The sequence below is a fragment of the Candidatus Desulfosporosinus nitrosoreducens genome, assembly GCF_030954495.1.
In the GTDB taxonomy this organism is placed as follows: domain Bacteria; phylum Bacillota; class Desulfitobacteriia; order Desulfitobacteriales; family Desulfitobacteriaceae; genus Desulfosporosinus; species Desulfosporosinus nitrosoreducens.
The window spans coordinates 1-57,671 of record NZ_JAVHUW010000084.1 but is presented as its reverse complement, the minus strand read 5'-3'; the positions used below and the strand labels follow the sequence as shown (position 1 = coordinate 57,671).

The window sequence follows — 57,671 nt, the reverse complement described above, 5'->3', positions numbered from 1 at the left end:
AGTAAATACAATGAAACTGGCTTGCGAGCTTTTGAGAAAACTCGCAATGTAACCCGGTGAGGTAAGAGTCAAATCTTTCATGTCCAAAGACGTAATCAAGGCCACTATCGTCATGCTCAGGGTTTGCCCGAGCAATCTCATGGTACCAAGGGTAGAAGAGGCCACTCCGTAAAGCGTTCTTTCTACGGAGCTCATGACAGCATTGGTATTGGGAGATGAAAATAAGGCAAAACCCAGACCGATAAACGCAAGATTAATCACGATAAGCACAATAGGGGTATTGGCATTAAGAAAGATAAAGAAAAACAACCCCAAAGTAGTTATACCCATCCCTAACGAAGCGAGAATCTGCGAACTTATTTTATCCGATAAACGACCGGCTAAGGGAGACAGAGCAGCCATGATAATGGGTTGAGACAAAAGAATAAAACCCGACAAAGAGATATCGATTTGCAGGACATTTTGCAGATATAAGGACATCAGGTAAACTAAGGCAAAAGTAGCACTATAGTTGATGAGAGCCGCCAAATTGGAAAAAGTAAACGGTCGGTTGCTCATAAACATACGCATAGGCAGCAACGGATAAGAGATCTTATTTTCATAAATCACGAAAGCAATTAAGAGAAGTAAGCCAAGGATAAAGGCAACAATATAACTGAGGCCTTCTGAAAGATCAGATAAGCCATAAAGACAGAGCAATATACCAAGAATCCAGAGCACACTTCCCTTGGTATCAAAGCGCTCATTGTCTGCGCCGGTCCATTCGCCGGAAAGCTTCGCTAAGGTTAAGCCCAAGGCCACTAAGGCAACGATTAAATTAAAATAAAAAATCCCCCGCCAGCTTACCGTACTGCAAATAATTCCTCCCAAAACAGGCCCTAAGGAGAGACCAATATAGGTCGCCGCTGCGCTCAGACCCATTGCTTTTCCCCGTTCTTTGGCCGGAACAACAGACGTCAGAATGGCCATGGAAGTTCCAAAAATCATGGCACTGGCAATTCCCTGCAAGACTCTGAAGATAATAAAAAAAGGAAAGGAAAAAGCCAGCCCACAGCCTAAAGAAGTTAAGGCAAAAAGGAACATGCCAATAATAAAGACTTTTTTCCGGCCAACAATATCCGCCCACCGCCCAAAAGGCAGCAAAAAGGCGGCAGTCGCCAAGAGATAGCTATTCACTACCCAATTCAACCAGGATTGATCGACATTGTATTCCAGGCCAATCTGCGGAATCCCCAAATTAATAGCATTGCCCATAAAAGGAGTAATAAAAGACGTTACCATAACAATAACCATGGTGAATCTAATGATTGTTCGATTCTGTTCCACGCTCAATCCTCCCAACTAATACCTGTTTGTCGTGATCCAAAATGCAGTCATCTTTAGGTTTGTTGTTGCTTGAGACAATGGCGCTCTACTTTAAGCTCTCTGATTTTTACAGGAAACAAACTCCTCCCTTCTAGCCAGGGACTTAGCCGCTCTTGACTCACCGCTTGCCAAAGCGGGAGTCTTAGAGCGGATTAGTCAGCGGATAAATGCTTAAGTCTTACACTGCTTAACATTTGCAAAAATTCTATTCAGCAGGGCCTTCAGCTGTTTTATTTCTTCCTGACTTAAGCCCTGTAATACCTCGCCCGATACTTCATAAGCAATCGATACCAGGATATCTTCGAGGTCCCGGCCTTTATCGGTTAAGAAAATCAGAAAAACTCTTCTGTCACTGGGACTGACCTGGCGTTTGATAAGGCCTTTATGTTCAAGTTTGTCCAATATCCTTGTAAGTGTCGTCTGGTCTTTGAGGGTAATTTCGGAAATCTCCTTCTGAGAAATTCCATCGTTTTGCCATAAGCGGTTTAATATTTCCCACTGCTCAGGAGTAATATCATAAGGTTTGAATTTCCGGGTCAGATAGTTGGAAAGCTTTTGGTGAGTTCTGTTAATGATGAAGCCGGTAGACTCTTCTAAAATATATTTCATATCAGACACCTATATTCTAGTCAAATTATTCTAGTTGAAACTATTCACATTCAAACTATCTAAGTTAAAACTATCTGCATCGAAACTATTTGCGTCAAAATAATTGTATTAGCAATTAAATTATAGGCCTTTGGGAGATTTGCTGTCAAGAATATTTAGTCAATATCAATGACCTATAGGACTGGACTATTCCTATTTTAAGTATAAGAAAAAATATAATGAAAACCACAGTCATAAACAACAAGAATAAGGAAAAGGCGCCGGCATTCTGTTTCCAGTAATACCGGCGCTTTAAATTTGGGGTAGGGCAGTATGCTGCTGATACTATTTTGGCAGTTTGGCCAAATTCTTAAAGGATTCCCGTAAGTCGGCGTACAGTTGCTTATACAGTTTATAATAATCCTCATATACTTTTCGCGTGGCTAAATTGGGATTCTGAATATTTTTCTTGCCAATTAAATTGTCGCAGGCACTTTCCACCGAATCATAAATACCTGCACCCACTCCGGCTAAAATGGCCACACCTAAAGCCGGTCCCTCATCAGTTTTGACAGTGCTGACAGGACAACCGTACATATCGGCCAGCATCTGCCGCCAGAGGGAACTTCTTCCGCCTCCGCCACAAGCAATCATTTCGGCAATGGTTATGCCCATTTCTTGAAAAACATCGACACATTCACGCTGTGAAAAGGCTACGCCCTCCATCACTGAGCGAATCATGTTAGCCCGGCTGTGAGAGGCGGATAAACCGAAAAATACCCCTCTGCAATAGGGGTCGGGATGAGGAGAGCGTTCACCCATTAAGTAAGGCAGGTAAACAAGCCCCCCTGCTCCGGGCATTACTTTTTCAGCAAGCTGATCCATCACAACATAAGGATCAACACCGAGGGTTTCAGCCTCCCTCATCTCCTCGGAACAACAAGTGTCACGCAGCCATCGGAGAGACAGGCCGGCACTTAAGGTACAGCTCATCAAGGTCCATTTTCCCGGTACGGCACTGCATAAGGTATGCACTCTTCCTTTGAGATCGATGGAAACGTCCTCGGAAATTGCGTAAATCACCCCGGAAGTACCAAGCGTTGTAAAGGCATTTCCGGCTCTGACAACCCCTGTGCCCACCGCAGCAGCGGAGTTGTCGGCTGCGCCGCCCACAACAATGGTGCCCTCGCGGAGCCCGGTCAGTTCCGCCGCCCTCCTGTGCACCTTACCTGTGATATCCGGTGATTCATATAACTTGCCCAACATCGACTTTTGAATATTAAATTTAGATAAGATCTCATCGGACCAACAGCGTTTAGCAATGTCCATCAGCTGCATTCCCGAGGCATCTGACATTTCAGTTGCATATTCACCCGTAAGCATGTAACGGATATAATCCTTGGGCAATAAAATATGGGCGCATTTCTCATATAAATCGGGTTCATTGTTTTGAACCCAGAGTACTTTCGAAGCCGTAAAGCCTGTCAGGGCAGGATTCGCCGTAATTTCAATAAGTTTCTTTTCCCCAACGGCTTTATTCATCTGGACACATTCATTCGTCGTGCGCTGATCGCACCAAATGATGGAATTTCTTAATACTATTCCGTCCTTATCGAGCATCACAAGCCCATGCATTTGACCGGAGAGGCCTATTCCGGCAATCTCCGCAGCATTAATTCCGCTTTTTTGGAGCACATACCTGATACCATCACACGCAGCATGCCACCAATCAGAAGGGTCTTGCTCTGCCCAACCATTGGCCGGCTGATATAACGGGTATTCAATCGTCTTGGCACAAATTGCCCTACCGGCGAGATCGAACAGCCCGGTTTTTGTACCTGAAGTCCCTAAATCAACACCAAGTAAATATTGCATTGCACACCCCTCCTTATTAAGACGCATCCCGGCCGCGGCGATTGCTAATCGATTTTAATAACCGCTTTCACCACTTCTTGTTTATGATTGATCACAAAGTCGAAGGCTTGGGCAACGTCATCGAAAGCAAACTCATGCGTAATAATTCCGGATATGTCAATGAGACCCTGGGAAATGGCTTTTATAGCTTGAGGATAGATATTTCTGTAGCGGAATACGGATTTAATTTCCGCTTCTTTAGCCATAATCTTGGCAAAGTTATATTCAATAATATCTTGTGGGGCCATGCCGACAAGAACGATACAGCCGCCATTTTTTACGAGATAGGGAGTTTGGGCCACCGTTTTGGCAGACCCGGCAGTCTCCAGAACAACATCAACACCTTTTTGGTGTGTAAGCTTGTCGATTTCGGCAATAACATCCGCTTCCGCCGCGTTGATAACAGCCGTGGCTCCCAACTTTTGCGCATACTCAAGCCTTTTCGGAATAACGTCGACTACGATAATATCTGTGGCACCAAAGGCTTTGCAGGCAAGCAGAGTTACCAGGCCAATGGTCCCTGACCCCAGGATTACGACGGAATCTCCCAGCTTGACATTTCCTTGCTTTGCGGCATGCATGCCTACGGCTAAAGGTTCAACAAGGGCGCCTTCTTTTGTGGAAATCATTTCCGGCAGCTTAAAGGCCATAGTTTCCGGAAAGGCAATATAGTTCATCAGGCAGCCATGATAAGGCGGTGTGGCTAAAAACTCGACGTCGGGACAAAGATTGTAGCGGCCGGTTTTGCAAAATTCGCATTGCCCGCAGGTACATCCCGGCTCCAGGGCAACTTTATCTCCCACTTTTAGATGTTCGACGCCCGCTCCGACGTCTACCACTGTTCCCGCACACTCATGACCGAGAATAAAATCACCATTGACAACAAAATCCCCTATTTTCCCATGTTCCAAATAATGTACGTCCGAGCCGCAAATTCCAACATATTCAAGTTTTATGAGGACTTGTTTTTCCTTTAGAACCGGAACTTCAATTTCCCGAATTTCCAATTTATTAAGCCCTGTCATGTACGCTGCTCTGTTTAACATTTAATACCCTCCTCTGATCGTTAAAAAAGGTGCAAGCCCGTAAAAATGCCCCCCTTTGTCAACAGGACATTCATCCCTGGGGGAGAATGTCCTGTGAGCTTCAAAGAGCTGAAGCGGATTATTTCATAGCTCCGGATTTCTTTAACACATCAATGTATTGATCCACATTGTCCTTGTTCACCAGCGGGTTGCCAATATCAATGTTTATTTCTTTCTCTGCTCCGGTTAAAAGCTTGTTGCTTGAATCCAGCAGTTTTTCCGCAAGCTCGTTGGCATTTTGCAGACAGGTGGAGGTCATTCTTCCGTCTTTAATGAGAAGCATTGCCTCGGCGGTTCCATCGACACCATAGGCCAGCATATGAGCATATTTCGGATTGTCTTTTACGACTTCCAGAGCCCCGGCAGCCATATTGTCATTCATGGAAATAACGGCGTCAATTTTGTCATTGGCCTGGACCCAGTCTTCCATATACTTCATAGCTTCATCTTTGTTCCAGTTGGCAATTTGTTCGCCTACGATTTTAACATCCGGGCGTTTGTCAAAAAATTCTTTTTGCCAGCTCTTGCGGCGTTCATCGGCATGGAAATTGCCGGATGGCCCTTGCAGTACAACAACTTTGGCATTCTGGGGAACTTGGGTTAAAGCTGCGCGGGCATTGACTCCTGCCTGCTCATAAGGCTGTGCGTCTACCGAAGATGCGCCTCTGATGCCGGAAATACGGGCGTTGGTTGTAATAGCAAGAATTCCGGCGTTGACAACTTTCTCTACATAAGGCCTTTGCGATTCTCCATTATTGGGTTGAACAATAACCAGATCATATTTGTTGGTAATGGCATTTTCAATCATGGAATTTTCTTTATCATCATTCGCTTGACCATCGAAAACGTCAAGTTTAATATTGGGATATTTCTTAGCTTCGTCTTTAACTGCATTGGCAAGCCAAGCTGCGAAGGAGTCGGATTGGGCACGGGCAATATAGGCAACCTTATAGGTTTTTTGGCTGCTATCCGCGTTACTTTGCGCAGGTGCTGTGGGCTTTGCTGACGAACACCCGGCTAATAAAACAACGACTAATAAGACTGAAAGTACGCTTAATAGGGTTTTCTTCATTCTTTCTCCATCCTTCTCTCTAATAAATTTCTCTATGTCAACAGCAAGGCTTTTTAATTGAATTCGGTAACGAATGCAACGCAAGTTAAGTTTTTCTTTATAAGCCTTATCTGATAGTTTTTACCGTTTCTTTGCCCACCGCTTTCTCCTCTATTTTGCCTAACATACTGCTTGTACGGCGATTTCTCGTCCGAATATCGTAGATAACGGCCAGGGCAATAATTGTGCCCCGGACAATCTGTTGCATATAGGAATCGACATTCGTCAAGTTCATAATATTATCTAAAAATCCTACAATAAACGCGCCGGCCAGTGTGCCTCCGACCGTGCCGACTCCCCCGGAAAAACTTGTTCCGCCAATAATCGCCGCTGTCAAGGCTGTAAATTCATAATTGACAGCCCCATTGGGCAGACCGGCGTTGACGCGGGACATAAAGAGAACACCGGCAATTCCCACAAAAATGCCATTGATAATAAAGGCGGTATACTTGGTCTTATGCACGTTGATTCCCGAGGCAATCGACGCTTCTTCATTGCCCCCGACGGCATAGAGGGAACGTCCGAAACGGGTATGATTTAACAAATACCATGTGATAACGGCAATAACTACCAAAAAGATTATCGGAATGGGAATAAAGCCGATTGATCCTTGCCCCAGTACCGTAAACTTTCCCAGCTGCAGGATATTTTGCCCTTTGGTATATAAGAGGGCTATACCGCGGGATACGGTAAGCATAGCCAGAGTGGCAATAAACGGAGGTGCTTTAAAGGTACTGATCATCAGAGCATTAAGCACATTGCAGATGACCCCGGTCAGAATACCCACAGCAATTGCTATTAACAAAGAACCTGTGGCTTTGTAAGCTGAGACGGCAAAAACCCCGGACAAAGCAAGAACTGAACCTGATGACAAATCCAGCATGCCGCTGATGATAAGCATAGTTGCACTCAAGGCTAAAATAGTGGTTACCGCCAATTGCCTGGAAATGTTCGTCAGGTTGCTAACCGAAAAAAAGTTGGAATTTACCACTGAACAAACAATAAACAAGACGATAAGAATCAGATAGATGCTGTATTTTTTCTTGGCATTACTCCAAAAACTACTTCCAAGTTTCATATTAGTTCACCCCGCCAGATGTTAAAGTTCCGGTTGCATACTTCATAATAAGCTCTTGCGAAAAGTCTTCCCGCGCTATCTCCCCCGTGATGGTCCCTTTCGCCATGACATAAATCCTGTCACACATACCTATCAGCTCAGGTAATTCAGAGGAGACAATAATCACAACTTTACCATCTTTGGCCAGATCAGTCATGAGCTTATAAATTTCCAACTTGGCCCCCACATCGATACCCCGAGTCGGCTCGTCCAAAATTAGAATATCGGGATTTCTGATCATCCATTTGGCCAGGACAACCTTCTGCTGATTCCCTCCGCTCAAAGAGGCAATCGCCGTATCAATTGTCGGCGTCTTTATTCTCATTTTGTTGAGAATATCAGAGACGATTTTCTTCTCAACTTTTTTATGGTTTCTCAACCCGTAAAACACGCTCTTCAAGTGGGATATGGTTGTATTTTCCTTCACGGACCGCATCGGAATTATACCGTATCTTCTTCTGTCCTCTGAAAGCATTACCAGGCCATTGTCAATGCTCTGGCGCACATTTTTAATAACAACTTCCCGGCCCTTAATTTTAACGACACCCGATGTTTTCCCGTCCAAACCGTACAAGGAGCGCATAACTTCGGTTCGTCCAGCGCCCATGAGTCCCGCAAAGCCCAGAATTTCGCCTTTTCTGACATGAAAGTTGATATTATAAAACACGCTGCCGCAATTCATGTTTTCGACCTGAAGTATATCTTCCCCAATCTCAACCTGTTCCTTAGGGTATGTCGTTGTCAGTTTCCGGCCGACCATTAAGGCAATCACTGTTTCGATGTCCAATTCTTCTTTGGGATGACTTTCCACCACCGTGCCATCCCTTAAAACCGTGATCTCATCGGCAATCTGGAAAACTTCATCTAATTTATGGGATATGTAAATAATGCTTACTCCTCTGGCTTTCAGCTCCCTTATCTTAACAAAAAGCTTTTCGACTTCCTTCAGGGTAATCGCAGAGGTCGGTTCATCCATGATAATGATATCCGAGTTGTAAGAAATAGCTTTGATGATTTCCAGCATTTGAATATCGGAAATTGTCAATTCCTTGAGCGGTGTCGTAGGGGAATAAGGTAAACCTTCAGCCTTTAAAAGTTCTTTTGTGCGTTGTCTAACCTCCTTCCAGTTGACATTGCCCAGTCTATTGACAGGAAGATTGCCCAGAAAAAGATTTTCTTCTACCGTCATTTCCGGGACATAACTCATCTCTTGAAAAATCATGGAGATTCCTAAGGTTCTTGCTTGGATGGGATTATTGATTTTTACGGGTTTTTCATCGATGAAGATTTGACCGCTATCCGGCTGATAAATACCGTTGATAATCTTCATTAGCGTAGATTTTCCCGCACCGTTTTCTCCGCACAAGACATGGACAGAACCCTTTTTTACACTGAAATCGATTTTATCGAGAGCTTTAACGCCCGGGAATGATTTCTCAATCTTTGCAACTCTTAACTTGACTTTTTCGCTCATTTTCTTCCCCCATGAGATTTTTTGCTCAAATATGTCTCATGATGATCCTAAATCAATGTCGAATCCCATTGTTAGAAACTCCACGCAGCCATTTTCACCGACCTGCCCGCAACGATTATATTCCCATCCAATTTTTATAACCACTTTTGTAAATTGATTTTAATAAGATTATAACGTTTTTTCAGTTCAAGTCAATAAATATGGCAATTTAAAAAACATATATTCAGAATTCAAAAAGAATTAGAAAAAAGTAAAGGCCCTCAATCCCCTATGCCGGTGAAATGAGAGTCTTCTTTAACGTTCTGGCGTTCAGACATTTCGGCTGGTTTTGCACATGGTTTCTTGCGTACAACAGAATCTTGCCGGAATTGAATCAGGCATTATTAATGAAACTTGCAACATGTTGCAGGGCTGCGCCGACTGCCGTAGCCTCCAGCTTATACTTGCAGACATGCAAATAACTTCCGTCAACCTCGAATGAATTTCTCCCGGAAACCAAATCCCTTAAATATTCAATGTATTCGCCCATGTACGCTCCGGCATACCCACCCAAAATGACATTACAATCATAAAGCATTCTCAGATTATTAATAACGACAATTAGATGGGTGAGATACTCTTCCCAAAGGGATTTTTGCGGTTCATTCTTTAATTTTAAAAGCCTGAAGAACTCAGCTATATTCCCATTAGTGCTGTCGGATAGAATCTTAGCCGAGCAATAGGCATCAACACAGCCTTTTTGCCCACAGTAACAAAGGCGGCCGTCTCTGACAATCGTCATATGTCCAAATTCACCACTGCGCTGATTTTGCCCGGTATAGATAGTTTTGCCGATGATGATGGAACCGCCAACACTATTGTTAAGGGAGAGATATACTACATTTTGGATATTTTCTTCATCCCATAGTTCTGCAAATCCCGCGGCATTCGCGTCGTTGCTTAAAATACAGGGATAAGGGATAAATTCCGCAAAGTCCCCGACACTCCCTCCCTTAAAATCGATAACTGTAGCATAATTTACGATTTGGTTGTCCTCGGATAATATAACCGGCAGAGCGATGCCAACTCCCAATATTTTTCGGCTTGCGATTTGGCAATCCTCAACGAACTGCTTCACTAAATTGCCAACACCTGCAAAATAAGCTTTAGAGTTGACAAAAGGATACTGCTTGCGCACATTTTTCAACAGTTTACCGCTCAAATCAATCAGGACAATCCCTACATGGTTGCGCGTAATGTCCAAGCCAATGGCATAGATAAGATTGTTATAAGTAATCGCTTTAGCTTTTCTGCCGCCGGTGGATTCAAATAAACCTGTTTCGATGATTAAATCTCTTTCTTGCAATTCTTTAAGATTTTGGGTAACGGTAGGTAAGCTCATATTTAAAGTCTGGGCAATTTCTTGAATCGAAATAGGGTCATGATTATATAAAAATCTATATATCGCATTGCGATTTATCTTTTTTACTTCCATGCTATTGACTCGACTTGTTCCCATTTGCTAATCACCGACTTTCATAAATGTCTTTTTATAATGTCATTTATATTATTTCATTTCCATAAATTTTGCAATGATTACTGATTCAATAGATTCCACATTTTTCAGTGAATTCCTTCCCAATCAGAGGCTTGGAGCCTCGGCCATAAAAAATGCCTTCCCTTTCAATGGGGAAGACATTTTTTAGGCAGATGTTTTATCACGCTCGCTTCGGTTCCTTAGCATCAAATTGTTTAGCCCAGGCAAGGATAAAGGGCAATATCGCGTCCTCATATCAGCAATTTAATGATCCCGGAGCCGGGACTTGGCAAAACTAATGAATTCCCTGGCAGCAAACTTCAGATAAGCATTGCGCCGCCAAATAAACGCCAAATGACGGGGAATACCGGGCGACGCCAAAGGAATTACTTTAATGCGGGTGGAATCAAGATTCGGGCAAATGCTGTCCGGCAAAAAGGCAATTCCTAAATTGTCGGCTACCATTTCGCTGATAAAATCCCACTGCGAGCTCTCATAAAGCACGTTTGGCTGAAAGCCCGCTTTCAGGCAGGCCTCTTTTATGTGATAGTAGAGCGCAAAGTCTTGGGGATAAAAAATAAAGGTTTCATCTTTTAATTCTTCCAAATGTATTTCTTTACAGCTTGCTAAACGGTGTGTCGGATGAACGACTAGTTTCAGATGCTCTTCCACCACCGGAAGGCATTCAAACGCAGCTTCACTGACGGGCAAAACGACAATTCCCAGATCAATGTCCCCTTCGGCAATACAATGCTCAACTTCCCGGGCACCGTTTTCCAAAATCTGAATCGTAATTTGCGGGTGAAGCTTCTGAAATTCAGCTATAATCCGCGAAATAAAATTATAGCCGATCATCGGCAGAAGGCCCATGCGAATATGTCCTTTTTGTACTTGCCGCACATCGTCCAGCTCCGCCTCAAGACTTTCTAACGATTGAACAACGTGCAGCGCGTGCTTGTAGACCACTTCACCTATATCAGTCAGTTCAACCTTTTTAGTGGAACGCTCCAGCAAGGTAAGCCCTAATTCGTCCTCCAGGCTTTTAATCATCTTGCTGATGGTAGGCTGTGTGATATGCAGAGATTCCCCTGCTTTAGAAAACCCTTTGCGTTTTACAACCTCGGCGAAATACACCAATTGGCGAATATCCATCAGCGCTGACCTCCTGTTAGGTTTTTTGCAGACAATCTTTCAGACCAATCATAGATACGAGGAATTATTTATATTCTATATATGTATTTTACGCATGATCCTGGGAGCTGTATACTGATTTCATAAATTATCTCATGCAAGAATCCTAGAAACAAGAAGGTTATCAATGATGAACAGCTTACTTCGCCTCATAAAGATTTCCAATTTAAGAAAGACAGTTATCGCCTTGATCCAAATAGGTATCCTTTATTTCTTTTCTTTAATGGGAAATTATTTAGCTGAACTATTTCATTTCAACTTTCCCGGCAGTCTGATTGGCATGGGGATATTATTCACACTTTTGCGCCTGGGCATATTTCCCTTTAAGTGGGTGGACATCGGCGGCAACTGGCTGCTGGCGGAATTGCTTTTATTCTTTATACCATCAGTCGTTGCCATAATGCAATACAAACAGTTTTTCCACCAGGAAGGTCTTAATTTATTTCTTATCATCTTAATCGGTACAGTGGCGGTCATGGTCAGCAGCGGTCTTACGGCCGAATTAATCATTAAAAGTAAAGGGGGAAAGACATGATGACCAGTTTCATAGGCATAATAAGCATACTGCTCACAATCATCTTCTATTATTGTTCCAAGGCCTTGTACGGGCGTTTCCGCTTCGTGTTGTTTTCCCCTTTATTAGTCGCCCCTGCGGCCTTAATAATCGGTCTGTTAACATTTCATATTTCTTATTCCAGTTACATCACAGGCGGAAAATGGCTAACCGTGCTTTTACAGCCTGCCATTGTCGCTTTTGCGCTGCCGCTGTATAAACACTATGAAACATTAAAAAAACACTTCCCGGAGATTGTCCTCAGTGTGCTGGCAGGCACTTTCTCCGCATTTTTGTCTTCCGCCTTGCTGGGGCTGCTGGCTAACTTTCAGCCTCAGATTATCGCCAGCCTGGCCCCCCGTTCCGTAACGACCCCAATTGCTATAGATGTTTCCAACAATCTAGGCGGTGTCCCTTCGCTTACCGCAGTCTTTGTGATCTTAACCGGTCTGATGGGGCTTGTAATCGGCCCCTTGTTAATCCGCTTTTTACACCTTCATTCACCAATCGCTAAAGGAATCTTGTTAGGAACGGGAGCGCATGGCTGCGGGACCTCCGCCGCCCTGACCCTAGGTTCCCTCGAAGGTACCATCGCAAGTCTCGCAATGATCTTCGCCGGATTGGCGACTATCATTTTGGCCCCGGTTGTTTTTCCTTTACTGCTGAAGTTATAATATTTTTTGACATGCCCCAAGGAGAGCCGCCAGGGTGCCGGAGCGTTCCGCACCCTGGCAGTTCTTATTTTAAAGAGACTGAAAATTTTGCGCGCGTGCTTTTGTCCTGTCAATCAAACGGTTATTACTCGCCTGTCTGCGTCTTTCAGAAAATCCGTAAGTACTTGGCCCGTGTATTTAACGTTTATTCCCAAATCACTTAAGGCTTCGGAAACCCCATAGCTATCGGCACAGGCTTTGCAAGCTAATAGCTCCACACCTGCATGTTTAATTTTTGCCACATATTCCTGTAAATCTGTATCTTCCGCCAGCAGCTTTGCCGAAGGCCCCCAAACAATCAGAGCTACCTCCTCCCACCACTCCTTTAGTTTGGAATTAAGAGTATACATAAAGGCCATGCGAACAGCGACTTCCCTATCTCCGCTTGTCCAGATTACTGCCAATTTATGGGGTTGATTCATGGTACCACTCCTCTTATCTATTTCTTCCAGTGCCAAAATTGATTAACATAAAGGGGCATCCTGCCCATTATCACTTAGCAAGCGATTATATTTTTCCTCATTTGAACTCCATCTTGCAAGTGAGCCTATTGCTCCGCCAATTAACCCACCCAGAAACGATAATAAATACAAATGAATATAGGGATTTAAGGGATATTGATAATTGCCACCGCTTGCAAAACCTGCCACAGAGCCCACGAATGAGCCTATTCCCGTCATCATGCCGTAAATTAGCACATATTTAAGTTTCCCTCTTTGTCTATCTTTTTGCCACTTTTTCATAAACTTTTCCGGATTGCGCAAAGCTATTCCTCCAAAGCATAAGCTTAATCTTCTAATCACTTCGCAGGGTAAAAAAACTTAGCCGGCACCCGAAGACACCACCTTCGCACGGCATGACATTGCGGAGAGCCCCTGGCGCAGGCGGCCATCCAGTTGATAACTACTCTAGTTTCAGGGTCATCCATGTGATTTCTTCAGCAAGGTCTTTTTGTTCATTATCCGGGACAAACCCCATTTTTTTGTAGAATTTCAGACCATTTCTGCTGCTTGGGACATGAAGGTCCCTAACCTTCTTGGTTTTGCATACCTCCAATAAGTAATTAAATAAGCTTCTGCCGATCCCCTGCCTATGTAATTCCGGCTTGACAAAAAAGTTGGAGATCGAGTACTTGGGAGCTCCATTCTCTCCGAAATCAGCCAGAGCACCTGTGGCGACAATATCATCGTTTGCTTCTGCCACGAAAATTTCTTTCCAAGTCATCTGTTCCCATATATTCACCGCCGTACTATGATTTTTAAACTGCTCAAGAATAGGAACAGAATGGTATTTTATCATCACTTCATCAAAGTTCCGACGAATTAATTCAGCGACAGCTGCAACATCTTCGCTCTCAATTCTCCTTATATCCATTCAATCATCTTTTCATCCCCAGTCCTATATGTTCTCAGGGCTAGCCGCATCCCTTCCTATTACTTTTCTGCATCTTTAAGGAATATTCCTCTTAACACTAGCAAATTTTTACACAAAGAATATTACACCCCCCAGGCTCTCCGGAAGCTTTTCAGCCATATGTCCGTTTCAGCAATGCCCTCTCTAAAGTTTCAGAAACTAATTTCAAAAATTCAGATTAAAGGTATCAAGCGGTTTATGTAGAAATCCTGAGAATTACTTCAAATTAAAAAAGATTTTGAAAGTGCTCTGATTTTCATAATACCAGGCACACGAAAGAAGGTAACTTGATGCTATTCGAGTCAAAAGCCAAAAATAATCCCCAAAACCAGAGAGATTTCCTGCTTAATGAAACCGCCGCAATGCTCGAACAAATGCAGAACGGAAATTTTGCCGTTCGTGGAAATACGGACAATGATCACCCCGATACTGTCATGATCATGAACAACATCAACCAGATGTTAGATTTAATACAGAAGTCTTCCGACTTTATCGTAACACGATTTGAGTTAGTTTATAAGACAACAGGAGTCGGCTTATGGGATATGGAGGTTATAGCCGGCGATCCTGTAAATCCCAACAATACATTTATTTGGACAGACGAATTCCGGCATTTGCTGGGATACTCAGACGAACGAGATTTCCCGAATGTTCTAAGCAGTTGGAGCAACCGGCTGCACCCGGATGATCTGGATTGGGTCTTGGAAGCCTTTGCCAGCCACCTGACGGACTATTCCGGTAAAACCCCCTACGACCTTAACTATCGCTTAAAAACTAAAAGCGGTGACTACCGGTGGTTTCACGCTTCAGGGACCACAATCCGCGATGCCAAGGGGGTACCTTTGCGTGTTGTAGGATCGCTTTTTGACATTAACGACGCCAAGGTGAATGAAGAGAAAACCAGAGAATTGATAACGCGCTTTGAATTGGCCAATAAAGCTTCACAAATCGGTTTGTGGGATATGGAAGTTGTGGCCGGCGATCCTGTAAATGTTGACAATAAATTCACATGGACAGATGAATTCCGTCATCTATTGGGATTTGTCAGTGAAGAAGACTTTCCCAACACTTTGGGAAGCTGGAGCAACCGGCTGCATCCTGAGGATCAAGATTGGGTCTTGAATGCTTTTGCAGCTCACTTAACCGATCACACGGGAAGAACTCCTTATGACATCCACTACAGGCTCAAATTAAAAACCAATGAATACCGCTGGTTCCATGCCCTGGGAACGACGTCACGTGACGAAAATGGCGTCCCTTTACGCGTTGTCGGTTCATTAAAGGATATTACCAGTCAGAAAATGAAAGAACAGGTTGAGATTGAGCTTGCCGGCAAAATGGAGAATTTCTCAAATTCACTCAACGATATGGTCGCCGGCATTCTGAGCATTACAACAGCAGCCCAAGAACTTGCCAAAAACCAAGAAAATGCTATGAGTGCGGCACAACAAATGAAGGCCGGTACGAGCGAAACGAGCAAGATCGTTGATTTTATAACCGGTTTAGCTACTCAGACCAACCTATTAGGCTTAAACGCCTCAATTGAGGCTGCCAGAAGCGGCACGGAAGGTCTGGGGTTTAATGTCGTGGCCAATGAAATCCGCAACTTATCCGCAAGCAGCTCCGACGCGGTTAAGAAAATAGGCAACAGTTTAAATGGTTTAAATCTGGCCATCGAAAAAATTGTTGCCAATATTGAAGAGACAAACAATATTACCCAGGTCCAAGCGGCGGCGACGGAAGAACTGAATGCCCAGGTTGAAGAAATCAACTCAATGGCCGCTGACTTATTAGGCTTAGTTAAGAAAATATAAGCTTTCTAAAAATCATCATCCCACCCTCCAAATATTTTTATCACTGCGTACAACAGCATTAAGGTTACCCTTTTATTTATCATTCGGGATGCCTAAGGATATTCTCTTAATTCACAAATCTCACAGAGAAAGTTACGGAAACCGGTCTCTGTCCAAATAAAGCAGACTTGATTCAGGCGGAGTTTTACTCCATCTGAATCTTAGTCAGCGGATAAAAAAGTCTCAGATCGCGAAAACACGGTCTGAGACTTCTTTATTTCTCAAAATACGCTGATATTTATCTCTTATCAAGAGCTTGGAGATTAAGAATTACTAAACAAACAGAAAATGAAAACACAATCTACTTTCTTATAAAGGTTCGCTTTTCCCGAGAGCTTGGTCAATCTGTTTCTGGAAGGGATTGGGCCTCCTTTGCTTTATCGCGGCACAGCGGCAATGATGAGAATGGCCGCAAGGTTTGGCCATGGTTTGGCTCTTTGGGGGTACAACCTTCCCCTTAGTAATTACGGTAAAACTATTTACCGGCGCCGCTCTCAGAACTCCTCCACAGTGGATGCACAGGAGCTCCAGATGTTTCTTTGTTTCGTAATCCAGCAAAACTTCGCGGCTTGCTCCACAATTTGAACATATAAAGTCATACAGTGGCATTTCTCAGACGCCCCCATCCCTTTTAAGGCCTTATCACTCAATAGAAATAGAATTTTTCCGATCACTTTGGCCAATAAAATTCTTGTCATTAAGCTGTAGCCGCAACGTGCTCTCTGACGAGGGAAACCGCGGCATTGGCATCAGAACCGTACTTAGCGCCTATTTCTTTAGCAATCTTTTCACTCATCGCGGCACCGCCGGTCATCACAAGATATTTGCCGCCCTTGCCTTGTTCAGCAAGAGTTTTAATAACCTTTTCGGCATAATTAACCGAAGAGTTGGTCATGACCGATATCCCGATAGCCACGGCTTTATTGGCTTCCGCCGCTTCAATAAACTGTTCGGGGGTAACGTTCTTGCCAAGATCTATTACTTTGTAGCCATTTGCTTTCAGCATAAGAACGACCAGGTTTTTGCCAATATCTTGGGTGTTGCCGCGTATCAAACCCATGACAACCGTCTCATGATTTCCTCCGCTCGCGCCTGATGCTTCCAGCAGAGGAATGAGAATTGGCATCGCCTTATCCATAGTTTTAGCTGATTTAAGCATGTCGGTAATGAAACGTTCATTGCGCTCATAAAGGTCGCCGACCATTTTCATACCCAGGGACAGGCCGTCAAATATGATTCTTTGAGGGGTTATACCCAAGGCTAAAGCTTTCTTTGTCAATTCGACTACCTTGTCACCATCATATGCCATAACACTGTCTGCAATTTGGAAAAGAATTTCCTCCTCCGGAGTTTTCCTGGTTTGAACCTTACTAATGCCCATTCTGACTTGCTGATCGGACTCGGTGGAGATTTTGCGCATACCCACATGGTTTGGCTGTCCGGCTAAATAAACATCGCTTAAATCACCGAGGGCCTCTATGTCAATAGGATATTTGATCGAGGCGCAGGTATCAATCAAGGCGCGCATGTTTTCTTCCGGCACGGTCCAGTCAATGTCACAGCCGGGCATGCAAATAAAACCGCCATTATATCCAACTTCTACTGCCAGCTTTTTAACTTCCTTGGCAACATCTTCAGGCGTGCCGTGGGTCAACGTCGAGTAGGGACTAAGAGTTCCCATCAAAGACACTTTGCCGCCAATAGCCCGCTTGGTCAGATCAGCGCCCGGATACATATCGCCGTTAAAGTTGAGGCTGCCATTGGAAGCGATATCACCCCAGATAGGTTGAGTAAATGTGCATGTATGGGTAAATCCAATACCCCCGATTTCCTTAATGTAATCGAACAAGCGCTTTTGGTAGGGTAAGCCGAATTCCCGATAAATTTCCGGCGGTATGACATCGGATGAACAAAACGGATCAAGTATATTGCAAACATCCATACCGGCCTCGAACATCATCCGGCAAACATTTTTACAGACATCAAGACTTAATTCAATAACCTCTTTGGCATAATCGGGATCATCGGCAAGGTAGGAAAAGAACTCGTCCGTTCCGGTAACCAGTTGAGCAGTGGTAATCGGACCACCAACCGGCGTAGCCAGAGCATGGGTATCCTTCCAGCCTTCTTTAATAAAGGTACGGATCTCTTCCTGTATCGCTCTTAAGCGGCCCTTTTCCGGATTAAAGCCTTTGGCTAGATAGCTTTCTTTAAGGCGGTAAAATGCTTCTTTGGTTGGCGCAGGATGAGTAACCAGCGAAGGCTGCGCATAGGGGAGATAGTCTAAGACGGCCCCAAAATTCTCCACAGGCGTAAAAAGGTCGGTGCCGGCGATCACAACATCTCCGCCAAATTTTTGATGTGCTTTAATTTTAGCTTTGGCCATGGCAACACCGTCGAATAAGACCTCACTCACTTTAACTCCGCCCTCGCGAATTCCCCGGGTCATTAACAAAGGAGTTACAGGCAACTGATCTGGTAAACCCTGCATAGTGACCGCCGCCAGGACTCTTTCCCGGCTGCTCATCTTTGATATGCTCATGTCATTCACTCCTCAATATTTCTTTCATCATAGGAATTAGCCCTTAATTTCATTTGTTCTCATCGTAAATTTGATAGTTTTTCTATCTTTCTGTGGGGCAAATCATTCCCGGAAACAAAGTTTTTAACGACCGGCGGATACGTTTATATAAATACCAACTCCTCTGATAGAGTTTTTTCCAAAGCTTCTTCAATAACACTGCGAACCGGACCCAGTCGCCGCAGGTTGTCAAAGCCCTCAGCGGAAAGGTTTTTGATAAAAGCGGCGCCTCTAATCGCTGCCATTACCTCTTCCTCACAGGACAAGCTGTCCACAGGTGCGGCAATAACCGGCAAACTCTGAGCCAACTCTGTGCTGAAATAGGCTATCCCCGCCCTATCTTGCCTGGCTACCACCTCGCCTAAGGCGCACAAGTCATTGACACCATGCAGAATCACAGACTTGGGGAGTACCTTTCGTAAGGTCTTAATATCCATTCCTTTGGCATAAGGGTCCAAATTCAGTATTTCAAATCCTAAGTTGGCAATATCCTTGAGAATCGGACTGATCGCTCCACAACTGTGAAAACAGATTGCCGCCGGAGTAAGCTTGCGCAGGCGTGATACCAAAGCGCTCAGCCAAGGGAGAAGATAGGTTCGAAAATCCGAAGGGGATAAAAACATACTATTCTGAAAACCAAGATCATCACTGTAGATGAGAAGATCCGGCTGCCTATCAAGTGAGCCGAGCATATACTCGTAGGCACTGCTAATTGTTTCAACCAACCACTCCAGCAGTGTGCCGGCAATAGTACGTTTTTCAGAAATATCAGACATAAATTGCCAAGCGTTGCGCAAGAGGAAGCAACTATCCAGAAGTCCAGGGCACGGAGCATCGGCAATAACCAAGCTGTCCCCAAATTCCTGTTTTACATATTGCAGCGCTAATTTCCAGTCCGGTTTCCCATAGTGTTCAATGTCGCTTAAGCCGGCAGATTCTAAGGGGTGATTACTCGGCGCGAAATATCCGTCACTGTTCAGCCATTCTACGCCAAAGGCATCCTTGAAGCGCCCGGTCTTAACAATTCGGGGATCATACACTACTCCGGTGCGAATGAAGTCGGATCTCAAGCGCAAGCAATCTTCCCGATCCAAGGCTATTGTTTGGAATATCGGATTCGTTAAAGTTTCATTATCGAACAAATTAGGCAGGGCATTGGCCCGTAATCCCGTGAGGGATGTTGTTCCTATATCTAGCAGAGGTACGCCGCTTATATTGTAGGTAAGCATCGCTTCCAGACATGAGCGGGGTGATATTAAATCTGCTCTGTGGTCAATTTGAACATCTGCCATAACGCATGTCCTTCCGGCAATTTATACCTGTCCAATTCCTGGGCCGCATAACCATAAAACATCTCGGCCGTTGCCGCAACATGTGCCGCAACGGCGGCTTTTTCGATAATACCGTAATGTAAATAATCTCCTCCGGCAGCGCGGACAACCGCAAGTGATGTTCCTAAAGACAAATTTACCCATTCTTTGCCGAGCTGTTTCAAACTCGTCCACTGGGGAAAACAATTAGAAAACGCACACCCTGCGGGATAACCGTAACGCTCTCTGACCACTTGAATTTGACGTATGTTTAAACCAATAGAAGGCGCATCCATCGTACCTACATCAACGATCGGCACAGCCGCACCTATTTCTTTCAGCATCGGGAGATAGTAGGTTTCGATCATGCTGCAGCTTCCTTCAGGCGTCGGATCACTTACGTCATTCGCTAAAATCATGACCCCAGCCGGGCGGTTCCTCCCGAGGGCCTCTAATTCACTATCCTCGGTATCAATACTCAAGGATGCATAAATACAGCGATCCAGAATTCCCAGCCTGGATGCCGCCTCCAGTCCGGCAACTCTGGCTTCGGCTTCAGAAGCGTTTATCAATATCGGCAAGCTTGTGCGGGCACTGACAAATTCCAAATACCGGCCCATAGCCTCTGAGGAAGCGGCTATAACGTCAAAAGCCATCTGCACGCCATAGCGTTTGCTAAGTTTGTTTACTTGATCCACTAAAACCGCGGCACGGGTCTCATCGAATTCCCCTGTAAAAGGATTTTTAACAACCGAATGCTTATCGTAGAAAATACTTCCCACAACCAGCCCCGTATTTGCTCCGAATGATCCGCCAATAATTGCGTTGCCGACTTTAACTTGATGATAAGTTGTCATTTTAAATCCTCCGCAAAAATGTTGAAGTTGTGTTACAACCCTGAGAGAAATCTTTAAATTCACCGTCCATGCTATACGCAAATACCAAACCGCTCTATTTGTTTATTGGGGAGAGCATCGTTCAGTGCCTTATTTCCTTCACCTCCATTTCTTACTGAATATTCTTTTTATAAAGTCAGCTTTATAATACAATGGCCATTAATGTATGTCAATGTATTATAAACATTAAATATATTATTTATTGTATTATATTGTATAATAAAAATCCGATAACCAGGTACACAAAAAGGGCTGAGCCTGGAAATTCCATTCCAGTCCAGCCCAAAATAGATTTTTTGTACCCACAACATTTAGCCTGACAAATAAGAAATTTACTTAGATAGGACAAACTATTCTGCGCAAGCCATTGTGGTTAGTTGTCGGCAAAATTATTTTTCAAATACACAAAGGAATCATGATTATAAAACATTACGTTACGATGGCATTTCATCAATTCTATGAATTCATTCAAGCCGTTCTTACCGGCGTCATTGTAAAGATAAGGGCAAATTCCCACAACATTAAGCTTCGCCAAAGTATCGTCCAACAAACTTTCAAAGCGAATAAGGTTGGAGAAATTTCCGCAGCTCTCAAGACCGGGCGATCCTGAAGCCCATAAAAAACTGTAACCGAGCTGATTCGTGATCGTTGCCTCATCTCTCCAAACTTGTATAGGACCTTGTACACCCGAAGTTTCATACTTTTTGGCCAAATCAATAATAGTCAGGAGATTATTCTTCTCCAACTCTTCAATAGGCACGCCTCTCGCTGCCAGTTCCTGACGTACATCATCCGTGTTTTGCCACCAACACCCCTTAAAAAGTCTTTGCTTCAGGGCCAAACCTTTTTTAAAAAACTCCGCTTCCAGATCAAGCAGATCATCTTCATTGGAGGAAATTGCCATCATATGGTTGCTTTTCAGCTCAATTCCATCCAACAAGCTTTGCCTTTTCAGCATAGGCGTAGTCTCCGCCAGCTTGGCGTCAAGAACTTCTTTGCGTATGCGCCATTCTTTGCCGAGCTTGACACCCGGCAATTTACCGGATCTTAGCCAACGATAGATGGTGTTGGGAGTTGTCCGCAAAAAAACCGCTACTTCCTCAACTGTCAATAATTCATTGATCATAGTTGTCTCCTTTGTATTATTCAATAAAATAATAACACCTATATTCAGGCCTTTCAAGGCAAATCAAAGCATAGCAAAATCTATTAAGACAAACTCATGTTCTCTGTTATAGTTATAGACAAATCAGAATTATATTATACAGTGTAATACAATAATATATATTGACATGCATGGAAATACATTGTAAGTTATTCATAAATAGAGGAATGGGAATCTTGTTTATTTTTGAGTTGTTTTTCAATAAGGAGGAAGATAACTTGCCAGGGCAAACAAACCGAAGCAAAAGAAAAAAAGCCCTTCTCATTTATTTTACAAAATTCAAAGGACAGAAAAGATCAGCTCCCCTCGTGAGGCCGGCACCTTTAGATATACTAATTACTTTATCAGGCTCATTCCTGGCGTTTGCCATTCTCAGTATATTATCGCTTGTCTATTTAACTCCGGTGCTGGCCACACCGCTGGGCGCCACCGCCGTCCTGGTCTTTGGAGCCCCTGATGCTCCTCTGTCCCAGCCGCGCAACGTAATCCTGGGACACGCATTATCGGCAATTATCGGAGTAGCTACATACCAGATTTTAGGCACCCACTGGTGGACGGTAACCTTAGGAACATCCTCAGCTATTCTAGTTATGTTATTAACCAAAACGACGCACCCGCCAGGCGGAGCTACAGCCATGTTTGCCATTTTGAATGCGGCCAAACCGATCTACATCGTAACGCCGATTATTGCCGGCAGCCTGTTGTTGATTTTAATGGGTTTACTGGTTAATAACCTTTCACCCAATCGAAACTATCCGCGGTATTGGTATTAAGCTATTCAATATTTGCCGGAACCTTAAGGCCTTTATAGAGATCCAGCAGATTGCTGTGGTTTGCTTCTTTAGAATCATATTTTCCTATTTTAAACGCCAGTTGTACGGAAGGACCAATTAACAAGGCCAAAAGAAGGGTTCCGACGCCGACCGGCCCGCCCCAAAAGAAGCCTATTATCAGTACAGTAACCTCTATAGTCCCTCTTATCAGCCAGACCGGTCTGTTCAGTTTTCTTACAAGTCCCTCCATTAAGCCGTCTCTTGGACCTGCGCCGAGTTCAACCCGCAAATAAAAATAGGTAGCAAACCCCATGATAATGATGGCCGCTATGAGCATGAATATTCTGCTCAACATAGTTTCAGGCGTTTTAAATATTCCGGTATTATTAATTACGTCCACAAAAAAGCCAATAAAAATCATATTCAATACGCTTCCAATTCCAGGAACCACTCCCAGAAATATTGACAAAATTATTAAGCAGAATCCCACAATCTGTGACATCTGCCCCAAAGAAAACATGGAATGATTGACAATCCCCATATGAAATACGTCCCACGGACTCATCCCCAGCTTTGAATAAAGGGCTAAGAGAATCGCTACTGCATATAAAAAAAAGCCTAAAAATAAAGACGGCATTTTAAGTAATAATTTTACCCATGTATTTTTAACATTTGTCATTATTCATTGCCAGTCCTTCACCTATAATATAGTCCACTCCGCTCAATGCTTTTTCCTGATCTCAACCCACGGTGCAAGTTAATTATAATGTGTACCAACCAGCTTCTTGAGACGGTCGGCAAGATATACGCCAAGGTCGATACTAATTGCGCTGGGCAGGATGAAGTCTATCGAAGCATCATAAAGTATTGTGGCATTAGCCTGAACTTCTTCATCCCCTTCCCAAACTATAACACACAAGGGGATTTCGGGAAATGCTCTGAAAACCACGGACGCAGCGCCGAAAGGGCCCGCTTGACCACCCAAAAAAGCCGCAACCGTCTTTAACCGGTCGACCTGATAGCCAAATACCTCGATCAGCACTGAAATGGCCGTTTTGTGAAACGCGGAATAAAATATCATGCCGCCCGGTATTTCTTTTATGCTTACCCAACTCGGTTCAGACGCCCGCAAAGGCTGTGCATAAACCAGGTAATTGAGGATAATGATCGTAGCCATCACATCGGGAAGCTCTCCATCCGCTTGCCGCCAGATTGCCTCTTTACCGCAGTCCACAATATATTCCTCGTTAAAAAACAGCACAACGAATTGGCGGGTAGCGCTGCTGTAGGAAACCGCGCGCAACAATGTTATCTCTTCCGGATCGCGTTTTTTAATATCCTGCCATAGTTTGTCATAGACAACTTGATAACTGGATTCCATGTCCTTTCCAGCATAGCTCATTTTTCTTCACATCCCTTCGTCTTTTAATGAAGTAATGAAGGTACTATCACTGTTCCGAAACAAATTGCCTGTTGTCAAGCGCGTCCAGGCTGTTAATAAACGAGAATATTCCGCCCCATTGGGCCAAGAATACTGACCGCTATAATGTGCTATGATTCGATAAGAAAAGAGCCGAATTCTTTAATAAGGGGATTCAGCCTCCTTGCCATTGCGATTTCAGTATAGCAGATTAGCTCAGGCAATTCTATATGCCAACTGACGGTGTTTGGGGAAGTCAAGAATAGCTGTCAAATTGTCTTGACAGCTATCCCTCATTGAAAGAAAGAGAGGCGCAGCGAAACTTACGGTTTTCGCTACACCTTTAAGAGTTCCATCTAGAAGAAAAGACGATTATTATAGCCGGAATTTCCAACATTGCCAACATTGCCACCATATCCGGCATAGCTTTGCCCGGGATCAACAACGACATTCGTTGTCATCGGCTGATAATAGTGTTGGGGAACATTCACAACATTGTAACGGTTAACGTTTACAACCGGGTGAATCACTGGAACTATGCGCGGCGTGCAATAATCGCGCACACAATATTGAGGAGGACAACAAATCGGAGTTCCTACACAGCCATACATCTGAGAAATCACCTCCTAGCACTTACTTACTATACTATATGCTCATATCTCATTGTTGCCATATATATCCAAAAACAAGTGTTTGTACCTGTCGTAACGTATTTTAAACAGCAATACTTAATTAAAGGCGAGTTAAGCTAAAATAGGCAAAGGCAGGGCGAAAATGCTTTCCCACCTGCCTTTGCCGTATCCATAGTCAGACAAAAAGATATACATTTGACAAAGACTTTTAGCAAAATTATATTAGTATTGGCCTAAAGACACTTAAGAACAACTTATTAATTCAGAACTTTAAATGAAGGAGTATAGATATAGATGCCTGTACTGGAAAATGAATTTATCTCTGTTGTGTTGGAAGCTAAGGGGGCAGAAATTCAAAACCTAGTGTCAAAACAAGACCAAACGGAATATATTTGGCAGGGGGATTTAAAATATTGGCCTTGGCATGCACCGATTTGTTTTCCCATCGTCGGAAAATTGGCTAATGACAAATATTACGTTAGGAATAATTCCTATTCTCTCCCCATCCATGGATTCGCTAGAGATATGGAATTTACTGAGATTGAAGTCTCAAACAGCCAGATTATGTACTGTCTTGACTATGATAAAACGACCCTTGCCAGGTTTCCCTTTAAGTTCAAGCTCGTAATTAAATACTCGCTCTTAGGTAATGGTGTGGATATACAATACATTGTAAAAAACACAGATGACAAACAAATCTATTTTTCGCTTGGTGCACACCCGGGTTTCAATTGTCCATTTTCATCAGAAGAAATGTTCAGTGACTATGAATTGATCTTTGATAAAATCGAACACTGTCTGGCTGAAGACCTGGAAGAACTCCGCTTACAGAATGGAAACACTCTAAAGTTAGAACATAAGCTTTTCCAAAAAGGAGCCTTAGTGTTCGAAAATCTGCAATCCCAGTTTGTCATTCTGAAAAGCCGGAAAACAGGCAAATCAATAACCGTTCGTTTTGAAAACTTCCCCTACCTCGGAATTTGGACGAAGGCAGACGAGGCACCCTTTATTTGCATTGAACCTTGGTTTGGAATCGCCGACAGATCTGAAGAAAGTAAGCAGATTTCCCAGAAAGAAGGCATCCTCTCCTTGCAGCCCTGTCAGGAGTTTAAGTGTGCGTATCAAATTCTTATCGCTAACTAGGTTTTTTGTGAATATGACCGTAAGTCTCGCTGCCTGCCTCGCGGACATTCTCTCTAACAAAACTTCAGCTATTCAAAAATCTGACATTGCGGAGGTAAGGATATTTCAATTACCAGTCTACAGTTTTCAACGGCCGCGGCTTAATTAACTTTGCCCTTTTGAGATTTGTGCGCGAGTGGTTGTTGAGGAAACCATCGATCACTTGGTTTGGAGTTTGCATTTTAGTACTTGAACTAAAATGTTTCGCTGTAAATTCATACTGTTTTAAGGCAATTATTTTCGTCCGAAACCACTCGGTATGTATATGTTCATCGACAAAATTATGTTGGAGAATTTTAAGCAGCTCTTCATCACCATAGTTTTCCTGATAGAGCTTGTTGAGCAAATCGTTGTAGTCTTTCATAGCTTTTTGTTCGATCAGGATATCTATCGCCAAGGTATTTTCCAAACCTGTCATGGCGCTAAGTTCACCGGCTGTCTTGCCAAGTATAGGGGAAATGATATCGCCTAAAACTGTTGGTTTGGCGCCAAGCTCTTTAATCTTTTCTCCAATATTATCCACATGGTTTTGTTCAATAAACGCACAGCGTTCCAGGACTATGCCGCTATACCTGCCTTTGAAAGCTTTGCTTTGAGCATTATATAAGTCGACTTGATTTAATTCCAAACTGTAAAACCAGTTTAGTTTAGAAATGAGTGTTTTTACATCCATAGTAATCCCCCCTACATAACAACATTTAAGTTATTATGTACAGCTTCGCATTTATCTACTTAAAGTTTTGGCGCCCTTCAATAGTTATTTCATATAGAAAGATGGAAAGGTCCTCAGCGTAAAACTGCGGGGACCTCTTTCTTTAGGCTTTTATCAATCAATATTTCGAAAAGCCTTCCGCTAATTGATCTCAAGCGTTATCTCTCTGACAAGTCTATTAATTATTCCCCACAAGCTTGTAACACTTGTCATATACCCCCATAGGCTAATCTTAAGGAAGTGAGACAAACATGTTATTATACTGTCCCCATTGTCAGAATCCAGACTATTTGAGCAATTGGGTCCAATGTACTTCTAAAATTTTAAGAATAAAAATAATTACGGCTGCTAATCATCAGTATTATTTCTGTCCTAAATGCTTAACCGCCACTATAACTTCGAGTCTTCCACGAATAGAGCCTTAAAAAATTATATGCCGGGAGCCTTAACCGGAATTTTACTCATGCTTTAATTTAAGCATGACTCTTTTTTTCAGCATACATCTTTTGGTCAATGTGCTTAATAAATTGCTCCTGATTTTTTTCCGATTCCAAATTCCACAAATCATACCCCATACTTACGCGCAGTTCAAAGGGATGCTGAGAATTTGAATTAAATTCTTTAATGCCATCCTGTATTCTGTTAACGGCACTTTCTAGCTGCTCAAGCTGATCCGCCTCAAGCAAAACGGCAAATTCGTCACCGCCAATGCGAGCGACAAAATCTTCCTTTCGCAAGCTTCTCTTCAAAATAATCCCCATGTTTTCAAGCACGATATCTCCTGTTTTGTGACCGTATGTATCGTTAATCTGTTTAAAACTATCAATATCAATCATAATACCACCCATATTTTTCCGTCTCATGGAAAAATTCAAGAGCAATAAGTCAAACTTGCGGCGATTGGCCAGGCCGGTCAAATGATCTATATACACCTGGGAGCTTTGCAGGTTCATGTAGACTATAAGCAGAGAAAATGAGAGGGAAACCCAAAGTAAACTTATGCCAAAAAATAAGCATTGCAACATTCCGAAAACAAGAGGGGGTGCGGCGGCATAGAGCAAAGCCATCCGTTCCTGTTTCAACACAGACTTCCGCTTTAGCAATACGATAACGATATAATATACCAGATAGCTATAACAGATTGCCGGCAACAGCCAATAGTGGGCACCCCGGTGATATACATTCTGAGCATCAATATAAAAAAGAAAGCCTCCCTTCAGACTGGCTATCGACATTATGCTGTTGAAAACCAAGGGCAATGCCACAACCAGACCAAGCCAGGAGCTCGTTTTCTGCTCATTCTTAGATATAATAGAATCAAGATAGAGAATCCATAAAGCTTCCGGTAGCGGATTTGCTATATAAAATATACAGACAATAGCCGGCAGTAAAATTCTGGCTGCAAGCAAATTCATGCCGGTGAAAATATTCAGCAACATCTCCAGCATAAGCAGAATAATATTGACGAAAATCAGCCGGCGAAAAATCTTTTGCGATAAGGTCGCATACAAATCATGTCTGCCTATGTGGAAATATAGAATCAATGTGATTCCAAGTCCAATAGCGGAGGTTTGAATATAATATACCAGTGGCATTTATCCCTTCTCCTTTTCCCACTCACTCTTATGACCTGTATCAAAACGACCAAAAATCGAGGCCCCATGTAAATTTGCCTCGATTTTTTCCAACCAGCCAGCAGAAAATTTAGCTAGACACTGGTAATTCTACTATATAAAGCAGCTCCTGTCTTCAGTCTATTGCAAAATATTGACCTGCTTATTTTTTATTCCTCAGTGTTGCCGTCTCGCGGCATGTGTGTCTGAAAGTACAAAAAAGGAGGCTTATAAGCCTCCTGACTTAAGTTAATCCTTTATTTCGACAAGAGCTACCGTAACATTTTTAGTTGACCCATTGCGGTAATAGGTTATATTGACCTTGTCCCCCGGTTTATATTTGAAGAGTTCGTGAGTCAAGCTTGTAGAATCGGAAATTGTAACGTCATTTACCTTCGTGATAATATCTCCTTGCTGCAAACCGGCCTGATCCGCGGCTCCGCCGCTGATAACCTGCAAAATGTAGGCTCCCGCCGGCCATCCTTTTTGGGAGGCATACTCCGGGGTATATTGATTGGCGACTTGAACATTCAACCCCGCATGACTGGCATAGCCTTTTTGAATTAACTGTTGAATCGTCGGCATAGCGTCTGTAATCGGAATAGCAAAGCCCATGCCCTCAAATCCTGTTTGCGCGTATTTGGCCGAATTAATTCCAATGACCTGACCTAGATAATTGACTAACGGCCCTCCACTATTCCCCGGGTTTATTGCCGCATCGGTCTGAATTAAATTAAAGCTGGATTCCCCTTCAATATCCAAGATGCGATTCGTCGCCGACACCACTCCCGTGGTGACGGAACCGGCAAATGCTTCTCCCCCCGGATTGCCTATGGCCACAACCGGTTCACCAACCTGGAGCTTGGAGGAATCTCCAATCGTTACCGCCGTTAAATTACTGGTATCGCTAATTTTAATAACGGCCAAATCTGTACGCGGGTCCGCACCCACTACTTTGGCATCCACATTTCTTCCGTCCGGCAAATTTACGACAAGCTTTTTCGCTCCGTCAATGACGTGATTATTAGTTACGATATAGCCGTTCTGAGCATCAATGATGAAACCGGAACCGCTTCCCGACTCCACCAAACTATTGCCGCTGCTATTTCCGGCTTCAAATCCCCAGCCAAATGTTCCGGCTCCGGCGTTACTTTGAAAATTGGAAATATTGACGACGGCCGGGCCGACGTTTTTGGCTATGTCCACGACTGGAAAATCAGTGGAGTTGTAATCCAATTTGATAGGTTTTGTAGAGGCCTGGTTCAAAATAACGGGAGAACTGGTCTGGCTGGATGTTTTGTTGGCGTAGATTGAAGGGGCAACACCGACTGACACTAAGCCACCCACCAACGCACTGGTTAAGCATAAAACAAGGGTGAGCAAATAACGCGTATGTTTTGGGGTGGGCGGGGTTTGGGGATAACTCGACTGATATGGATTGTCCTTATTGTAATAACTCATTCATTGTGACCTCCTTCTAAATAATTTGCAGTTAAGTCCGGCACTTTGCTGCCTGGCGGGTGGTCAGTGCCACAAAAATAAGTTGTTACCCCTTATCGAAAATAATTTTAACCAAATGCTTCAAAAAAACAATGAAAAAAGTTTGAAATTTTTTTTAAGAATTGGTTAAGCTCAGGAAACAGAAAAAACACACAAATTGGCACCTCTGCCAAGTGGATCAGGCTAAGAAATGCCAGCGGTTCTCCCTTTGGCGCTCCGTGAAACCAAGTTAACTGAAGAGAGGGATTAGGAAACATTACCAACTATAAATTCATGGATTTTAAAAAATAAATACTTTAACCAAGATTTTAATCTTCCTTTAATATACCTTGGACATATTAACTTCAAAACAAATATGTTCTTGGAGGAGTTTTTCTTGGAATTAATAAATTTAAACAGAACCGATCGAATTGGATTAACTGGCAAACAAAAATCAGCTCTCTTTTTTTCAACCCTATTTGTCTTTGCTAATATCTATAGCCCACAGCCAATCCTTCCCTCTTTGACCCGGGTTTATCATCAACCTCCTCAAATGGTTAGCTTAATTATATCATTACCCTTAATTTTAATTGCTTTGTTTTCTCTCTTATACGGATGCGTCTCAGATCGCTATGGACGGTGGACAGTTATGCGTTGGAGTACTGTAGTTTTAATTGTTCCTACTTTATTATTAACAATAGCACCAAATTTCTACATTCTGCTCTTTTTACGCGCACTACAAGGGCTTTTATTGCCTGGCTACATGACGACAGTTATTTCGTATGTCAACGATATTTTTCTCCCAACGGAACGTGGTGCAGGAATGGGAATTTTTGCTGCAGCATCAGCAATAGCCGGACCTCTGGGGAGAATTGAAATAGGTACGTTAAGCCAGTTCTTAGACTGGAAAGCTGGTTTTTTAAGTGCCGCCTTAGCCACATTAATAGCTTGGATTCTCATTGACAGAGTACTGCCCAATGAAATAAGTCAAACAGGTAACATATCTTCAGCTGCCGACAATGTAAGTTCAAAGGAAGACCTTAAAAGAATTCTTGTATCTTTTGGGGAGCACCTTCATAATCGCCATCTGGCTGGAACTTATTTAGTAGGAGCTGCAATGCATGCCAGTTTTATAAGTGTGTTGACTTATCTGCCCTTTAGACTGAGCCAAGCCCCTTATAACTTAAATAACTCTCAGATAAGTCTTATCTATGCACTTTATTTACTGGGGGCTTTGATAGCCCCGCGAGCCGGTCGTTTATCCGATTCTATTGGACGTCGTTTCGTTCTCGGTCTGGCTCTTACCCTGATGCTTATGGGGCTATGGCTAACAATATCATCGTCCTTAATTTTTATTCTTATGGGCATCACATTAACAATTTTAGGCCTATTTTCAGTGCAATCAACCGCCACTTCTTTAATTGGGGATTGGACTGTGAAAAATCGAGGAACAGCAACATCTTTATACACTTTCTTTTACTATCTTGGCGCCGGAGTAGGTACTTCGATCAATGCAATTATTTGGGTTCAAGCATCCTGGATTGGTATCATAACTTTCTGTAGTTTTTCTATCCTAATGGCCCTGCTCTCAGTAGCTATTCTTTGTTAAGCAAATTTATTAGATTTAACTTCTAAAAGACCAATTTGTCAGGAAGTAAAACCTGACTGTACTGTACAGCCGGAATACTTCCTCTTGAGCAGCAGTCTAATAATCCATAGAATTTATGATCCTTGCCGCAATCCAAAATCACCGTACAGGCCTCTCATAATTTATGGCGAATTTTCCCGCCTAATGCTCTCCTGATTCACAAACACTTAATTGATATACAATGTGATAAAAATTTAAATCCAAAGGCTAATTCTAAGAAAAACTAAAGGTTGATAATTTATCATTACTTATGAACAAACCAAATTTACCGCACAGATGTGGAGAAGCCCCAAAACTTGTTATTCGGCATTTGTATCAACGTATCACAAGCTTTGGACAAAATCCTTTCATTATGGAGGTGACAATAGAACATTCAAAATAAATCGAAGGAAATTTAACTTAGGAGAATCGAAGTGGAAACAATTCTATCCCACCTTGCTCAATTTGTCATCAGTGTTATTTCTCTTTTCGGTTATCTGGGAGTTTTTCTGGCTATGGCCATTGAAAGCGCTTGTATTCCTTTACCCAGTGAGCTCATTCTTCCTTTCACCGGTTACATGGTCTTTCTAGGTCGTTTTACTCTCTGGCAGGCAACCATAGCAGCCACTTTGGGTAACCTATTCGGGGCACTTGTTGCCTATTATATCGGACTATGGGGAGGTCGCCCGTTCATAAAGAGGTTTGGACGCTATATTTTTATACACGAGCGAGAATTATCTAACGCCGAAAAATTGTTCGAACGCCGCGGCGAATTAACCGTGTTTATTGGCAGACTATTACCTGTAGTGCGAACGTTTATCTCTCTTCCAGCTGGAATCGCACGCATGAATGCTCTCAAAATGGCTGTTTACACTGTCGCCGGAGCTCTGCCCTGGTGCCTGATGCTGATTATTGTTGGCCAGAAGCTAGGGGAGAATTGGAATACTCTTAAACCATTATTCCATCGGCTAGATTTATGCGTAGGTATTCTAATTTTGATGTTATTGGGTTACTGGCTAAACAGAAAAAGAAAAAATCACTGATGTCCAAGAGTTAGTATACTATGGTAAATTAAAACAGATCTCGTTTCAGCTTTCTTGGAGAAAGCATTAAGATTTACTTCTTTGGCTTTACTTAAAATGTCAATCATTGTTTGAAAAATGACTTAGATTTAAAATTCAGGAGAACTGAGGTAAAAAAATGAATAAAAAAACTATTGCAATGGCTACGAGTCTGGCTATTGGGGGATCTCTTCTCTTTGGAGCTGTTTTTGCTAATGCTTCTCAATTATCCGGATATGAAACATACAAAAACGCTGTAAAAGATACCAAAAATCTGCAGAATGAAACGATTGATTTAAAAGCTGCCATTTCTGATAATGGCAGCAGCTTGGTTAACGTTAGTTTAAATGAAAAACTTAATGAAAGTTCCAATGCTATGAGTAATGTAACGACAATAAAATCAGGTGATAATACGCAGACCTACAATAGCTATGAACAGGACGGAAAAAAATCACTAAAAGCAGCAACAGTGACCAATACTTAGTGAGAGATGACAGTCATAAAAATTCTAATGCTATAAAAGAAACCCAAAATCCCGTTGTTGAAAAGAGTATGGAAGTTGTCGTTGATACCTTGGCAGGAAGCATGCAAAGTAACGTGAATACAACCGACAGCACGGACGGAACAAAAACCGTCACTATCAATATCGGTGAAAATGACGTAACACCACTCGTCAACGCCTTAACATCCCTAGCTTTTACGGCAGAGAATCACAGGGGTTCTTACCATAACGACAACACTGATAAGAACAATATTAAAGACTTAAAAGACGTTATTCCCCAGCTTCAGAGCGATATCAAAGTTATAAGTGTTACTTCAACAGGCACTATCAATAAAGATGACATCCTTACAAGCCAGACTGCAACTATCGTAGTTTCGGGGAAAGATGCTCAGGGAACTCAGCATCAACTGACATTTAATCTCGATTTAAATCTGTCCAATATAAATAGCACAACTCCGGATAAAATTGACTTAACAGGAAAACAGGTAAAAACGCTGGCCTCCCATACAGAGGGAAACTGATACTCAGGATAACTAGATTAGCTTAACTTTAGATACCAACGGAATGACAGAAAATGAGCAATTCTATTTGCTCATTTTCTGCTAAATAAACAAAAATGGGTGAAACAAATGGAAAATGTTTTAGAAGTAGCCGGGCTTACTAAGATTTATAAAAACGGGCGAGGAGTAAAGGATATTACCTTTGACGTTTGTAAGGGAGATATTTTCGGCTTCTTAGGTCCTAATGGGGCAGGCAAAACCACGGTAATGAAAGGAATTACAGGCTTAAACGCAATCCAAAAGGGAACCGTAAAAATATTAGGCTACAATTTAAACTCCCAGTTTGAAAGCGCGATTCGAAATGTCGGTTGTATCATCGAAACAGCTGATGTTTATGAGTATATGAGTGCCTACGAAAACCTAAAGTTTGTATCTCGATTTCATAAAAATATTAATGAAAACGATATTGATAACATATTAGAATTGGTCAACTTAACGAAGTTTAAGAAAGAGAAAGCTAATAAATTTTCCCTGGGAATGAAACAGAGACTGGCTCTTGCTAAGGCGTTGCTTCCGAATCCAGAGTTGGTAATTTTAGATGAACCCGCTAATGGCTTAGATATTGAAGGTACTGTCCAAATGCGCAATCTGATTAAAGAACTTGCGGCGAAAAGGAAAATGACGTTCTTTATTTCGAGTCATTTAGTTCACGAAGTTGAACTAATGTGTAATAAAGTTGCTATCATTCACGAGGGACAGCTTGTCAACAGCGGCATACCAATAGGGAGCATTAAAGAAAAATTTAATTCTTTAGAGGACTTCTATATGAACCAGGTGAAGGGGGAAAGTTCTAATGAATAGCCTAAGCGCCAATGTCATAAACGAAGTTCGAAAATTATTCTTAAAGAAGAAGACCTCTGTATTTCTAATCATCATGGCTATTTTAAGCTTTTTAACAGCCCTTTTTATATCAAATATTCAAGCCAAGCTTATTTTTATGGCAATCAATTCCATAAGTTATCCTCTGATGCTTTTAGCCATATTTACTAATACTTTTCTGCCCCTATTTGTTTTTATGGCAGCCTCAGATTTATTTTCAAACGAAATAGCAGATAAGACTTTAAAGCTCGTTCTGACTATGCCTATAAGTCGATTCAAAATTTACATTTCCAAAATAATAGCAATCAGTATTTATGTCATTTTAAATTTTTTCCTTATTTTCCTTGTTTCTATGCTGTCTGCCTTTATTTTGAATATAAATATAACAAACATTTCAAGTGTTGTATTCGGCTACTTAGCCGACATTATTCCGGCATTCATTTTAATTATTTTCGCCGCTTTTATTACCCAATTTTTCCGGAGCGGCAGTACGGCTTTAATCAGCTGTATCTTCATATTTATTGGCATAAAGGGGTTGTCATTATTTAACACATTATTAAATAACAATATTTTTACTACCTATCTAAATTGGTCCTCGTTATGGCTTTCGAGTTCAAACCTTATAAGAGAACTAAACTTACTTTTACTCATTTTATCTTATGGTATTATTTTCTTTACAGCCGGATATTACTTATTTGATAGAAAAGAAGTATAACTCCTTGAGTTAGTATTTTAAAAATCCAGGTTTAAAGGTTATCACGGACAAAGAAATAGAAAACTGCTTAAAAGATAACGCCGCTTAGGTCAGTCCTAAGCGGCGTTATCTTTTTTCCAAGCTCGATGTGCCTCACAAGTTTAATTTCTATCTTCATCTAAAAAATTACGAACCCTTTATGACATTTTTAATTTCTATATCTTAATAATTCTTTAAGGCTATTTTTATTTTCCTTTAATCTTATTGGGGAAAGATAGAATAAGATAATCATTTAGTCAAATTAAGTTGATGTAGTGGAGGTGTATTAAGCTTTTAATTGGATGTATAGAGTGATTTTTTAAACCCGGTTATTGTATATCTATTAAAAAACCAGGAGGATTCAAAATGAAAACACCATCCCGGGAGATATTGTGCAAGGTCCCAGCAATAACGCTCATGTTCTGGATCATAAAAATCATGGCAACAACCGTAGGCGAGACTGCCGCGGACTTCCTCAGCGTAAAATTGAACTTAGGTCTGACTGTCACGACCTTTGTCATGAGTGGTCTCCTGCTCATCACCCTGTTCTTTCAATTCCGGTCAAAAAAGTACGAGCCAAAGATCTATTGGCTTGCCGTAGTCTTGATTAGCGTTGTCGGCACGCTGATCACCGACAACCTAACAGACAATTTTGGGGTTTCTCTGAAGACAACCTCCATTATCTTCACATTCGCTTTGTTGGTGACCTTCGCAGCTTGGTATATGAGGGAAAAAACACTGTCTGTTCACTCCATTTTCACGGTCAGGCGTGAAGCATTCTACTGGTTGGCAATCCTCTTTACATTTGCCCTGGGTACAGCAGCCGGTGATCTTATAGCAGAGTACTTCAGTTTAGGTTACTGGAAGTCAGCGCTCTTATTTGCTGCTCTAATTGGAATGGTAACCCTCGCCTATTACATGTTAAAGCTAAATTCTGTATTCTCCTTCTGGATCGCCTATATCTTGACCCGTCCGCTAGGGGCCTCACTCGGTGACTACCTGTCACAGCCTGGCAATCAGGGCGGAATTAATTTAGGTACGGTAAGAACGAGTACGATATTCCTCGCTATAATTTTGAGTATTGTCATCTATTTGACTAAAACGCGAAGAGATGAGATCCCGCTTGAGAAATAAAACAAAACCTACAGCTAAACTTATTGATCCCTAGCTGTAGGTTTTGCTTTTGTCAGTTTCACAGGTTGCGCATTTCCTCGACTGCCGGACGGTGAAATATATGATTAGTGCCGATAATTGCAATTACCGTAGATGTCATTGCCGCTGCCGCCAATATTATAAGGTAGCCCCATGGTATAGAAAGAATTTCAGGTGGTGGATCAAAGACCCCCGTTAATACCTTGACCAACATTTGGGCCACCCCAAAGCCCAATACGACACCTAAAATACTGCCTCCCGTTAAAATAACCAGACCTTCACTCCAAATAAATGCCCCAAGCTGTCTCTTCTTAGCTCCCAGAGCAGCAAGGATAGCCAAAGTACGCCGACGTTCAGCTAAACCAAGAGCCAGGATTAGACCTGTCGAGGCAGCGGCTAGCAAGATAGCAAGTCCCAATTCCAAACGCGTAAGTCCGTGTAGATCCACCGCCGTCAAACCAGAGCTGATAGCTCGTTGGGTAGAATTAATATCAGTTACGTTTGCACCCGCCAATGAACTAACTGCGGTTCGTACCCGCGAAGCAAGCGCCGCAGGATTAGCGGTCGCCCGCATCAACACAATTTCTGCAGCATCTGATCCGGTTTGTTGAGCAATATAGTTTTTATTCGCTACCAAAAAAGAATCTTTCGGTGCGGTAGGAAATTCCCGGACAATCCCGATAAAATGAAACGGTACCACATGATACTGATGATCCTCAACATTCTGAAGGCGAAGATTAATTTTGTCACCAAGGTTAAGTTGGTAATCCTTCGCCGTCTCTTCTGAGACCAAAACACCGTCCGGTTGTTTGGCTAAGTCTGATAAAGTTCCCTGAGCGTTTCCTCCGACAAAGTAGGCGTTAGCAATATTGGTCACTTTGCCGATAGCTTTCGGATCAATACCATACATATCCTGTAAGTCGTTACCCACATAGACCAGACGATGCTGCATGGACTGTATGGCGGCAACCCCTGGTAAGGCTTTTAATTCGTTCAGTTTGGTGCTTGGTGCGGACGTTGTCAAGCCGGCGACGGTTACATCGGAACCGTTCGTCAATTCAGCATCAACATGGGACTGGGCGTTATACGTCGTATTGAAAACCGCCGTGGATACTGCAAAGGATAACGCTAAGGCGATCAGGATAATCCCACGCACAATCAATAGTCTCTGCCGGGATAATGAGGCAGAAACCACTCCGGAAAGGTCATGGGCGATAGGGTTGAGCATCCCGGCCAGCAGTTTGCGTCCTCTGACCAGCCACCCTTCCAGGAAGCGGGTAGAAAGCAAAACGGCACCGATCCAAAGACACAATGGAGCGATAAAGGCTTCAAAATGCACCGAAGTTGTAGTTATTCCTTCCGGTGCCAGAACGACCTGATAACCAGTACTGGCCGTTCGCCAAAACTCAACCCCAGAGATAACCAGCAAAATAATGTCCAGATAGACTCGCTGCCAAAGGGCTTTGCTCCCTCGGCCTACCGTCGTCTGTGCAGAGACAACTGAGGAATGGTGTATCTGTATCCAAGCAGGATACACCATGGCAGTGATGGCTAACATAAAGCCAATCAGGGACGCACTCATCGTCCAAAACATGGCGCTTCCACCTATTAGCTCATTTCCCGGCAAGAACGTCCGTTCAACCCCCAGGAACAAGACATTCCCGATCACCACGCCTCCGATAGCCACAATCAGAGCCTCGATAGCCTCCAAGCCTAATATTGTCCGCACTGAGGCTCCTCTAATCCGCAGCAAGGCTTGTTCCTTACGTCGCCGATTAGTTCCTGACGCCGCAATTGCCAGGGTAAGCAGAACAGCCAGAATGGCACCCGGCAAACCCAAAAACAAAAAGAGCACTTTACCATAAGCGGCATCCGCCTGAACACTCCCTAAACGGGTTGCCAGAATATCTCCAACTATTCCTCGGCCGGCAATCCGGACCTCCAAATTGTTCGCCAACTGTTGTACAAATTGATGGGCGACAGTGGGATCAGTTGGTAGGTCATGCCCGATCCGGACATGGAATTGAGTGTGCACTGAATCAGGCCGCACCACAGCTTGTGGTCCAAAAACTTGTTGCCACTGCGCTTCGGGGAGCATCAGTACATTATCCGGGGGAGCCTGTGGTGCTGCTCCGGGCGGCAAGCCAATGGCTTGAAAGAGGGAGTCTGCGTTGGGAAGATCCACAACACCGTCTACCATCACTTCACAAGGGGGTAACCCCACCCTTTCAATTTTCACCCGATCACCCGGCTTGACATGCAGGTTCGCTGCTGTTTGCTGAGCAACAAGCACACCCTGTCCCGCCCCAATGAGTTGCCGAAGTTCTAAGGGAAACTTTGTCCAATAGTTTGTACTAATACCCAGTACTTTCCCTGGTCCCGTTGTTTGAACTGACCCACCGGTATTGGCAATCAACCCATTCATATCAGCATATCCCACTTGTTCTAAAGCCGTGTAGGGTGTTACCTTACCGATCGCCTCTTTAACCGTATTAGCATCTGAAAGATGGGAAAGTTGAATTTGCCAGTCCACGGGAACCTCTTGGATGGCACGTTTGGTCATTGAAGCGCCGGCCGAAGCAATAAAGGCTCCCAGAGATGCCAGTAGTGTGACGGTGAGGGCAACACCGGTGATTGCTCCCATCAATCGTCCCAAGCGATACGTTAGTATACCTTTTAACCATGTCATTAACATACCGCTCCCTCCAGGACACCATGATGCATCTGCCAGATCGTTTTCATCCGCTCGGCTATGGCCTGATCATGAGTTGCCACAACCAACGCTATATCAAGTCCTTCCAGCGAATCAAGCAGCACATCAAACAAATGCTGAGCTGTAGGATGGTCCAGTTGACCTGTAGGTTCGTCTGCCAGAATGAGCTGTGGCCGACTGGCTAAAGCCCGAGCCACCGCCACTCGCTGGGCCTGACCACCGGAAAGCTCCTCGGGCAGCTTATTGGCAATGTTATTTAGTCTCACTCTGTTCAAAGTTTCCAAAGCAGTTTTTCGGGCTTTGGTTACTCCAACATGCCCCAGAAGCAGTGGCAGTTCAACATTTTCGACCACTGTCAGGGGAGGCAGTAAACTCTGCATTTGAAAAATGAAACTGATTTTCCGGGGACGAAGGGTTTCGCAAGTCCCCAGTCCTGGCCAGGAAATAGTGCCCGAGGTGGGTTGATCTAATCCTCCCATTAGATGCAGCAAAGTGGACTTACCGCTGCCAGAGGGACCGACCAAGGCGATTTGATCCCCCGGTTTTACTGAACAGGTTGCCGACACCAACGCGATCTCCTGTACTTCTCCACGTGTATAAATCTTGCCGGCGTTTTGCACGTCGACGAGTAGCTCAGGCATACTTAACAATCCTCCCGTCAACCACTCTGAGAATACGATTAGCGTGAGCTGCCAGGGCTTCACTATGGGTTGCTATGATGGCGGCACCACCACTTTTTCGGTAACTTTCGAACAGGTCCAGAATCTTTTTTTCTGTCCCTGCATCAACTTCTCCGGTCGGTTCATCAGCCATGAGTACTTTGGGGTCGTTAGCAAGAGCCACCGCAAGTGCAGCCCGAGCTGTTTCCCCGCCTGAAATCCGGGTCGGACGAGCCTGCCGCCGTTCATATAAACCAACCAAATTCAACAGCATTGTCAGACGTTGTTCATCTACTTTATGTCCGAATTGCATTTGCAAATGAATATTGTCTTCCACCGACAGGTGATTGAATAAATTTCCCGACTGAAGTACGATTCCTATCTCTTGGGCACGAATTGCTGCACGTTCTGCTTCCGGTCTTCTCGTAAAACGTTTGCCCAACAGCTCCACATATCCGCCGTCCGGTTCATCCAATCCGGCCAGACAGGACAATAAGGTCGATTTTCCACTTCCCGAAGGTCCCATTACGGCCACAATTTCTCCTGAATCCACATAGAAATTCACTCCGCGCAAAGCCAAAGTTTCCTCATCTCCGGTATGGTAAAAACGATAGAGATCAAACGCTTCAAGAACGCGCATAGTTACCTCCATTTAAAGCTGGCAGACATCCGATTCCACTGATCCACGTTATCAGCTCCCAGTGGGGCCCAAAGTGTCAAAGCCGCCAGCTCTCCATTTTTATAAAACAGATAACGACTGTTCTCCAACCGCACCTGCTTACCCGTTACCGGATCGGGGTCTGAATTCGAGTCATAGCTAATCAAAATCGCCGAACCGCTTGGCAAATTAACTTGCTTCACACTATTAAGAGTGATAGCCCTTCCTGTTTTCTTTAACTCCGCCACCTGATCGTTACCCACACTTGCGACAGTTGGTTGGGAAGATTGTTGGGTAAGGGCAACCTGCACTCCATTTAATTTATCCTGAAATAGGACATCATGATCCTTGGTCGTGCGTCCCCATCCTTCCGGCACGACAAGTTCATACCCATCTGCTGAAGAAGTATAGGTTACAAACGCTTGAGTATCCGGTATATCGCCCGTTGGATTTTTTTCCGGTACCACAGGTTTTTCTGGACTTGAGCCCGTCCCAACAATCGTTTGAGGCTGCTGCGTTGTACTGGTTTTGTTTGAAGAAGACGTGATATGCGGGGGCGTATTGGTGGAAGGAGAACTGTTTGTTCCGCAACCACCAAGTAACGCCGTGGACGAAATCATAGAGACAAAAATTAACAACGGTATTGCTTTAGACATTTATGTACCTCCTTGCTTCTCAATAATGTTTCCCATTGTCCAGCCGTTTCTGGCTTAGAAATAATGTCATCAGGTGCATCATCTCTTTTCCAGCCCAATTTAACACAACCGGATTAAAGCAAGATGAACGAAGGATTTAAAATAAATAAAACCAGGCGGAATTGGCCTGGTCAGATCAAGATTAAGCGCAATCTTCGGGGGAATGCTTGCCTGTTATCGACAGCCACCCTTATGCCGAAAAAGATTAAACTCATACAGAAAGACGCAAACCAGAGCCCACAAGCAACCAACCGTTAAAGCTGTAACTACTGCGCTAGGAGTATGAATCTGCAGAAATATAAGACTTAGTCCTAACAGTGTCATCAGTAATAATTCTCCCACTAAAAGAAGCAATTGGATTAACCGTGGACTTTCACGGCCAATGATGTAACCTAGAACCGCATAAAATGATAGACCTGCGAGTAAAAATCCCGTATTTGGAACTTGGAAAGGAACTATGTTTTCGAAAACGTTAATATTTTCTCCACGAAAAACAAAGCGGAAAAGATGATCAATAATAGCCCCGCCTCCCCATGCCAATGTCAAAGGCAGGATATGGGCCCATCGCTTAGTAACGCGCCCTAAAATCACAACTGAAATTAAATAGACACCAAAAATCACCACGTAGGTTCCCAAGGCATTGATATGCTGCATTAAACGGATAATCCATGGCGGGGAGATAAACTTTAACCACGAAGCTACAAATTCGTCAAATTCCGCTACATCGTGAGAAACAAAATCCTGAATCAAACTCATAAGAAGGATGAAAAGAGTTAGAAAAATACCCCCTCCAACTGCTGACAGCAGACGCCGCTTACCTAATGACATATACCGATCTGATAAACGCCTAGCTATGTCAGTTAGCCAGGCTCCCCAGCGCTCATGATTCTTGTATGTGAGATAAAAGCCTAAAAAAATCACTACCCCAATGACCCCGAGTAAAAGTGAATAGCGATGAAGGATGCGAAGAATCAGTTTCCAACCGCTTCCCAAGCTCCTACCCAATACAATAAAGAGAGTTGTCCATAAGAGAGCCCCTATATAAGAAAAAAAAGCAAAATTTCTGTACTCTAAACGGCTTAATCCTGCTATATAGCCCGAAAGGTGACGAACTCCGGGTATAAAATAACCAACTGTTAAAAGCTTTCCGCCATGCCTGTGATACCAATTCAAGACCTTTTCCAGCCGTTTACCACCAGCATGTTTTTTTAGATAGCTTAAAACCTTGGCTTCGAAAAGGAGACCTAAAATATAAGCTAATGTAATTCCCGTGATGCTTCCCAAAGCTGACGCCAATATCGATAAAATCGGATTTAGTTGACCCGAAAAACTTAAGAAGCCCACATAGGTCAATAGAAATTCATCAGGAAGCGGTATTCCTAAAATAGAAAGCAAAAGAATAACATAAAGACCTACATAACCATATTGAATGACGTGGTGAATCAATATACCTGAAGACATAAAGTGCTCCTTTCCGAGCCTGCATGATGCCAAAAGACATGTATCGTGAAATAGAAACAGCTTAAACTTCAATAACATTGTTACAGGGAAGTTCTATGCAAAACCGGGCCCCATGCGGTTCTAAGTTTTCCGCCCAAATTCCTCCCCCGTGAGCGTGAACGATTCTCTTGGCAATACTCAGCCCGAGACCATGTCCCGGTATTTTACGCGAACGAGCCTCATCAACCCGGTAAAATCGGTCAAAAATCAATTCCAGAGCATCAGGTGGAAAACCGGGACCATTATCTTCGATAATAATTCTTACTTTATCCTCGGCTTTCTGTAAAAATATCCGGATTATCCCGCCTGATGGCACATATTTTCCGGCATTTTCCAGGATGATTCTGATAAGTTGTTTAAGGTAGAGAGCATCCCCCTTTAACTCGATATCTGGAAGCAGATCATATTTAACCACGAACGAGCAAAGAAAGGGCAGACCCCTGGCGCTTTCAATAATGAGCTCGCTCAAATTAAGAGAAACCAAGGTTAAATGCAACTCCTCCCGAGCCAAGGTCAACAGATTTTCCACTAATTTCGTCATCATCTTTGTTTCTTCAACCATAGCTGTTGCTGAGTCACGCACAACGGCAGGATCTTCAGCTCCCCAGCGTTGCAAAATATCTGCATGCCCGCGAATAACCATCAAAGGAGTTCGAAGTTCATGGGAAGCGTCTGCCACAAATTGCTTTTGCTGCTGAAAAGAAGTTTCCAACCTTTGCAACATATGATTGAAATTTTGGCCTATTAGATCGAGTTCATCCTTATTTCCCCGCAAGGAAAGACGTCGGTTAAGATCATTGGCTGTTAACAGGGAAATTTCCCGATTCAACTCTTCTAAAGGCGCAAGCACTTTACGAGATAAAATTAATCCTCCGATAGAAGCCAACAACGAAGCTGATCCACCCAGCCATAGCAATTGGCGTAAGAGCACGGTTTGGGCCAGCTCTATATCTTCCAAATCTGCCGCACCTTGAAGCGTACCTATTTGTTTCCCGCCAAACATGATTGGTCGAGCCATATAATAGACATCTTTGCCATTAAAATTGCGAATTTCAGGACCTGTCTGTTGTTCGATCGGAAGCAAAACGTTGACATTACCTTTCTTTTGTAATACATTCCCCTGCAAAGAAGTTAATTGTATGGTTACACCTTTAGGTACATCGTCATTTAAAACCTCAGGATCATGAATATTCACTGCCTGCCCTTCCATCTGATCATCCAGCGAGCCAAGGACACGAGTAACAGTACTCTCAAGGACTTGTTGCTTTTCTTTATGTAAATCTTGGCTATTACCCCAATACGTGATAGTCGAAAGAATGAGCACCGTCAAAAGAAGCAGCAAAATATACCAAAGAGTAATTTTCCAGGCTAGACCCCATTTAATTTGGGGGAAACGCAGCTTCCCAATCAGCTTAGTCTTCGGCGCGCAAGACATAGCCGACTCCCCTAACTGTATGGAAATAATGTACTTGAAAGCGATCATCAATTTTGCCACGTAAAAAACGAACGTAAACGTCTACAGCATTTGATTCCCCATAATAATCGAAACCCCAGACATTTTCCAAAATATGCTCTCTCGATAGAACACGGTTCGGATGCTCTAAGAACAATGTCAACAATTCAAATTCTTTTTTGGTTAAACTTACTTCCTCACCTTTAAAATAGACTTGATAGGCCTGAGTATTTAGTTCAAGTTCCCGGAACTTTAAATGTCCTGAATTTTTAACCGGGGGATTTTTACGTCGTAATACCGCACGAATCCGAGCCATTAATTCATCCATAGCAAACGGCTTTGTTAAATAATCGTCCGCACCAAGATCCAAGCCAAAGACTTTATCCTGAACTTCGTCTTTGGCGGTCAGAAGCAGAATCGGGATATCCTTGCGGGTGCGAATTTGTTTGCAAATTTCATAACCATTGAGAAAAGGCAGCATAAGATCTAAGAGAATCACGTTCCACTCCTGCGCTAAGGCCAAATCCAGCCCCGTCCTACCATCAGCGGCAAGCGCAACCCGATGTCCCTGATGTCCTAATTCCAAGGCTATTACTTTGGCAATAGCATGGTCGTCTTCAATCAATAATATATCGAGCTCTGTTTCCGGCATCTTCACATAATTCCTCCTTCGTGGACTATCTCGATTGTAAATGTTGTCCCGAACTCTTCTCGCTCCTCTGGTCAAAGGTTCAGAGCACATAATGATGCGGCTCTGAACCCCCCCCCCGCGTACTGAGTTAAGCTAGACGGTCAATCTTGTTTCCTAGATATGTTGGATTCTTAATTTTTGTCGCTTTAGCTGATAAGGACTGAGTTTCAGCTATCTTCTCACTCATACTTTCCTTTGCTTCTTCACTCGTGCCCTTTTTGGCCATGACATTTTGGTTCACCAATGTCATTTTGGATAACATATGGTTACTTCCGATTGATGCAATCATGTAATTCATCTCCTTTCTAAGCTTATCTTAGCGCTTTAACATTAAAAGAAGATTAAACCATCATTAAAAGCCAGCGAAGAAGTTTTCGCTGGCTCTATGACTCTTAGTACTGGAGTGGTTGTACCTCTACTAAAGTGGATGTTCTTTGCTTTGTGAGTCGAATGAGCTCAGAGCCATCATCAGAGATGTAATTCTCATCCCCGTGTAATTGAACCTCTGTCAGATGGCCCGCTGTATCAATATAGGCTTTCTGCTGATCATAAACGATCACTTGTCCTTTAGTGCCAATCACCGCACACGAGCTGTTGTTAAATGGAATCGCACCTTCCCACTCGGTCGCCAGTGAAGGGTTATTCCTCATATGGATAAGATCGGATGTTGTTTTAATTTTTATAAGTTGGTTATTTTGTATCTCCCCAATATACACTTTTCCATCTTTAATACCCAATATTCCATCATTACTATTTTCGGAAATGATCGGACGCTTTGCGCTATCTAAAGCGATGATCCGACGGGCACCACTTTCTCTACTGTCCAGAAAAAGAGTTCCATAACGATCCGAGGCAGCCATATTGTCAATCGTCTCCCCCGACTGGCTTAGAGTTCGAACGTTTTTCATCACATCTATTTCTAATAGCAATTCTCTAGAAGCATCTTTTACAGTGAGGTATATCAAATTGGTGGACGTGGAAACAACCAAGTTTTTAATTTTGCCCCTTGCCGGAAAGGCATCAATTGTTTGATTAAACCGATCGTCAGGAGCAGCATTTTCGTTACTATTGGGAAGATCCAGGGAGTAGAGCTCTGTGATTTGCGCATTCCCATACCGCCTTTCAAGATGAGGCGCTGCAGTTACCTCCTTAGTCACTGTTTTTGAAACTTCGTGCAAAATTTTTTGATTGGGATCTTCTGTTTTCGGTGGTACCGGAGCTGAACCATAAGCTGATGACGGTACCTGAATCGTAGTTTTAGGAGGATAAACAGTAACATAGCTAACTGGATCGGGATTTTTCCTGGCATAAAAATACAGTAATGTATTGCGGTCCGGCAACCATTGGTACGTAAGTACACCTAAACTTTTATCACTGGCGGAGGGCGGCGCTTTTTGAAAAACTATTTTGTTCTTTTTAAGATTAAAAACTTTCAAGGTACCATTTTCCTCATAAGCCAAGTAGTCTTTAGCGTAAGAAATTTTGACATCTGAAAGCTCAATGTCAGGGATATTGGCTTTGAGCTGGGTCGTAATCAGTGGAATGCCGGACGCAGGCGGAGGGGATATAACTTTTTGAACTTGGTTATTTAGAATGCAGTAACCTCCATATTGCAAAAGTACTGAGATCAATGTCCAAACGAAAGCGATACGTAATTTCTTCCTCATACCAGATTTCTCCTTTTTCAAACCTTCCTGAAAACTTAAGATAACTACATAGCCTATGGGGTAACGATAAAAGCAGTAGGAATATAGCGCTCGCCAAAAATATCCCAAAGCTTGTTCGCTACTTGGCCATTATAGACAAGTTCTGACGAAGAACCACCATCTAGATTGACTGCAGTTACAGCATGATAATTAGCGAAGACATTCATGAGGTCACGCAAGGTTGCTCCCAGACTCCAAGTCGGTTGTCGGCCATCAATAACCACAAAAATAACAGTTCCATCAGCCATTTGTCCGATTCCCGTACGAGGTGCAATCCCCCAGCCACCGTCCCCCGAAATAATGGGTTTTCCACCTACTATAAGATTGGGGCCAAAGGTAACAGCTTCAAGGATATGTTTCTCTGATATTTGAGTAGCTGCCATATTGCCGACAATTAATTTCCCTTGATCATTAAACCCCACAATATTAACAGGCTTATTGCCCACGTTATTGTGGACTATGTTTCCACCGTGCACTGTTAAACCGTCCGGAAATGCTCCGTTACCTTTACCATTTGGATCATAGAACCCACCTGCATTAATGCCGGCAACCGCTCCCGTGTCTTTGACAAGATCGCTGACCCTCTCTCCCGTTATCCCAATTTCTTTAGTAACTGCCACTTTTATTCGTTGGGGGTCCTTGATCAGCATCACTTTCCCTTTGAAATTTGGCCCTTGAATATCTTCGATAGTAATACCTGAACCTGTATCAGCCATCACCTTTTTACGCCCAATCGTTCCACCGTTATTTACTCCTTGAGAATTATTAAGGTTCATAATCCTGTCTATTTCTGTCTGGGAAAGAAAAGCCTTGACAACCTGAGGATGGCGTGAGGTATAAACTGAGCCAACCGCCATTGTTTTGAGCGCCTGAAAAGGGCCCCAGAACAACACAAAAGGAGCAAGCAATCCAACAAGGATAATATTATAGGCTAAAAACGCTATCATAGCTTTCAATCGAATTCTGCGCTTGCTTTTCATGAAATCTCTTCTTCTCCTTTTCTAACTAAATCACTTGGTAAAGCTTAGACCCCAAGGCTATGCTATTTTACCATTCAAAGATTAAAGCAAGATGAAAAATAGCGAAAATTGTTGAACACAAAAAAGAGCCACATTCACGGCTCTCTATCCTAAGAAAATAATAAGCAGTTAGGGTTAATAGCAAAGCTTACTGGTTAAAATCTAACCAGTTATAAATAAAAAAAATTTAATAATTTTAAGGCAAAATAAAGGTTTATATTGTATCATCTTATCTGTACTAAAAACCGATATTTTCCTTTGGCAAAGAAACTACCTAGACACTTGTAACTTATTTTAAGGAGGACCCCGTATATGAACTCGTTTGACCTTCAGGGATACCATATGTTTAACCAATTTGCCGGTCATCATGTGCTGCTTGACAGGATCTTTCCCTTTTTCGCCCAATACTCTCTCGAAGTTTATATTATTCTATTTATTATTGCCTGGTTTACCCTGCCAAAGTCTGAAGCCAGGCAGCGGCATGCCCTGCTCATTATGGGATTGTCCGGTGTGTTAGGGCTAATCATCAACATCCTTCTATCACACCTCTACTTCCGGCCACGCCCTTTTACTGTACTTCCTAAGGGTACGTTCACTCAGCTTATTCCCCATACTGCGGATGCTTCATTTCCAAGCGATCATACAACCGGGAGCTTTGGATTTGCTGCAGCATCCTGGGGAAAAGCCCCTAAATGGATTACGATCAGTTTTACTATCTTAGCAGTACTTAACGCCATCGGCCGCCTATATGTGGGAGTACACTGGCCGACCGATGTCATTGCCGGAATTATTATTGGTACGCTCTGCGGACGATTACTTTGGAAGTTTAGTTCCTTCTTTCAGCCACTCACAGATTTTGGACTTCGCTTATTCCATTATGGAATAAGTGAACATAATGATTCAAAGTAGTAATGAAACCAAGAGAAATAATGAAGCCCTTTGAATCTGGCCTGGTTCAAAGGACAATTAATTAATGCTAAAACCATATATTCGAATTATCCAAAAGGTATTGAAAAAACTCTTAACTTTTTTATATCCAACTAAGTCTTGACAACCCTAATTCCATAATCAAACTGTGCAAGCCCATAATAGCGTTTAGCGTTAGGGACTTGCATTTTCTATTATTTGCCCAACAATTTTATTACTAAACGGAAGGCCCCCATCGTTTCCGATAAGAGCCAGTTAAATAGGACAAGCAATTTATTTGAATATAGCCGAGAAAAGCGAAATAGAGGACGTGTTCGAAGCCGTCTCAACTTATTCGAACCTTAGCGCATCAATTGGATCCATTGATGCGGCTTTTCGAGCTGGGAATACTCCAAAAATAATACCAATCACGGCCGAAAAGCCAAAGGCTATTAACACTGATGTTATTGAAATACTAGTACTCATCTTTAAAGCAGACCCGATTAGAATAGACCCAGCGGAACCAAGAATAATACCAATCCCACCTCCCAAAATACTTATGACGATTGTCTCAATGAGAAATTGCAACAGAATATCGTTGTTTTTAGCCCCGATAGCCTTCCGAATACCAATCTCGCGAGTTCGTTCTGTCACTGAAACAAGCATGATATTCATGATCCCAATTCCCCCGACCAGTAGTGAAATCCCCGCAATTCCTCCAAGAAGCATTGTTAGGGTTTGAGTGACTCCTTGCATAGAAGCCAACACATCCGCTTGATTCTGAATCGAGAAATCATCTACTTGGCCATCCTTTATCTTATGAGCTTTGCGCATATCCAGCGTAATTTCATCTTGTGCCGCTTGCATCTCATTTGCCGATGTAGCTGAGATTAAAATACTACGCAACGTCTTTCTTCCAATTAAGCGCTCTTGAACGGTTGTAATAGGAGCAAGAATCATATCGTCACTACTCATAAAACCAGTTGACCCGGTACTGGTTGTCACGCCGATTACTTGAAAAGGCACACCTTTTATCTTGATCGTTTTGCCAATGATATTGGCGTCAGGATCTCCCATAAGATTTGTAACTACGGTAGGACCGAGTACCGCAACACGTGCATTTCTATCAACATCTTCTTTGGTAATGAATCGGCCGCTGGCTATGGTAACGTTTTTAATAATTTGATAGCTCTCATTGGTTCCACTAATTTGGGTTAGCGTATTTCCTGCACCATATACCACCTGATAGTCATTATCTGTATAGGGTGCTACTGCTTTCACGGTCGTTCCAACTTGAATCTTAGCTAAATCCGTAATAGTCAAGGTTGTTAAACTTCCCGCTCCCCCCTTAACCCCACCCGAGTTAGATTGACCCGGGCTAACCGTGAGAAGATTTGAACCTAATCCTTGAATTTGAGATGTTATTTGTGCAGTTGCTCCATTACCGATACCTACCATAGCTATGACCGCTGCTACACCGATAATCATCCCAAGCATTGTCAGAGCCGACCTTAGTTTATTTGCTCTCAAAGCTCTGACGGAAATCCTAATACTTTCAAAAAGGTTCAACTTTTCTCCTCCTTCCACCAATCATTTCATCTTGTTTATTCGTTCCAAAGAACTGCTTCCTTCTTTCGATATTTCAACCATAACCAAAGAGCCATTTTGCCCCCCAAGATGGACGTATCCCTTCCACCTTTCGCCCAGTTAACCGTCCCAAGGTGACAACTCCTTCATCTGTTTCTCCCCACTCTCAATCCCCTACTATATTTTTCAAACAACTTTAACATTTTTATCTTAGAAAAAACTTAGAAATAGTAACATATATCACGCAAAAGACTAACTCACTCTTCAATCATTCAGAGCTTCCCAACCGAAGCACCCTATGTAAAAGTATGGTTTTGGCCAATTTATTTACGAGGCATCGATACTTTCCATATTATGGAGCATTATATAGGAGGAGTTTATCTCCTGTTCTGTTTCGGATTTTTTGCCTTGCTCTGGTTTTGTTTAAGACCCACTCTTATCGGAGTAAACAAAATAAGGAGGGCTTAACGCTCTCCTTTTAACATAATAACAGTTTTTAATTGCCCTACGTCCCATCATCTAACGAAGGTAACATTGCTCAGATTCCGGTCCGGCATATCGTCTTCCCTGCTGTTTTTATAGCCAAGAGCCACTGAGGTATAGGGCTTAAAACCGGCGGGTATTTTTAGTTCAGACCTCAATTCAGCGCCTTGCGGTGAAAAAAAGGCAAGCAGGTCGAAAAATATCCAGCATGATCCTATCTCCATAGACTCGGCGGCAAGCAGAATGTTCTGGGTTGCCGCCGCACAATCCGCTTCAGGACTTACCGATTGTTCCCTGCCGGAAATAATAAGAAGCGTGGGGGCACCATAGAGGCTATGAAAGTTCTCATCACGGCCTAATTTCCGTAAACCTTCAAGAGCCATAGTTTGGGCAACCTCTTTTGCGATAGAGTTTAGCTTATGCAACAAGTTCTTATTTTGAATCACCGTGATATACCGTGATCCTTCCTCCGCGTAAGGGGCATAATTTCCTGCTTCCACAATGGCCTTTAACTCTTCGTCCTTTATTTTTTCATCCTTAAAACTCCTAATGCTTCTGCGCTGTCTGATGACTCTCAGGGTTGGATTGTCCATGATGAATTCCTCCCTCATTTCTCCGGAAAGCTTAAATTTTAGTTTAACGGTCTGCAAAGCTTTAAACTATAGTCTTCATATTGCCTTACAGCTGTCAAGTATTCAAATACTAATTAATCCTTCAAACATTAATTTAACCCAAAACCTTTAGCGGCATTAATTGCCTGATATGTTAGTCAGGCCGGTATTTACTACGGTTATATTTGCTCCATAACTCAAGGGGTGCTCTTTTTCCTCAAAGTTGCGCTATAATTGATGTTAGAGAAAGACTATCGCAATGATAATTCCTGAACAGTGGACGGCAAGAGGCAGCTAGGCTTAGGCCTTATTCAGCGGAAAAGAGGGGGCAAATTTAACGGTGAAGAATAATTATACGGAACCAAACTTAAAATCTTCGGCAATTATAATAATTGACATGCAAAATGATTTCGTACTGCCTAAGGCCATTGCTGAAATAAAGGGAAGCTATGCTCTCCAAGATAATCTCGTCACCTTATTGAACCAGGCCAGAATCTCCCGGGTTCCCATCATCCATGTGATCCGGTTATATGAAGAAGACGGTTCGAATGTTGATTTATGCCGGAAATCGGTTGTGCAATCAGGCCATAAAATTGTCACGCCTTTTTCCGAAGGTGCGGAAATTCTTGACGCTTTAACACCGCCTAAAACCTTTTTAGATTTTCCTTTGCTTTTAAAAGGTGAATTTCAACAATGCGGCGACCAGGAGTGGATTATGTATAAACCGCGCTGGGGCGCTTTTTATAAAACAGACTTAGAAACGTTTTTGCGGGAACGCCAGGTTGACACTCTGATTTTCGGAGGCTGCAATTTCCCTAATTGTCCCAGAACCAGTATATACGAGGCAAGTGAGAGAGATTTTAAAATCATACTGGCCCGTGACGCAATGTCCCAGCTCTATGCTAAAGGGCTTGAGGAAATGGCAAATATTGAGGTCAAGCTTATGTCAACTGCCGAACTGGTGAAAGCTTATCAAGAATAGCTTTTCAAGCATTAACGTCATGGAGGAAAACAAAGGCAAGGTCTGATTTATGTCCCTTGCCTTTGTTGCCTTTAGTTATCCCTTTTCATTTTAAAAATGAGCTGTACGAAGCCAGGAGAGATCAGGTTTCCGCCACAACTCTGCAAGGGAGCCCCGAAAATCCGCTCATATTCACGGGAAAAGTATAGACGGTAAAGGGTTTGCCTTTTGTCTCCTCAGAGAGCAAATCCAGATTGTTAAGATTTTCAATGATAAATATTCCTCTATCGGCGCAATACTGATCAATCCTTGGATGGTCTTTAGGCTGTTTGGCGCCTCCCATGTCTACTCCGATAAAACTCACTTTTTGGGCAATCAAGGCGTCGATTAATTCATCGGCAAGCTCAAGATAAGTGGAAAAGTATTCTTTTGTCCCATAACCATATTTTTTTAAGATTCCGGAGTAAAACATGACAAAATCATTGGGTTGTATGAGGCTCAAATCGATATCTTTGAGGTTCACTTCTCCGCTTTTCAGGTTGCTTACATCAAAGACTCTGCCTTTGGTGATCATCTTTTCCAGGGGAAATTCCTTATCCATAACATCGAAATGAGTCCCAACGTGACCGGCTTTCTCTGTACTCTGGCCAACACTTTGCGCAAATATCCCCAGCGCTTCCAGTACTTTTTTATCAACTTTAAAGCTTAAATCATATCTCATACGGATGCCTCCCAACTAAAAATTTAATTTCCCAGGAAATAATATGATATTAACACAGTATTATTTCCTTGTAAACTATTATTTTGCCGCTATTTACAGGAAATTATGGTTGTTGTATAATTATATCGTTTCCACCGAAACTAAAATCAGCAAAGGAGTTCCCCAGAATGAACAACGCACCGGCACGGGAGATAACTGTGATCATCAATAAATTAGTATCCTTTTTTGATCTTATCAACGATTACGCGGAAAGCCATGAAAAATCGTTTACAGATTTACTGAGCCAATCTGATAAACACGATTATAAATTCATCTTAACCAAAAACCTCATGCTTTCGGAAATTCACGTTATTGATTGTATCGGAAAACGCCAATTGCCCAATGCCACCTTTATTGCCAAGGAATTGAGTATGACCAAAGGGGCTATCTCCAAAATAACTTCTAAATTATTGGAAAAAGAACTCATCAAAGCAAATCACCTGGAAGACAACCGCAAAGAAATTTATTATACCCTGACAGCCCCTGGCAAAAAAATTTATGAAATCCATAAACAACTCCACGACCTGGAAAATGAAAGAATCATAGCTATTCTGACTCAATACGGCAAAGATGAATTACAGGTAATCGGTAATTTTTTAGATGATTTATTGACGAAGCTCTAGACCTGGACAGGGCTGCGCCAGAAAAAAATAGGACTGTTGCCTGCCAGTATTTTTTAAGTTTTTACAAAAACCATGTGTAAACGTGATTGAATCCACTCTTTACGCCTGGTTTTTAGCAAGCGTACAAATAATTTTCGAAATATTTGCATTTCAGCGACAGGATTTGCTTAAGCCGGAGCGAACTTATTGAGCAGTATATTTTAAGGAGGGAGATCTGTATGGAAAGTAAAATTGCCGCAGCTATCAAAAGCAAATATTCACCGGTTGCCGTTCTCTGGTCAAATGAAAAGCCCGCAGGAGCCATCCAATTTAAGGAGGGAAAATGGGGCTGTGTGGCTTCAGTTCTATTTAAAGCGGCCCAAGGCCACACTGCCGTCTTCGATGAAAAAACCACCGGCTGCCGCGGCGGGGCCGTCGGCCTTGGTTTCCAAAGTTTCGAGCCTGGCTATATTGAATATTTTCTTTCCACAGGATTGCCTGAGCGCAATATTCCGGGAGAATTTCACCGCAAAAACCCGGAAATGGCCCGAGGTTTTACAGCACAGCTTCCTAAGGTTCAAATCCCCACAAACTATGTTGTTTTCAAACCTTTAAATCAAGTCGGCGAAGATGAACATCCTCAAGCTGTCATTTTCTTTGTTAACCCGGACCAGCTTTCAGCCTGTGTCATGTTTGCCAACTATGACAGACCTACCAAAGACAATGCCATCCTCTATTCTGCTGCCGGCTGCCACCAAACAATCCTCGAAACCATTGCCCAAAATTCCTTGGATAACCCCAAAGCGATCGTCGGACTTACGGATATTTCAGCGCGGCGTTTTATAGACAAGGACTTGTTGACCTTTAGCCTCCCCTACAAACGCTTTGTTGAACTGGAAGCGGAAGTGGAGGAAAGTTTCCTGACCAAAGAAGAATGGCTAAAATTAAGGGACCGTTAGACACCCGCAACTTCGCAGCAAGTTTAGGATACTCGCGGAAATAGAAAGCTTGACGATTTTACTACTCGTCAAGCTTTTAATGTATCGCTAAGGCGGAGCCTTTGCTCAGCCCCCGGCTGCCGCGGGTTACCAGCGCAATCTGGAATTTTCAAGGTAGACACCCTGTTGCTTAGCGCAGCACCGGCAGACGGTAAAAAGGGATCGCCTTTTTCAGATTGTTTTACAGATTGTTGTTTTAGGGGGCGTTTTTGCGGAATAGATTTTGCGGGGCAGCTATTCCTTATTCACTATTCAGTGTAAAATAATTCACTTGCTTTTATCTCCGGATGGTGGTAACGCTCCACGCCTATAGTTCCCTTCTTGTATTGAATCGCCCTCTGGGGGCACCATTGCAGACAGGCAAAGCAGAATTGACAATTTTCCGACTTCCATTTCGGCTTGCCATTAACCATTTCGATGTTATGAGCCGGGCAAATCTTACTGCAGTTTGAACAACTGACACACCTTTCCTCCACATAAAAACCTTTATCCAAGGAGGTTTTGGCCGAATTATAACCGCCATTATACGTTAGACGTTCAAAGAAGCTCTTGAGTTTTTTATTTTTAGGCGGAATCCTTTGGAATTTACGGATGCTCTCCGCAATCTGAGGAATTTGCCTGGCTTCGTCGGCGAAGAGTCGACTTTTCTCTTGTGCCGTTGTCAGATGATCCCTTGCCGGCACATTATGCGGCATTTGCACAGCAAAACATGCCGCTAAAGCAAGCTCTTTGGCGGCCAGAAGCCTGGCAATTTGCTCGGAAACAATTCCCGCACCCTGGCGGTCTCCATGGGTGGAAACGACAAAGATATAGGGCGATGAGCCGACGATCTCCAAATGTTGGATAAATTGACCTACCAGTTTGGGTATGCCGCTAAAAATTGTCGGCAATATGAAACCAATAACCTCCGCATCAGTAACCAGCGGTTGAGATAGCCTTTCCTGTCTGATTTGCACTAACTTTACATTCTCAAGGTATTGTGCCAGATCTTTAGACACTTTCAAGCTGTTGCCCGTACCTGTAAAGTAGAATATTGTGGTATTCATCTGAATTCCTTTCTATGGCTAAATTGCTTAAAACCATTAAGTTTCCAGGAAACAATTAGCAGGACATTTTATGTTTGTCCTTTTGCTATGAATTTATAAGCCAGTTTTCAGCTTCAGTGCGGTTATTAAATAGCCGAAAGCTGTTTCCTTTATTAGCCTCAGCCCAAAGCTCTTTGAATTTCCCTTTAATTTCCTGGGGGTCTGCCAGCAGAACCGCTGTTTTTACATGGTAATTTACGAATTTTTGCAATATGCTTCCCGCCAGTCCTGTCCTCAGCTTGAAAAAATCATCCTCCAAGGCTTCCGCGCCAATCATTAAGCGATTGGTGTCATTCTCAAAACAAGCGCCAATTAAATCCAAGGCGTTTTGCTCATTGCGGATTGGTGTTGCTGCTGAGGCACATTCGATATATTTTTGAGCGTTTTTTTCGATAACAGCATAATTCATTGTTTTGGCCTCCCCGTTATAGTCGCCAAGCTCAGTGCCCAGCTTTTTCAGCCATTCCAACTCATTTTCGTAGGAAGAGATGATATTTTGGTGAATCATCTTCCATATAAGTTCTTCTCTTGGAGTCCTGGCGGGAGAAAAACTGCCCCTGCGTCTTATTTCCTGCTGCGCTAAAATCTGCATTTTGATTTCATATGCGTATTGAGACAATAAAGCACTTAGCTCACCGGCATTCAGTTGATCCCCCCAGGCAAGCTGGACTAAAAATGGTTTTTTAAATTCCGGAGGCTCAGGCGAAATAAGCACCCATTCCTTGAGCTCGGCTAATCCCTCTTTAGTAATTGTATAAACTTTTTTGGAAGGAGAGCTTTCCTGATGCTGAACTTCATTTGTCACATAGCCTTCATCTAAAAGCTCTACTAAAGATTTATAGATTTGATTATTGTTGCCGGACCAATGCATGAAAGGCGAATCCTGAATAATTTTTTTCAAATCGTATCCGGTTAAGGACTTGCAGCTTAAAATTCCTAAAATCGCGTATTTAATTGACATTGTGCAGCACCTCTATCATTTATCATATGTTAATAATAACATATGATAAATGATGATGTCAACAGCTTTAAACACTTCTCACCTCTCACCTGTCAAACAGGTTAAAGTCAGGCTTTCTGGAAAATTTGTAAAAAACAGCCCCGCAACGATTTGCAGGACTTGATATAGTTGGGACATCTTGAGGGGTGCTTGCTCCGTGCTCTATCTGTGATCTGTCCGTGATTTAATGGTTAATGTGACGTTTCTTCCCCGCGCGGAATTTCTCTGAGATTTTACAGGTTTATTTCCTAAATAAAATATGTCCTTTGAGTAATAATAACTGAAAGGAGTTGAGATTATGCGGCTTGAACTGAGCAAGGAAGCCTTGACAGCCAACGAGATTTCCAGCCTTTGGACTGCATTTATGAAAAACAGTATGGAAATTAGATTTCTCGAATATTTATTGGAAACCGTAGAAGACGGTGAAATCAGGAGACTTATCGGCAAGATGCTAAATCAGCGCGAAAAGGGCATCAATTACCTTACGGATCTCCTCTCCGGGGAAAATATCTCTATTCCCTTGGGATTTACAGAGGATGACGTCTGCTTGAAAGAACCAAAAGTATTTACCGATACTTTTATTTTGTTCTTCTGCTATGACCTGATTTTATTCTCAATAAATGTTTATGCAAGCGCCCTGTTTGATTGTGTCAGGAACGATGTCAGAGAGTATTTTCAATCCAGCCTGGAACATAATATTGAGATGCAAAATCTTATGATTGAACTTGAGATATCCAAGGGGGTTCATTTAAGCTTCCCCAAAGTAACTATCGACAACGATGTCGATTTAGTAAATGATATGAGCTTTTTAAGCGGCATTTTCGGTGAGGCCAGACCTATTAATGTCAGCGAGATTGCTAATCTCTCCAAAATAATCAACCGGGCACAGTTCTCCAAAATGATCCTCGTATCCTTTAGCAAGTTGTCTAAGTCCAACCATATTTCGCAGCACTTCAGCAGAGGCAGAGATGAAGTGCAGAGAGTGTTAGACGTATTAACTCATGTTCTGGACAAAGAAAATATTCCGGTGTCAGCCTCAAGTGATTTTCAGATAGCTGATATCAAGGCCTCTCCTTTTTCCGATAAATTAATGCTCTTCTTTGCCAATATGTGTTTAGGCACTTTATGTTTTACTATGATAACCCAGGCCATAACCTCATGCCTTAGAAATGATTTGATCTTGAAGATCTCCAAAATTTCCAACGACTTGAAGTTTTATTATTTAGATGGCATAAAATTATCGATTAAAGAAGGCTGGCTGGAAAGACCTCCGCAGTCAGTTAACAGATAAAGAAGACTTGATTCAGGTGGAGTTTTAACTCCATCTGAAGCTTAGTCGCCCTTATCCAGGGACTTAGCCGCTCTTAACTCACCGCTTGCCGAAGCGGGAGTCCTAGCGCGGATTAGTCAGCGGATAAATTGAGAAAGGCTCTGATCCTCACTTAATTGCAAAGTGGGGATTATTTTTCTTTAT

General features: G+C 42.8%; 55 protein-coding genes (1 of these 55 running past the window's edge). 17 read left to right on the top strand and 38 right to left on the bottom strand.

The window, feature by feature from the left end; translation table 11 throughout:
- From REC12_RS25995 to REC12_RS25955, 9 genes are all read right to left on the bottom strand, one after another.
- A protein-coding gene (locus REC12_RS25995) for an MFS transporter (RefSeq protein ID WP_308899273.1) crosses the window boundary here: on the bottom strand, positions 1 to 1,326 show its 5' portion. The gene continues 69 nt to the left of window position 1, outside the view; only the first 1,326 of its 1,395 coding nucleotides appear in the window; the start codon lies at positions 1,324 to 1,326; its stop codon lies beyond the left edge, outside the window.
- 210 nt (positions 1,327 to 1,536) lie between these two features.
- Positions 1,537 to 1,974 carry a MarR family winged helix-turn-helix transcriptional regulator gene (locus REC12_RS25990; RefSeq protein WP_308899271.1) on the bottom strand — a complete coding sequence of 146 codons (438 nt, stop codon included), beginning with the start codon at positions 1,972 to 1,974 and terminating at the stop codon, positions 1,537 to 1,539.
- A 324-nt stretch (positions 1,975 to 2,298) separates the two neighbouring features.
- Positions 2,299 to 3,828 (bottom strand): xylulokinase, encoded by a 1,530-nt coding sequence (xylB, locus tag REC12_RS25985; RefSeq protein WP_308899269.1) that lies wholly within the window; start codon positions 3,826 to 3,828, stop codon positions 2,299 to 2,301.
- Positions 3,829 to 3,872: 44 nt separating this feature from the next.
- On the bottom strand, positions 3,873 to 4,913 hold the full coding sequence (locus REC12_RS25980) for an NAD(P)-dependent alcohol dehydrogenase (RefSeq protein ID WP_308899268.1): 1,041 nt from the start codon (positions 4,911 to 4,913) through the stop codon (positions 3,873 to 3,875).
- A 118-nt stretch (positions 4,914 to 5,031) separates the two neighbouring features.
- On the bottom strand, positions 5,032 to 6,024 hold the full coding sequence (locus REC12_RS25975; RefSeq protein ID WP_308899265.1) for a sugar ABC transporter substrate-binding protein: 993 nt from the start codon (positions 6,022 to 6,024) through the stop codon (positions 5,032 to 5,034).
- Positions 6,025 to 6,130: 106 nt separating this feature from the next.
- The gene (locus REC12_RS25970) at positions 6,131 to 7,141 is read right to left on the bottom strand and encodes an ABC transporter permease (protein ID WP_308899264.1); all 1,011 of its coding nucleotides are present in this window, start codon (positions 7,139 to 7,141) and stop codon (positions 6,131 to 6,133) included.
- A gap of 1 nt (position 7,142) precedes the next feature.
- Positions 7,143 to 8,654, bottom strand: coding sequence for a sugar ABC transporter ATP-binding protein (locus REC12_RS25965; RefSeq protein WP_308899263.1), 1,512 nt, complete (start codon positions 8,652 to 8,654; stop codon positions 7,143 to 7,145).
- A gap of 373 nt (positions 8,655 to 9,027) precedes the next feature.
- Positions 9,028 to 10,152: an ROK family transcriptional regulator gene (locus tag REC12_RS25960; RefSeq protein ID WP_308899262.1), complete on the bottom strand. Its 1,125-nt coding sequence runs from the start codon at positions 10,150 to 10,152 to the stop codon at positions 9,028 to 9,030.
- A gap of 282 nt (positions 10,153 to 10,434) precedes the next feature.
- Entirely contained in the window at positions 10,435 to 11,322 is an 888-nt protein-coding gene (locus REC12_RS25955; protein WP_308899260.1) for a LysR family transcriptional regulator, read from the bottom strand.
- Positions 11,323 to 11,488: 166 nt separating this feature from the next.
- Between REC12_RS25955 and REC12_RS25950 the strand changes: the two genes are divergently transcribed.
- Complete coding sequence (locus tag REC12_RS25950; RefSeq protein ID WP_308899257.1) at positions 11,489 to 11,896, top strand: CidA/LrgA family holin-like protein; 408 nt, start codon at positions 11,489 to 11,491, stop codon at positions 11,894 to 11,896.
- Positions 11,893 to 12,588 (top strand): LrgB family protein, encoded by a 696-nt coding sequence (locus tag REC12_RS25945; RefSeq protein WP_308899255.1) that lies wholly within the window; start codon positions 11,893 to 11,895, stop codon positions 12,586 to 12,588. Before REC12_RS25950 ends, REC12_RS25945 begins: the two co-directional genes overlap by 4 nt.
- 113 nt (positions 12,589 to 12,701) lie before the next feature.
- On the opposite strand, the gene REC12_RS25940 is transcribed toward REC12_RS25945, so the two are convergent.
- From REC12_RS25940 to REC12_RS25930, 3 genes are all read right to left on the bottom strand, one after another.
- Entirely contained in the window at positions 12,702 to 13,049 is a 348-nt protein-coding gene (locus tag REC12_RS25940; protein ID WP_308899254.1) for a DsrE family protein, read from the bottom strand.
- A gap of 42 nt (positions 13,050 to 13,091) precedes the next feature.
- The gene (locus tag REC12_RS25935) at positions 13,092 to 13,391 is read right to left on the bottom strand and encodes a hypothetical protein (protein WP_308899252.1); all 300 of its coding nucleotides are present in this window, start codon (positions 13,389 to 13,391) and stop codon (positions 13,092 to 13,094) included.
- Positions 13,392 to 13,530: 139 nt separating this feature from the next.
- Positions 13,531 to 14,001: a GNAT family N-acetyltransferase gene (locus REC12_RS25930; RefSeq protein ID WP_308899251.1), complete on the bottom strand. Its 471-nt coding sequence runs from the start codon at positions 13,999 to 14,001 to the stop codon at positions 13,531 to 13,533.
- A gap of 329 nt (positions 14,002 to 14,330) precedes the next feature.
- Here REC12_RS25930 and REC12_RS25925 point away from each other — a divergent pair, with 329 nt between their 5' ends.
- Positions 14,331 to 15,854, top strand: coding sequence for a PAS domain-containing protein (locus REC12_RS25925; protein WP_308899249.1), 1,524 nt, complete (start codon positions 14,331 to 14,333; stop codon positions 15,852 to 15,854).
- Positions 15,855 to 16,202: 348 nt separating this feature from the next.
- Here REC12_RS25925 and REC12_RS25920 read toward each other — a convergent pair whose 3' ends face one another.
- From REC12_RS25920 to REC12_RS25900, 5 genes are all read right to left on the bottom strand, one after another.
- Positions 16,203 to 16,502 carry an FmdB family zinc ribbon protein gene (locus REC12_RS25920; protein WP_308899247.1) on the bottom strand — a complete coding sequence of 100 codons (300 nt, stop codon included), beginning with the start codon at positions 16,500 to 16,502 and terminating at the stop codon, positions 16,203 to 16,205.
- An 88-nt stretch (positions 16,503 to 16,590) separates the two neighbouring features.
- On the bottom strand, positions 16,591 to 18,435 hold the full coding sequence (locus REC12_RS25915) for an MtaA/CmuA family methyltransferase (RefSeq protein WP_308899246.1): 1,845 nt from the start codon (positions 18,433 to 18,435) through the stop codon (positions 16,591 to 16,593).
- Positions 18,436 to 18,578: 143 nt separating this feature from the next.
- Positions 18,579 to 19,766, bottom strand: a complete 1,188-nt coding sequence (locus tag REC12_RS25910; RefSeq protein ID WP_308899245.1) for a uroporphyrinogen decarboxylase family protein — start codon at positions 19,764 to 19,766, stop codon at positions 18,579 to 18,581.
- Positions 19,730 to 20,641 carry a tetrahydromethanopterin S-methyltransferase subunit H family protein gene (locus tag REC12_RS25905; protein WP_308899242.1) on the bottom strand — a complete coding sequence of 304 codons (912 nt, stop codon included), beginning with the start codon at positions 20,639 to 20,641 and terminating at the stop codon, positions 19,730 to 19,732. Before REC12_RS25905 ends, REC12_RS25910 begins: the two co-directional genes overlap by 37 nt.
- 412 nt (positions 20,642 to 21,053) lie before the next feature.
- On the bottom strand, positions 21,054 to 21,806 hold the full coding sequence (locus tag REC12_RS25900) for an MEDS domain-containing protein (protein ID WP_308899241.1): 753 nt from the start codon (positions 21,804 to 21,806) through the stop codon (positions 21,054 to 21,056).
- A gap of 257 nt (positions 21,807 to 22,063) precedes the next feature.
- On the opposite strand from REC12_RS25900, the gene REC12_RS25895 reads away from it, so the two are divergent.
- Entirely contained in the window at positions 22,064 to 22,618 is a 555-nt protein-coding gene (locus REC12_RS25895) for an HPP family protein (RefSeq protein WP_308899239.1), read from the top strand.
- A 1-nt stretch (position 22,619) separates the two neighbouring features.
- Here REC12_RS25895 and REC12_RS25890 read toward each other — a convergent pair whose 3' ends face one another.
- The 3 genes from REC12_RS25890 to REC12_RS25880 all read right to left on the bottom strand — a co-directional run bounded on the left by REC12_RS25890 (position 22,620) and on the right by REC12_RS25880 (position 24,649).
- Positions 22,620 to 23,297, bottom strand: a complete 678-nt coding sequence (locus REC12_RS25890; protein ID WP_308899237.1) for a YczE/YyaS/YitT family protein — start codon at positions 23,295 to 23,297, stop codon at positions 22,620 to 22,622.
- A 78-nt stretch (positions 23,298 to 23,375) separates the two neighbouring features.
- Positions 23,376 to 24,020, bottom strand: a complete 645-nt coding sequence (locus tag REC12_RS25885; RefSeq protein ID WP_308899235.1) for a DUF3786 domain-containing protein — start codon at positions 24,018 to 24,020, stop codon at positions 23,376 to 23,378.
- A 374-nt stretch (positions 24,021 to 24,394) separates the two neighbouring features.
- The gene (locus REC12_RS25880; RefSeq protein ID WP_308899233.1) at positions 24,395 to 24,649 is read right to left on the bottom strand and encodes a spore coat protein D; all 255 of its coding nucleotides are present in this window, start codon (positions 24,647 to 24,649) and stop codon (positions 24,395 to 24,397) included.
- 315 nt (positions 24,650 to 24,964) lie between these two features.
- Here REC12_RS25880 and REC12_RS25875 point away from each other — a divergent pair, with 315 nt between their 5' ends.
- Complete coding sequence (locus REC12_RS25875; protein WP_308899232.1) at positions 24,965 to 25,813, top strand: aldose 1-epimerase family protein; 849 nt, start codon at positions 24,965 to 24,967, stop codon at positions 25,811 to 25,813.
- Positions 25,814 to 25,922: 109 nt separating this feature from the next.
- Here the strand turns inward: REC12_RS25875 and REC12_RS25870 are convergent, their stop codons facing one another.
- From REC12_RS25870 to REC12_RS25860, 3 genes are all read right to left on the bottom strand, one after another.
- Positions 25,923 to 26,525, bottom strand: a complete 603-nt coding sequence (locus tag REC12_RS25870) for a demethoxyubiquinone hydroxylase family protein (protein WP_308899230.1) — start codon at positions 26,523 to 26,525, stop codon at positions 25,923 to 25,925.
- Positions 26,526 to 27,037: 512 nt separating this feature from the next.
- Positions 27,038 to 28,159: a GGDEF domain-containing protein gene (locus REC12_RS25865; protein WP_308899228.1), complete on the bottom strand. Its 1,122-nt coding sequence runs from the start codon at positions 28,157 to 28,159 to the stop codon at positions 27,038 to 27,040.
- A 267-nt stretch (positions 28,160 to 28,426) separates the two neighbouring features.
- Positions 28,427 to 29,638, bottom strand: coding sequence for a S1C family serine protease (locus tag REC12_RS25860; protein ID WP_308899226.1), 1,212 nt, complete (start codon positions 29,636 to 29,638; stop codon positions 28,427 to 28,429).
- 415 nt (positions 29,639 to 30,053) lie between these two features.
- Here REC12_RS25860 and REC12_RS25855 point away from each other — a divergent pair, with 415 nt between their 5' ends.
- From REC12_RS25855 to REC12_RS25825, 7 genes are all read left to right on the top strand, one after another.
- Complete coding sequence (locus REC12_RS25855) at positions 30,054 to 31,265, top strand: MFS transporter (RefSeq protein ID WP_308899224.1); 1,212 nt, start codon at positions 30,054 to 30,056, stop codon at positions 31,263 to 31,265.
- A gap of 452 nt (positions 31,266 to 31,717) precedes the next feature.
- On the top strand, positions 31,718 to 32,326 hold the full coding sequence (locus tag REC12_RS25850) for a DedA family protein (protein WP_308899223.1): 609 nt from the start codon (positions 31,718 to 31,720) through the stop codon (positions 32,324 to 32,326).
- 157 nt (positions 32,327 to 32,483) lie between these two features.
- Positions 32,484 to 32,828, top strand: a complete 345-nt coding sequence (locus tag REC12_RS25845; RefSeq protein WP_308899221.1) for a hypothetical protein — start codon at positions 32,484 to 32,486, stop codon at positions 32,826 to 32,828.
- A 68-nt stretch (positions 32,829 to 32,896) separates the two neighbouring features.
- On the top strand, positions 32,897 to 33,367 hold the full coding sequence (locus REC12_RS25840) for a hypothetical protein (RefSeq protein ID WP_308899219.1): 471 nt from the start codon (positions 32,897 to 32,899) through the stop codon (positions 33,365 to 33,367).
- A gap of 108 nt (positions 33,368 to 33,475) precedes the next feature.
- A complete protein-coding gene (locus REC12_RS25835) occupies positions 33,476 to 34,207 on the top strand; it encodes an ABC transporter ATP-binding protein (protein WP_308899217.1) in 732 nt (243 codons plus the stop codon).
- Positions 34,200 to 34,940 (top strand): ABC transporter permease, encoded by a 741-nt coding sequence (locus REC12_RS25830; protein ID WP_308899216.1) that lies wholly within the window; start codon positions 34,200 to 34,202, stop codon positions 34,938 to 34,940. The genes REC12_RS25835 and REC12_RS25830 overlap by 8 nt, the downstream gene beginning before the upstream one ends.
- Before the next feature lie 384 nt (positions 34,941 to 35,324).
- On the top strand, positions 35,325 to 36,092 hold the full coding sequence (locus REC12_RS25825; RefSeq protein ID WP_308899215.1) for a COG4705 family protein: 768 nt from the start codon (positions 35,325 to 35,327) through the stop codon (positions 36,090 to 36,092).
- A 58-nt stretch (positions 36,093 to 36,150) separates the two neighbouring features.
- Here the strand turns inward: REC12_RS25825 and REC12_RS25820 are convergent, their stop codons facing one another.
- From REC12_RS25820 to REC12_RS25775, 10 genes are all read right to left on the bottom strand, one after another.
- Positions 36,151 to 38,805 carry an ABC transporter permease gene (locus tag REC12_RS25820; RefSeq protein WP_308899213.1) on the bottom strand — a complete coding sequence of 885 codons (2,655 nt, stop codon included), beginning with the start codon at positions 38,803 to 38,805 and terminating at the stop codon, positions 36,151 to 36,153.
- Positions 38,799 to 39,464 carry an ABC transporter ATP-binding protein gene (locus REC12_RS25815; RefSeq protein ID WP_308899212.1) on the bottom strand — a complete coding sequence of 222 codons (666 nt, stop codon included), beginning with the start codon at positions 39,462 to 39,464 and terminating at the stop codon, positions 38,799 to 38,801. The genes REC12_RS25820 and REC12_RS25815 overlap by 7 nt, the downstream gene beginning before the upstream one ends.
- Complete coding sequence (locus REC12_RS25810; RefSeq protein ID WP_308899211.1) at positions 39,457 to 40,122, bottom strand: ABC transporter ATP-binding protein; 666 nt, start codon at positions 40,120 to 40,122, stop codon at positions 39,457 to 39,459. The genes REC12_RS25815 and REC12_RS25810 overlap by 8 nt, the downstream gene beginning before the upstream one ends.
- Positions 40,123 to 40,124: 2 nt before the next feature.
- On the bottom strand, positions 40,125 to 40,796 hold the full coding sequence (locus REC12_RS25805; RefSeq protein WP_308899210.1) for a PsbP-related protein: 672 nt from the start codon (positions 40,794 to 40,796) through the stop codon (positions 40,125 to 40,127).
- Between the two features lie 213 nt (positions 40,797 to 41,009).
- Positions 41,010 to 42,296: a DedA family protein gene (locus REC12_RS25800; RefSeq protein WP_308899208.1), complete on the bottom strand. Its 1,287-nt coding sequence runs from the start codon at positions 42,294 to 42,296 to the stop codon at positions 41,010 to 41,012.
- A gap of 61 nt (positions 42,297 to 42,357) precedes the next feature.
- Positions 42,358 to 43,770, bottom strand: coding sequence for a sensor histidine kinase (locus REC12_RS25795; RefSeq protein ID WP_308899206.1), 1,413 nt, complete (start codon positions 43,768 to 43,770; stop codon positions 42,358 to 42,360).
- Positions 43,748 to 44,440 carry a response regulator transcription factor gene (locus tag REC12_RS25790; RefSeq protein ID WP_308899427.1) on the bottom strand — a complete coding sequence of 231 codons (693 nt, stop codon included), beginning with the start codon at positions 44,438 to 44,440 and terminating at the stop codon, positions 43,748 to 43,750. Before REC12_RS25790 ends, REC12_RS25795 begins: the two co-directional genes overlap by 23 nt.
- Before the next feature lie 127 nt (positions 44,441 to 44,567).
- Positions 44,568 to 44,768: a hypothetical protein gene (locus tag REC12_RS25785; RefSeq protein WP_308899204.1), complete on the bottom strand. Its 201-nt coding sequence runs from the start codon at positions 44,766 to 44,768 to the stop codon at positions 44,568 to 44,570.
- Between the two features lie 103 nt (positions 44,769 to 44,871).
- Positions 44,872 to 46,146 (bottom strand): hypothetical protein, encoded by a 1,275-nt coding sequence (locus REC12_RS25780; protein WP_308899203.1) that lies wholly within the window; start codon positions 46,144 to 46,146, stop codon positions 44,872 to 44,874.
- Between the two features lie 53 nt (positions 46,147 to 46,199).
- Complete coding sequence (locus REC12_RS25775) at positions 46,200 to 47,165, bottom strand: phosphodiester glycosidase family protein (RefSeq protein ID WP_308899201.1); 966 nt, start codon at positions 47,163 to 47,165, stop codon at positions 46,200 to 46,202.
- Positions 47,166 to 47,516: 351 nt separating this feature from the next.
- On the opposite strand from REC12_RS25775, the gene REC12_RS25770 reads away from it, so the two are divergent.
- Entirely contained in the window at positions 47,517 to 48,113 is a 597-nt protein-coding gene (locus REC12_RS25770; protein WP_308899199.1) for a phosphatase PAP2 family protein, read from the top strand.
- Positions 48,114 to 48,461: 348 nt separating this feature from the next.
- Here REC12_RS25770 and REC12_RS25765 read toward each other — a convergent pair whose 3' ends face one another.
- Both REC12_RS25765 and REC12_RS25760 read right to left on the bottom strand, forming a co-directional pair.
- Positions 48,462 to 49,679: an ABC transporter permease gene (locus REC12_RS25765; RefSeq protein ID WP_308899198.1), complete on the bottom strand. Its 1,218-nt coding sequence runs from the start codon at positions 49,677 to 49,679 to the stop codon at positions 48,462 to 48,464.
- A 533-nt stretch (positions 49,680 to 50,212) separates the two neighbouring features.
- Positions 50,213 to 50,773 carry a nitroreductase family protein gene (locus REC12_RS25760; protein ID WP_308899196.1) on the bottom strand — a complete coding sequence of 187 codons (561 nt, stop codon included), beginning with the start codon at positions 50,771 to 50,773 and terminating at the stop codon, positions 50,213 to 50,215.
- A 358-nt stretch (positions 50,774 to 51,131) separates the two neighbouring features.
- On the opposite strand from REC12_RS25760, the gene REC12_RS25755 reads away from it, so the two are divergent.
- Positions 51,132 to 51,773: a cysteine hydrolase family protein gene (locus REC12_RS25755; RefSeq protein WP_308899194.1), complete on the top strand. Its 642-nt coding sequence runs from the start codon at positions 51,132 to 51,134 to the stop codon at positions 51,771 to 51,773.
- A gap of 121 nt (positions 51,774 to 51,894) precedes the next feature.
- Here REC12_RS25755 and REC12_RS25750 read toward each other — a convergent pair whose 3' ends face one another.
- Positions 51,895 to 52,473: a cyclase family protein gene (locus REC12_RS25750; RefSeq protein WP_308899193.1), complete on the bottom strand. Its 579-nt coding sequence runs from the start codon at positions 52,471 to 52,473 to the stop codon at positions 51,895 to 51,897.
- Between the two features lie 167 nt (positions 52,474 to 52,640).
- On the opposite strand from REC12_RS25750, the gene REC12_RS25745 reads away from it, so the two are divergent.
- Both REC12_RS25745 and REC12_RS25740 read left to right on the top strand, forming a co-directional pair.
- Entirely contained in the window at positions 52,641 to 53,135 is a 495-nt protein-coding gene (locus REC12_RS25745; protein ID WP_308899191.1) for a MarR family transcriptional regulator, read from the top strand.
- Between the two features lie 218 nt (positions 53,136 to 53,353).
- Complete coding sequence (locus REC12_RS25740) at positions 53,354 to 54,073, top strand: DUF169 domain-containing protein (protein ID WP_308899189.1); 720 nt, start codon at positions 53,354 to 53,356, stop codon at positions 54,071 to 54,073.
- 287 nt (positions 54,074 to 54,360) lie between these two features.
- On the opposite strand, the gene REC12_RS25735 is transcribed toward REC12_RS25740, so the two are convergent.
- Positions 54,361 to 55,158, bottom strand: coding sequence for an EFR1 family ferrodoxin (locus tag REC12_RS25735; protein ID WP_308899187.1), 798 nt, complete (start codon positions 55,156 to 55,158; stop codon positions 54,361 to 54,363).
- An 85-nt stretch (positions 55,159 to 55,243) separates the two neighbouring features.
- Complete coding sequence (locus REC12_RS25730) at positions 55,244 to 56,158, bottom strand: PadR family transcriptional regulator (protein ID WP_308899186.1); 915 nt, start codon at positions 56,156 to 56,158, stop codon at positions 55,244 to 55,246.
- A gap of 337 nt (positions 56,159 to 56,495) precedes the next feature.
- On the opposite strand from REC12_RS25730, the gene REC12_RS25725 reads away from it, so the two are divergent.
- Positions 56,496 to 57,488, top strand: a complete 993-nt coding sequence (locus REC12_RS25725) for a DUF3231 family protein (RefSeq protein ID WP_308899184.1) — start codon at positions 56,496 to 56,498, stop codon at positions 57,486 to 57,488.
- The last annotated feature ends 183 nt before the right edge of the window (positions 57,489 to 57,671 follow it).

Bases quoted from the DNA above. Each gene is read 5' to 3' on its own strand.
- REC12_RS25870 (WP_308899230.1), bottom strand. From the start codon at position 26,525: ATGGATGTAAAAACACTCATTTCTAAACTAAACTGGTTTTACAGTTTG.
- REC12_RS25980 (WP_308899268.1), bottom strand. From the start codon at position 4,913: ATGTTAAACAGAGCAGCGTACATGACAGGGCTTAATAAATTGGAAATT.
- REC12_RS25925 (WP_308899249.1), top strand. From the start codon at position 14,331: ATGCTATTCGAGTCAAAAGCCAAAAATAATCCCCAAAACCAGAGAGAT.
- REC12_RS25750 (WP_308899193.1), bottom strand. From the start codon at position 52,473: ATGAGATATGATTTAAGCTTTAAAGTTGATAAAAAAGTACTGGAAGCG.
- REC12_RS25820 (WP_308899213.1), bottom strand. From the start codon at position 38,805: ATGTTAATGACATGGTTAAAAGGTATACTAACGTATCGCTTGGGACGA.
- REC12_RS25940 (WP_308899254.1), bottom strand. From the start codon at position 13,049: ATGAATCAACCCCATAAATTGGCAGTAATCTGGACAAGCGGAGATAGG.
- REC12_RS25950 (WP_308899257.1), top strand. From the start codon at position 11,489: ATGATGAACAGCTTACTTCGCCTCATAAAGATTTCCAATTTAAGAAAG.
- REC12_RS25780 (WP_308899203.1), bottom strand. From the start codon at position 46,146: ATGAGGAAGAAATTACGTATCGCTTTCGTTTGGACATTGATCTCAGTA.
- REC12_RS25735 (WP_308899187.1), bottom strand. From the start codon at position 55,158: ATGAATACCACAATATTCTACTTTACAGGTACGGGCAACAGCTTGAAA.
- REC12_RS25960 (WP_308899262.1), bottom strand. From the start codon at position 10,152: ATGGGAACAAGTCGAGTCAATAGCATGGAAGTAAAAAAGATAAATCGC.
- REC12_RS25790 (WP_308899427.1), bottom strand. From the start codon at position 44,440: ATGCCGGAAACAGAGCTCGATATATTATTGATTGAAGACGACCATGCT.
- REC12_RS25760 (WP_308899196.1), bottom strand. From the start codon at position 50,773: ATGGACAATCCAACCCTGAGAGTCATCAGACAGCGCAGAAGCATTAGG.
- REC12_RS25840 (WP_308899219.1), top strand. From the start codon at position 32,897: ATGGAAGTTGTCGTTGATACCTTGGCAGGAAGCATGCAAAGTAACGTG.
- REC12_RS25910 (WP_308899245.1), bottom strand. From the start codon at position 19,766: ATGGCAGATGTTCAAATTGACCACAGAGCAGATTTAATATCACCCCGC.
- REC12_RS25875 (WP_308899232.1), top strand. From the start codon at position 24,965: ATGCCTGTACTGGAAAATGAATTTATCTCTGTTGTGTTGGAAGCTAAG.
- REC12_RS25800 (WP_308899208.1), bottom strand. From the start codon at position 42,296: ATGTCTTCAGGTATATTGATTCACCACGTCATTCAATATGGTTATGTA.
- REC12_RS25815 (WP_308899212.1), bottom strand. From the start codon at position 39,464: ATGCCTGAGCTACTCGTCGACGTGCAAAACGCCGGCAAGATTTATACA.
- REC12_RS25880 (WP_308899233.1), bottom strand. From the start codon at position 24,649: ATGTATGGCTGTGTAGGAACTCCGATTTGTTGTCCTCCTCAATATTGT.
- REC12_RS25785 (WP_308899204.1), bottom strand. From the start codon at position 44,768: ATGATTGCATCAATCGGAAGTAACCATATGTTATCCAAAATGACATTG.
- REC12_RS25915 (WP_308899246.1), bottom strand. From the start codon at position 18,435: ATGAGCATATCAAAGATGAGCAGCCGGGAAAGAGTCCTGGCGGCGGTC.
- REC12_RS25810 (WP_308899211.1), bottom strand. From the start codon at position 40,122: ATGCGCGTTCTTGAAGCGTTTGATCTCTATCGTTTTTACCATACCGGA.
- REC12_RS25860 (WP_308899226.1), bottom strand. From the start codon at position 29,638: ATGAGTTATTACAATAAGGACAATCCATATCAGTCGAGTTATCCCCAA.
- REC12_RS25865 (WP_308899228.1), bottom strand. From the start codon at position 28,159: ATGCCACTGGTATATTATATTCAAACCTCCGCTATTGGACTTGGAATC.
- xylB (WP_308899269.1), bottom strand. From the start codon at position 3,828: ATGCAATATTTACTTGGTGTTGATTTAGGGACTTCAGGTACAAAAACC.
- REC12_RS25885 (WP_308899235.1), bottom strand. From the start codon at position 24,020: ATGAGCTATGCTGGAAAGGACATGGAATCCAGTTATCAAGTTGTCTAT.
- REC12_RS25730 (WP_308899186.1), bottom strand. From the start codon at position 56,158: ATGTCAATTAAATACGCGATTTTAGGAATTTTAAGCTGCAAGTCCTTA.
- REC12_RS25975 (WP_308899265.1), bottom strand. From the start codon at position 6,024: ATGAAGAAAACCCTATTAAGCGTACTTTCAGTCTTATTAGTCGTTGTT.
- REC12_RS25770 (WP_308899199.1), top strand. From the start codon at position 47,517: ATGAACTCGTTTGACCTTCAGGGATACCATATGTTTAACCAATTTGCC.
- REC12_RS25795 (WP_308899206.1), bottom strand. From the start codon at position 43,770: ATGTCTTGCGCGCCGAAGACTAAGCTGATTGGGAAGCTGCGTTTCCCC.
- REC12_RS25890 (WP_308899237.1), bottom strand. From the start codon at position 23,297: ATGACAAATGTTAAAAATACATGGGTAAAATTATTACTTAAAATGCCG.
- REC12_RS25835 (WP_308899217.1), top strand. From the start codon at position 33,476: ATGGAAAATGTTTTAGAAGTAGCCGGGCTTACTAAGATTTATAAAAAC.
- REC12_RS25990 (WP_308899271.1), bottom strand. From the start codon at position 1,974: ATGAAATATATTTTAGAAGAGTCTACCGGCTTCATCATTAACAGAACT.
- REC12_RS25930 (WP_308899251.1), bottom strand. From the start codon at position 14,001: ATGGATATAAGGAGAATTGAGAGCGAAGATGTTGCAGCTGTCGCTGAA.
- REC12_RS25830 (WP_308899216.1), top strand. From the start codon at position 34,200: ATGAATAGCCTAAGCGCCAATGTCATAAACGAAGTTCGAAAATTATTC.
- REC12_RS25725 (WP_308899184.1), top strand. From the start codon at position 56,496: ATGCGGCTTGAACTGAGCAAGGAAGCCTTGACAGCCAACGAGATTTCC.
- REC12_RS25970 (WP_308899264.1), bottom strand. From the start codon at position 7,141: ATGAAACTTGGAAGTAGTTTTTGGAGTAATGCCAAGAAAAAATACAGC.
- REC12_RS25920 (WP_308899247.1), bottom strand. From the start codon at position 16,502: ATGCCACTGTATGACTTTATATGTTCAAATTGTGGAGCAAGCCGCGAA.
- REC12_RS25845 (WP_308899221.1), top strand. From the start codon at position 32,484: ATGAATAAAAAAACTATTGCAATGGCTACGAGTCTGGCTATTGGGGGA.
- REC12_RS25740 (WP_308899189.1), top strand. From the start codon at position 53,354: ATGGAAAGTAAAATTGCCGCAGCTATCAAAAGCAAATATTCACCGGTT.
- REC12_RS25775 (WP_308899201.1), bottom strand. From the start codon at position 47,165: ATGAAAAGCAAGCGCAGAATTCGATTGAAAGCTATGATAGCGTTTTTA.
- REC12_RS25955 (WP_308899260.1), bottom strand. From the start codon at position 11,322: ATGGATATTCGCCAATTGGTGTATTTCGCCGAGGTTGTAAAACGCAAA.
- REC12_RS25805 (WP_308899210.1), bottom strand. From the start codon at position 40,796: ATGTCTAAAGCAATACCGTTGTTAATTTTTGTCTCTATGATTTCGTCC.
- REC12_RS25900 (WP_308899241.1), bottom strand. From the start codon at position 21,806: ATGATCAATGAATTATTGACAGTTGAGGAAGTAGCGGTTTTTTTGCGG.
- REC12_RS25745 (WP_308899191.1), top strand. From the start codon at position 52,641: ATGAACAACGCACCGGCACGGGAGATAACTGTGATCATCAATAAATTA.
- REC12_RS25905 (WP_308899242.1), bottom strand. From the start codon at position 20,641: ATGACAACTTATCATCAAGTTAAAGTCGGCAACGCAATTATTGGCGGA.
- REC12_RS25965 (WP_308899263.1), bottom strand. From the start codon at position 8,654: ATGAGCGAAAAAGTCAAGTTAAGAGTTGCAAAGATTGAGAAATCATTC.
- REC12_RS25825 (WP_308899215.1), top strand. From the start codon at position 35,325: ATGAAAACACCATCCCGGGAGATATTGTGCAAGGTCCCAGCAATAACG.
- REC12_RS25945 (WP_308899255.1), top strand. From the start codon at position 11,893: ATGATGACCAGTTTCATAGGCATAATAAGCATACTGCTCACAATCATC.